Source organism: Amycolatopsis eburnea (assembly GCF_003937945.1).
In the GTDB taxonomy this organism is placed as follows: Bacteria; Actinomycetota; Actinomycetes; order Mycobacteriales; family Pseudonocardiaceae; genus Amycolatopsis; species Amycolatopsis eburnea.
This window is the reverse complement of record NZ_RSEC01000008.1, coordinates 1-53,701: the sequence shown is the minus strand read 5'-3', so window position 1 is coordinate 53,701 and position 53,701 is coordinate 1. Positions and strand designations below refer to the sequence as shown.

Here is a 53,701-nt window from a genome sequence, read left to right as displayed (position 1 = left end):
ACCGGGGACGAGCGCCCCTTCCGCCAGGGCCGGTTGCTGCTGCGGAAACCGTAGCCCGCACGCGCGAGAGCCCCGGTCCCATCGAGGAACCGGGGCTCTTTCGTGGTGGTGCGGCAGTCAGGCGCGGGAGCCGATGCGGCCGCGCAGCAGCGGCGTCAGGTCGATCGACGTCTCCAGCGGCCGCGTGGTGCGGACGCCGTCGGAGTAGCGCCGCAGCGGGAGGTCCTGGTCGGTCGCCCACGTCGTGGTCTTGCGCAGCGGTGCTTGGATCAGGCTGAAGCCGAAGCGGTTGCGCAGCTCGTCGCCGATCCCGCGGCGGCCACGGTGCTCTTCGTCTTCGCGGCGGAAGAGCGAGTTCATTCGGACGGCCATCGTCTACACCCCCAGCTCTCGTCGCGGTGCCCGGGCGGGCTCGCCGCCGGTCAGTCCGAGACAGGGTTCACACGGCATGCCGGCCCCGGGGGCCAGCCATTCGACGTCTTGCCGGGGAAGCGCTTCCCCGCACCTGGTCCGGATCAGCTCGGTGCCGGCCGCGGCGGCGTCCAGGCCGAAGACGTGGACCACCCGGCGGGCTTCGCCGGCGGTGCCCTTGGCGAGCCTGCCCACGACGGTCACGCCCGGTGGCGCGCTGTCCTCGACGATCACGCTGATCCTCCCCCATGAGGTTCCTGCGGTGGCTGGTGTTCCTCGGTTTCGGCCGCTTCGGCGTCGCTCGGGGACCGCCCGCCGCGCGCAGGCAGTCGTTCACCGACGCCGACGCCCCGGCCGATGCGATTAATCCTACTCCTGGAATAATCTTCATGTCGAGGCCGAAGCTAGTTGATCACCCGCTTGGCCCTGTGGCCTAGGCCATTGAGACACTGAGTAGCCGGGAACGGGCGCTTTGGCCCAGGTCGCGGCCGCGCCCCCCATCGATCCTCGGAGGTACGACCCATGGCGGATTATCCGTCGTTCGCGGATTACGATCCGAACACGGCCGTGTCCCTGTTCGAAGAGGCCGCGTGGGAGAAGTCCTTCGCGAGCGAGCCCAACGGTGGCAGCTGCGTCGAGGTCAACCTGGGCCGCGAGGGCCTGATCGGCGTCCGGGACACCAAGCTCCCGGCCAGCCCCGTTTTCGTCTTCGACACCGCCGAGTGGGAAGCGTTCCTGGTCGCCGTCAAGGCCGGGCAGTTCGACCTGCCCGCCTGATCCCTCCCCTGCCCGGGTGATCATGATCACCCGCCTGAGTGCTCGAATGGCGAAGGCCCCCTTCCCCGTCCTCTGCGGTGAAGGAGGCCTTCGCGGCGGTCCGGATACGCGTGGCCGCGGAATGTGGGCGAAATCTCACCCGGTTGCCGGAAGCTCCCCGCCCCGCAACCGGCTCCGGGTCCGCCGCCAGGCCACGACGACCAGCACCACCAGCCCGATCAGCGGCAGCGTGCTGATCGCCCAGCTCAGCCCCATCGGCGGGCCCGGCTGTTCCAGCACCGGCAGCGCGCGCAGCTCGCCGGTGCCGGACCCGGCGGGACCGTTGACGGTGAAGCGGAACGTCCACGCGCCCGGGCGCGGCATCGACCGGACGTCCAGGCCCCAGACCTCGAGCTTGCGCGGGTGCCGGACCAGCGGCTGCTTCCGGTTCTGGCCGCCCTCCGGGTTGATCATCATGAGCGTGCCGGACTTCCCCTCGATCCCGCCGTCGGGGATGAACGTGAAGTCCAGCGACTGCATGGCCTTCAGCGGCCAGGTGCTGAACCCGACGGTCAGCCCGTACGGCCCGGCCTGCACCCGCTCGGTGTGCACGATGTCGACCGGCTCGTAGGCGTTCGCCGGTGCCGCGGTCGCGAACAGCAGCCCGGTGACGGCTGCCAAGGCCAGGAGTGCCTTACGCATCAGCGGTTTCCCCCTTCTTCGCGGGCGCCAGCAGGCACAGCATCCCGCCGAACCGCCACCCGGCGAACCCGCCGAGCAGCCCGAACAGACCGGCCAGGACGGCCGTCGTCGTCAGGTACCAGGCCGGCGGCACGTGCGCGCCGGTGTAGAGCAGGGCCCGCTGCAGCGGCAGGCTCAGCCCGAGCAGCAGCCCGGCGATCCCGCCGACGACCACCGAAACGCGGCCGGCGCGCCACCCCCGGCGCCGTGCGGCCAGGTAGCCCAGCTCCATCAGCGCGGCCACCGGCAGCAGGGCCATCGGCGTCAGCGACGGCATCTCCGGCACCCCGGAGATCGCGTCGCGCATCGGCAGCCCGACCATTTCGGCGTACGCCCGCGCCGCCCACGGCGAGAACCACCAGAAGACCGCCTGCACGGCCGCGACCATCGCCGCGGTGCCCACCGCCCCGCCGGGACGGCGGAAGAAGCCCGCGCCGACCGCGACCAGCAGCACCGCCATCATCGACTGGCCGATCGACACGGCGTCGGCGTAGTCGTCCGGCACCTGCTGCAGCCCGAGCGCCAGCACCGGCGCGAACGTCAGCAGCACGGTCAGCGACCCCAGCGTGCCGAGCCGGCCCCAGCGGTGCTCCCGCGCCGCGGCGAACACCGCCGTCGTGCCGATCAGCGACACCGAGATCGACAGCAGCAGCCCGATGTGCGGCGGCGAGTCGATGACCGCGTCGAAGCCGTAGAGCCCGTGCCACCACTGGTCCCACAGGCCGTACAGCAGGAACGTGGCCGCGCCGACCCCCGAGACGAGGTAGCCGAGCGGCGCGGCGAACGTCCGGCCGAACACGTTGACCACGCGCCCGCCGATCCGTGGGTCGACCGGGCGGCCCGCGCGGCGCGCCGCCGTCGTCAGCAGCACGACGGCGAGACTCGCCAAGCCGACGACCGCGCTGCCCGCGTACAGGAACAGGTGCGGCAGCGTGAAGAACGTGTCCGGCCCGACGTCGCTGTGCCACTGGATGTCCCAGGTCAGCCCGACCAGCGACAGCAGTGACCCGCCGAGCACGACGTTGGCGGGCAGCAGCCCCGTCCGCGCCGGTTTCGCGACCGACGCCACGCGGGCGCCGGATGCGGTGAGATCCATTTCCCCCGACCCTCCTTTAGTTGACGAGCAACGGAAAGACGACTTGGGCGGCCCCGCCCGGGCCCCGCAGCGAGACGGTGATCTCCCACTGCCCGGCCATCGGCAGCCCGACGTCCGCGGCGCGGAAGCGGCCGGGCCCGTCCGGCCCGGCGGGCACCGGCGGGAGCGCGTGCCCCATCTGCGCCATCACCGGCGCGATCGTGACGGCGTCGGGCGCCGGCCCGGTCACCGCGACGGCGAACGTGTTGCCGCCGATGCGCGGCCGGTCCGCGGAGAACTGGACGGTGTAGGGCCCCGAAACCGCTTGCTGCGTGGTGGGTTTCGCGCCGCCGCTCGGCCAGAGCAGCCACGTGAGCAGGGCCGCGGCGACGAGGGCGACGGCGGCGATCAGCGTGGTCGGGCGTTTCACCGGCCGGCTCCTGTCGTCGGGACGTCCACCACGGCCGGGACGGTCAGCACGCGGTAGCCGCGCTCGGCCTGCAGCCAGATCCGGTACCGGCCGGGCTCGGCGAAGGTGTAGGTGAAGCTGACGTCCGGGCCGTACGCGGCGACGGTCTCGTCGGGGCGGTCGAGCCTGCCCGCGACCGGCGGGATCATCGCGTGGACGTGCGCCCACGTCGGTGCCTTCGCGGCGCCTTCCCCGGCGGGGCCGGTGAACGGCCCGGTGATGATCAGGTGGCCGAGCATGCCCAGCCACGGCTGGAGGTCCTGGCTCTCGAAGTGCGCGGTGATCGTGGTCGGCGTGCCGGGTGTGACGGTGAGGTCGACCGGCGTGCCGTCGATCGTGCGCGGCCCGGGACCCGGCGGTTCGGGCGCGGGCGCGGCGGTGCCCTGCAGGTCCACAGTGGACCGGACGAGCTGGACGCCGCCGCCGCGCCGGGCGAGTTCCGCCCCGACGGCGTACGTGCCCGCTTCCGGATCGGCGACGCGGACGCGGTAGTCGCCGGGGCCGACGCGCACCGGGTGCAGGTGGCTCATGCGCCCGGACGGCGAGATGAGCACCAGGTGCACGAGCGCGTTGTCGTGCACCAGCAGGTCGTCGACCGGACGGCCGGTGGCGCCGTCGGTGAGCCGTAGCTTCAGATCTTCGCGCAGGGCTGCCACGGCGAGGTTCACCGGCGGCCGTGAGTAGTCCACTGTGGACGACAGCGCGTTGGCGTACGGGTCGGTGACGTTGTCGAACGTCGGGTCCAGCACGCTGCCGGGCGCGGGTGGCGGGGGAGTGCCCGCCGACAGCAGCGCGCCGGTGACGGCCACGGCGAGCGCGGCGACCACGCCGCCCGCCGGGACGAGCGCGTAGGCCGTGCGTTTCGCGCGAATGCCGACGATCAGGGCGAGCAGCAGGAACGCCCCCGCGGCGACGAACCCGCCGTAGGTCGCCTTCTCCCACGGCGGCACCACGCGGGCCGGCACGAGGAACGGGATGGTGGCGGCCGGGCCGGTGCCGTCGCTCAGCGACAGCTCCCACGGCCCCGGCTTGCCGACCTGGAGGGTTCCCGCGTACACCCCGGGTTCGGGCCCGAGGACGACGTCCGTGCGCGCGGTGGTGGTCCCGTCGGCCGCGACGGCGAGGTGCAGCGTGCCGGGCGCGGTGCCCTGGTGCGTCACGACGTCGACCCGCAGCGGCGACGGCGTCGTGTCGACCCGGCGGATGATCACGGTGAGTTCGCGCGCGCCGAGCGTCTGCGCGACCTGGACGTCGGTGCCGCTCGGCGCGCCGTCGGCGTGCGCGGTCCCGCCGCCGGCCGCGATCCCCAGCACGGCCAGCAGCATCAGCAGTGCCGCTTTCGATTTGCTCCCCATCGTGGTGCCGAACCTAGCCAGTGCGGCCGGTGGCGGGCGTCACGGCGGCGAGGGAATCCCGGTCCCCAGTGCGGGGGACCGGCACCCCCGGTGGTCTCAGGGGCGCAGGAATTCCCGCAGGTGGGCCACCACTTCGCCGGGTTGCTCCTCGGGGAGGAAGTGGCCGCAGTCGGCGAGCGCGGTGCCGGTGGCGCCCGGGGCGTACTCCCGCCAGATGTCGAGGGTGGGGAGGCTGCCGAGCAGGCCGTTCGCGCCCCACAGCGCGAGAAGTGGCTGGGTGACGCGCTTCCCGGCCGCGAAGTCGGCGTCGTCGAGCTCGGCGTCGTCCGGGAAGGAGGCGCGGTAGTCGTCGAAGCCGGCCCGGAGCGCGCCGGGCTGGGAGAAGGCGCGGACGTACTCGGCCTGCGCGTCGGCGTCGAGCGCGTGGCGCTGGTGGGTCCAGCGTTCGAAGAAGTAGCCGAGGTACCCGGCGATGTTCTGGCCGGCGAGCAGCTCGGGCAGGTCGGGCTGGAGGTGGAAGAGCCAGTGCCAGTAGGCCTTCGCGACGCCGGTGTCGAGGCGCTGCCACATCGCGCGGGTCGGGGCGATGTCCAGGACGGCGATCCGCTCGACCTGGTCCGGGCGGTCCAGCGCCCAGCGGTGGGCGACGCGGCCGCCGCGGTCGTGCCCGGCGACGGCGACCCGGTCGAAGCCGAGGTGCGTCGCGAGCGCGGCGACGTCGGCGGCCATGGTGCGCTTGTCGAAGCCGGTCCGCGGCTTGTCGGTGCGGCCGTAGCCGCGGAGGTCGGGCGCGATGACGGTGTGCGTCTCGGCGAGCGGCTCGATGACTTTCCGCCAGCAGTACGACGTCTGCGGCCAGCCGTGGAGGAGGAACAGCGGCGGGCCGTCGCCGGCGCGGAGGTAGTGCGTCTTGAGGCCGTTGACGGTTTCTAACCGGTTCATGGGGTTAGACGGTAGCGCGGCTTCTAACTGTCTTCAAGGGTTAGAATCGGCGGCATGGAATGGGTCTTCGACGGCGGACGGCCGTGCCTCGACCTCGTCAACACGCTGCGCAGCAGGCACTCGACGGGGGTGGAGCTGCTGACCGGGCCCGACGCGCTGGCGGAGTGGCTGTCCCTGGCAGGTTTCACGGCCGGGCCGGTCCCGGTGACGGCCGGGAACGTGCTGGCCGCGAAGGCACTGCGGGAGGCGATCGACCGAGTGCTGCTCCCGTCCGGCGTGCCGGCGGAGATGGACGTCGAGCTGGTGAACAACGCGGCGGCTTCGGCGCCTTCGCCGCCGCCGCGCCTGGTCCTGGCGGACGGGGTGCTGCGACGCGAGGTCCCGGCCCCGAAGGACCCGGTGGCCGCGGCGTTCGCGGCACTGGCGGCGGACGCGATCGACCTGGCGGCCGGCGACGCGTCGGTCCGGGAGTGCGCGGCGGACGACTGCGGCCTGCGGTTCTGCGACGCCTCACCGCGGCGGAACCGCCAGTGGTGCTCGATGTCCCGCTGCGGGAACCGCGCCAAGGCCCGCGCCCACTACGCCCGGGTCAGCGCCCGCGAGGCCTGAGACGCAACTTTCCCTACGAAAGTGGCGCGCGGGGCGGGGGTTCCCCGCGGTGCCCGGGAGCATTCAAGACCTCGCGGGCCCGTCCGGCGGCACTCGGGGCGGGGTGGCGCCGGGGCCGTTGCCGCCCACCAAGCGCGCGTAGGCCTTCGGGTGGGCGCGGAACCAGACGTTGAGGCGGCCGGTCCAGCGCATGTGCGCCGTCCGCAGGCCGGGCGGGAGCGGGGTCGACACCGCGCGCACCACCCGTGCGAAGCGGTCGAAGCGGCGTTGGTCGCGGGCACTCCACGGCAGGCCCAGGCGATCGCGAAGAGCGGGCGGCAGCGTGGCCCGGATCAGGAACAGCTGCCCCCGCGCCTGCGCCCGCCGCAGCGGGAGCCACCAGCGGTCCGGCAGCCAGTCGACGGGCTTGCGCACCGTCTCGATCGTCTCGAAGAGCTGGTCGATCGTCGGGTTGCCCGCGAACCCCGCCACCATTTCGTCGTAGTAGCGCGAGAAAGCCGCCCAGTCCGGCGGCAGGTCGCGCTCCCGCACGCCGAGGATCCGGCCGATGCCGCACAGCTGCGCGTAGTACTCGTCAAGCTCCGATGTGGACAGTGGACGGCCGAAGAACCGTTGCGCGTCAACGGGAGCCATCACCAGCGTCGCGTGCACCCAGGCGTACGCCGAGGGATCCAACGCGCTGTACCGGCGTCCGTCCGGAAGGGACCCCACGAAAGCCTGGTGCACGGAGCGCAGCCGCGCGGCCTCCACCCGTGCGCCGGAAACCCCGCCGTACACGTAGATCGACAGCGACGCCCCCGTCCGCATCAGCCGCGTCCACGGGTCCGACGTGTAGTCCGAGTGGTCGCGCACCCCCGCCGCGACGACCGGGTGCGCCACCTGCAGCACCAGCACCTGACCCGCCAGGAGCGCGTCGCGGAAGTCGCCGAAGTACTTCCACGCCGCCGTGCCGCGGACGATCGGGGGTGCCATCAAGCGCCGCGGAGCAGCATCATCAGGGGTTCGGCCACCGGGGTGTCCGTCTCGCCCGTCGCCAGGCGGCGCAGCTGGAGCCCGGCGATCAGCGCCACCACCGGCCCGGCCAGCCGGCGCGGATCCGGCACGCCCAGCGCCTCCAGGATCGTCACGGCCAGTTCGTCGTACGCCGCGAAGCACCGCGAAGAAGCTTCGTGCAGCCCGGGATCGCGGGCGGACTGGAGGTACAGCTCGTGCGCGCCCAGCTCGTCGGCGCCGAACGGCAGCTGCGCGATCACGTGCTCGACCACCGACGCCGCCTGCTCGACGCTCAGCCCGGCCGCGCGGTAGCCGTCGACGATCGCGCCGAGCTTCGCCGTCTCCTCCTCGACGAACAGCAGCATCGCCTCACGCAGCAACGCGGTCTGGCTCGGGAAGTGGTAGGTGAGGGTGCCGAGCGAGACGCCCGCGGCGGCCACGATCCGGCGGTTCGTCAGCCCGCCGACCCCGTGCTCGCCGACGACCGTCAGCGCGCCGCGCAGGATGGCTTCCCGGGTGCTTACCAGCTTGTCTCGGGATGCCGCTCCGGCCACCGTTCGACCTCTTCCAGTTGCGCGGCGAGGGAGATCAGCCGCTCCTCGGCGTGCGACGGGCCGAGCAGCTGCGCGCCCAGCGGCAGCCCGTCGGCCGTCTGCCCGGCCGGCACGTTGACCCCCGGCCAGCCCAGCACGTTCCACGGCCAAGCGTACGGGCAGGCGGCGATCATGGCCTGGTCGGTCTCCCAGCCGGACAGCCCGTCGAACGTCCCGATCGGCGGCGGCGGGGTCGCGGTGGTCGGCGTCAGCAGCACGTCGACGCGGCCGAACACCGAGCCGATCCGGCGGTGCAGCCCCGGCTCGAGCGCGCGGGCGAGCCGCAGCGCGGGCCCGGCCAGCAGCCGGCCGTGCCCGGCGTTGCTGCGCGTGCGCGGGTCGAGCCCGGCGCGGTCGGGCACGCGCAACGTCCAGTCGCGGACGCCGGTGAGCGACCGGGGGAGGAACGTCAGGCCGATGAGCCCGTAGTCCGGCTCGACCTCGACGATCTCGTGCCCCAGCCCGGCGAGCGACTCGGCGAGCCGGCGCACGGAAGCTTCGACGACCGGGTCGAGCCGGGTCTTGGTGGCGGTGAACGGGATCCGTGTCGACAGCCCGATCCGCAGCCTGCCGGGTTCGCGGGCCGCCGCGGTCCGGAAGGTGGTGCCGGTCGCGGCGACGACGTCGAGCAGCAGGGCGGCGTCCTCGACGGTCCGGGCGAGCGGGCCGAGCACGGTCAGGCCGTGGAACAGCTCGCCGCCGGTCGGGATCCGGCCGCGCTGGGTCTTGATGCCGACCAGCCCGGTCCACGCGGCCGGGATGCGCACCGACCCGGCGCCGTCGGAACCGAGCGCGGCCGCGATGACCCCCGACGCCACCGCGGCCGCGCTCCCGCCTGAAGAACCCCCTGGGGTGTGCCCGGTGTGCCACGGGTTGCGCGTCGCGCCGAAGGCCGGGCCCTCGGTGAACGGCCACTGGCCCAGCTCGGGGGTGTTGGTCTTGCCGATGATGACGGCGCCGGCTTCGCGCAGCAGCGCGACGGCGGGCGCGTCGCTGGTGGCGCACGGGAAGTCGCCGGCGCAGCCGAACGACGTGGGCAGGCCGGTGAGGTCGACGTCGTCCTTGATCGCGACCGGCACGCCGAGCAGCGGTGCGCGGTCGCCGGCCTTCAGGCGCCGGTCCGCCTCGGCGGCCTCGGCGTGCGCTTCGGCGTCGCGCAGGTGCCGGAAGGCGTTGAGCGTCGGCTGGCTGGCGTGTGCGCGCCCGAGCGCGGTCGCGGTCAGCTCGGCGGCGGTGACTTCCCCCGCGGCGAGCCGCGCGGCCTGCTCGGCGAGGCCGGGGAATTCCAGGCTCGTGGCGGTCATGGCACCTCCCGGACACTCTCGTTCGTTCGAACGAACGTTACCGGATACCGCCGGTCTTCGGCCAGTCATCCGCCAGACTGGGACCCATGACCTTCGACTTCGCCGGCTTCCCCGACGCCGCACTGGCCGCGATCCCCCGTGCCGACCTCGGCGGCTGGCCGACCCCGCTGCAGGCGGCGCCCCGCCTCGGCGAGGCCCTCGGCCTGCGGAACCTCTGGCTCAAGCGCGACGACGTCCACCCGCTCGGCGCCGGCGGCAACAAGCTCCGCAAGCTCGAATACCACCTCGGCGCCGCTCGCGAAGCGGGCGCGGACACCGTCATCACCTTCGGCGCGCTGCAGACCAACCACGGCCGCCAGACCGCCGCCGCGTGCGCGAAGCTCGGCCTGCGCTGCGAACTCGTCCTCACCGCGAAGGTCCCGCGCGACGGCGACGCCTACGAACGCGGCGGCAACATCCCGCTCGACAAGCTCTTCGGCGCGACCGTCCACGTCTGCGCGGACGGCGACGAGACCGGCCGCGTCTACGACGGCCTGGTCGCCGAAGCCGCCGCCGAGGGCCGCACGGTCTTCACCGTCCCGGTCGGCGGCTCGAACGACCTCGGCGCGCTCGGCTACGTCCGGGCCACGTACGAACTCGCGAAGCAGCTGGAAGAACGCGGTGTCGAGCGCGCACACCTCGTCGTCCCGCACGCCAGCGGCGGCACCGCGGCCGGCGTCGTCCTGGCCACCGCGCTCCTGGGAAATCTCGGTGTCGGCGTCGCCTGCGTCAGCCACCCGCTCGACGAGGCCACCGAGAACCTGCGCGAACTCACCGCGGGCGCGGCCAAGCTGCTCGGCGTCGAACCGCCGTCACTCGGCCACGCCCGGCTGGGCGATTCCACGCTCGGCCCCGGCTACGGCATCCCGACCGACGCCGTCTGGCACGCGCTACGGCTGTTCGGCCGCACCGAGGGCGTCGTGCTCGATCCGGTCTACACCGGCAAGGTGGCCGCCGCGCTGGTCGAATGGGCGGGCCACTTCGCCTCGGACGACCACGTGGTGTTCCTGCACACCGGCGGCATGCCCGGCCTGTACGGCTACGCGCCCGAATTCGCGGCGGCCGTCGAAGGCTGATTCGAGCCGGGTCGCCAGCCGCAGCAGCGTCAGCAGCAGGGCGACGTCGGCGAGCAGCAGCAGCCGCTGCGTGACACCGATCGGGACGACGTCGGAGACCACGCCGAACGGCTCGACGCCGGCCTCGCTCAGCCGCACGAAGAGGAAGCTCAGCGCGAAGAGCGCGAACGCCGCGGCGGTCACCCGGATCGCCCGGACCAGCGCGACGCGTTCCGGGTGGCCCTTCAACGGTTCCAGCAGCGAGATCGCCGCGCCGGGCAGGCTGCAGAACGCGACCAGGCACGCGTACAGGTGGATCTCGCCGCTCACCGGGTCCGGCGCTTCGGGGTAGCTGGCCGGGAAGATCGCGGCCGCGGCCATCCCCAGCGCCCACAATGCGAGCAGCAGCCGGGTCGTCCGCGACAGCGGAACCCCGGCGACCTGCAGTGCGCCGAGCACCGCGAGCGACCCGATGGCCAGCGACAGCACGCTCGCGCCGAGCATGCCCTCACCCCGGTCGGTCACCGTGTAGCTCGAGAGCGTGTCGTACACCGGGTCGTGCGAGCTGATGATGTGCAGCACCACGGCGGTGAAGAGCCCCCACCCGATCGCGCCCAGCGCGACGAGCCGCCACGGTCTCGTGCGCTTCCCCTGTTCCGTCCCCATGCCGTCCAGGTTCTCGGAGAACGGTACCGGGCGTGATCAGGGAAGACCCTGAATTCCCCCGGAGGTGAAGTCGACCAGGACGAGCGCCTGGTCGTCGTGGCGTTTCGGGCGCGGCCAGCGGTCGCCGTCCGGATCCTGCTTCTCGGCGGTCCGCACGGCGTCGAGGACGGCGTCCGGCCCGTCCGTGCGGGCGATCGCGAGGACTTCGGGCCAGCCGAACAGCTCGTACTGGTCGACGCCGATGGACACGCCGTCACTGGCGAGCAGCACGGCTTCGACGTCCGCCCGCGGCCAGCTCCGGCGCACGGCGTGCGCGGCGGCCCCCGGCTCGGCTTCGGCGACCCAGAACCCGTCGTGGGCGTTGCGGCGGCGGCGCACGTCGGCGCCGGTCTGGAGCAGGCCGCGCCGCCGCAGCCGGGCGAGCCGGTCGTCGGAGACGACGTCGACGCCGAACCCGCCGAACCCGGCCACCGGGCTGTCGGCGAGCACGAGCGCGTCGACCCGGTCGTCGAGCCACCGCACGGCCGCGACGGTGCTGGACGGCGACTGCCGCGGCAGCAGCTGGTTTTCCGTGCTGACCTCGCCGATCGCGCGGGTCAGCGCTTCGGCCAGATCGGCTTCGGGCGCGGCGCGGAGGCCGTCACCGAGGTGCCGCGCGAGGCGCTCGGCGTACCAGCCGCCGGGTGGTTGCGAGGGGTCCGACGAAGTGGCGCCGTCGAGGACCAGCACGGCGTTGTCCAGCACGACGACGTGGTCCTCGGTGGGGCGTGGGTGGCCGTCGGCGCCCACCCCGGCCCGCTCGGCGATCGCGATCTCGGGCATCTCCCGACTGTACGTCGGTCCTCGGCGGGCTTCGCGATGAGCGCGTCAACTTCGGTTGACAGGTGCCGGATGTCAACGTAGGTTGACAGCATGACGGAAGCGACGGATTTGGCCGCCCGGGCCGGTGATCGCGATCCCCGGGTGGGGTTGCGCGCGGTCGCCGCGCTCCGGCGGCTGCTGGAACAGCTGGAGGCCGTGCAGGTCCGCAGTGCGCGGGTGCAGGGCTGGTCGTGGCAGGAAATCGCCGCCGAGCTGGGGGTCAGCCGGCAGGCCGTGCACAAGAAGTACGGGAGGCACTGATGTTCGAACGGTTCACGGCGGACGCCCGCCAGGCGGTGGTCGAAGCGCAGATCGTGGCGCGCCAGTCCGGTTCGGTGGAGATCGGGCCCGCGCACCTGCTCGCCGGGCTGGTCAAGGGCGGTGTCCCGCTGCTCGCCGAGCTGGGGGTCGCCACCGACGACATCGCCGAGGAGCTGGCGCGGACCCGGCGCCGCGGCGGGGTCAGCGACGCCGACGCCGAGGCGCTCACCGAGTTCGGCATCGACGTCGAGCAGATCGTCGAGCGCGTCGAGCAGACCCACGGCGAAGGGGCGCTGGCCGGCCGGCTGGGCCCGGCCAAGCGCGGGCACATCCCCTTCACCGCGCAGTCGAAGAAGACGCTCGAGCTGAGCCTCGAGGAAGCCGTCCGGCTGGGCGACAAGCACCTGGGGCAGGAGCACATCCTGCTCGCGCTGGCCCAGCAGCGCGGCACCGACGACGTCCTCGCCCGGCGCGGCGCCGACTACGCGACGCTGCGCCGGGTCGTCCAGCAGCGCAAAGCCGGTTAGGCGGCGCGCTCGCGCCACACGACGTACGGCAGCAGCGCCTGGGTCAGCGGGCCGATCGCGAGCGCGTAGAGCACGGTGCCGACGCCGACCGTCCCGCCGAGGAAGAAGCCCACCACGACCACGGTGACCTCGATGCCGGTGCGCACCAGCCGGACCGACCAGCCGGTGCGGGCCGCGAGGCCGGTCATCAGGCCGTCACGGGGTCCCGGGCCGAGCCGGGCGCCGACGTAGGTCGCGGTCGCGACGCCGTTCAGCGCGATGCCGCCGGCCAGGAGCGCGATCTGCCAGGCCAGGTCGTGCTGGTCGGGCACCACCGCGCGGACGGCGTCGACCATCACCGAGATGACGACGACGTTCGCGATGGTCCCGATGCCGGGCCGCTGCCGCAGCGGGATCCACAGCAGGAGCACGACCACCGAGATCAGGCCGGTCACCGTGCCGAACGACAGACCGGTGTGCTTCAGGACGCCTTCGGCCAGCACGCTCCACGGCTCGAGGCCGAGGCCGGCCCGGGTGACGAGGGCGACGCTGGTGCCGTAGAGGGCGAGGCCCGCGAGCAGCTGCACACTGCGGCGGGTGGGGTCACGGGTAATCCGGACGGGCCGGAGGTCGATCTGAGCCACACCCGCACTATCCGCCGCAAGTGGCCTTGTAAACCATAGCCAATTCCAGGATATTGGCCTTATGGAAGCCGCAGTCCCACTGGGTGGACGCATCTCCGGGCCTCGATTGGCCGTCATGCTGGGCTCCTGGCGGCAGGGTTCCCGGCAGGGCGCGGCCGACCTGGCCGCGGCCATCGAGCTGCAGGTGCTCGACGGCCAGCTCCCGCTCGGCACCCGGCTGCCGGCCGAACGGGAGCTGGCCGACGCGCTCGGCGCCAGCCGGACGCTGATCGGCGCGGCGCTGGACCGGTTGCGGGAGAACGGGTTCGTCGCGAGCCGCCGGGGCGCCGGGTCGTGGGTGGCCGCGCCCGGACGGCGGCGCCGCGGCCCGCTCGCGCCGGCCGGTGGCGGCTCGATCGACTTCACCCACGCGTCCTCGCCGGCGATCGCGGGCACGGCCGCGGCGGTCGACACGGCCCGCGTCCGGCTCGCCGACCACCTCGGCGACCACGGCTACCAGGAGCGCGGGCTGCTCGGCCTGCGCGAGCGGATCGCCCGCCGCTACACCGAACGCGGGCTGCCGACGACCCCCGCGCAGGTCATGGTCACCAACGGTGCGCACCACGCGTTCGTGCTGGTCCTGCGCATGCTCGCCGGGCCCGGCGACCGGGTGCTGGTCGAGCAGCCGACGTACCCGAACGCCCTGGAGGCGATCCGCGCCGCGCACGCGATCCCGGTGCCGGTCGCGCTCGACCCCAGCGGGGAGCGCGGCTGGGACATCGCCGGTGTCGACGCGGCGCTGCGGCAGGCGTCGCCGCGGTTCGCCTACCTCGTCGTCGACTTCCAGAACCCGACCGGCCTGCGCCTGGACACCGGCGGCCGCGAACGGCTCGGCGCGGTGCTGAGCCGCGCGCGGACGCCGGTCGTCGTGGACGAGACGCTCGTCGAGCTGGACCTCGAAGGCGACCCGCTGGCCGGGCCGCCGCCGCTGGCCGCGTTCGCCGGCGACCTGGCGATCTGCGTGGGGTCGGCGTCGAAAACGCACTGGGGCGGGCTGCGGCTCGGCTGGATCCGCGCGTCGGAGGACCTGCTCGGCAGGCTGGTTTCCGCGCGCTACGCGGTCGACCTGGGCTCACCGGTGTTCGAGCAGCTGGTGCTGACCGAGCTGCTCGATGACGAGAGCGCGCTGACCCGCCGCCGCGAGGAGCTGCGCGGCTACCGCGACGCGCTGGCCGGCGCGGTGCGCGAGCACCTCCCGGACTGGACGTTCGCGCTGCCGGAGGGTGGCTTGTCGCTGTGGTGCCGGATGCCGGAACCGGTGAGCTCGCGCCTCGCGGTCGCGGCGGCGAGCCACGGCGTCCAGGTGGCGCCCGGTTCGCGCTTCGGTGTCCACGGTGGCCTGGAGCGCTGGATCCGGCTGCCGTTTTCCCTGCCGCCGGAAACGATGGAGCAGGCCGTCCGCCGCCTGCGCACCGCCGAAGCGTCGGTGCGCGGCACGCCGGAATCGCTGGCCGCGCCGATCGCCTGAAACGACGAACCGGTGCGCTGGATGCGAGCCTGCTCCCAGGGATGGGCGGCGTTCGGGTGCATCCAGCGCACCGGTCCGGCGGTTTCACACCCCCGCTCGCGGACGTGACCCCGCTCGCGGGTAACCGCTGGCTTCCCGGCACAGCCCCTCGACGTGCCGGGAAGCCCGCGGCTCAGACGTGCTCTCGGTACTGCGAGTCCTCGCTCGGCGCGGTGAGCAAGGGCTCCCGGAGCGCGTCCGGTGTGGGTCCCGGCGCCGCGGGGGCAGCGCGGCGCCGGGACCGGGATCCGACCCGGCCGGGCGCGGTCGGCCGGTCGGAAAGACTGTGGTTTCGCATGGTGGTGCGCCCCTGGGGTACGAGAACGTGAAAGACTCACGGATTGCGTACTGGAGCTGGGGATTCGTCACGCATCAACGGCGTGGACGTGCGTCGAGTTGATCTTGGTTTGGACGCAGGTGTCCCCGGCTGCCCGGCGCGGGGTCAGTCGGGGGAGGTGGTGGGCAGGGCGGCTTCCCTGCCCGCGCCGTCGACGTCGTGGTCGCGGCTGGCGCCGATGAGCTTCAGCTGGGTGGTGGTGACGTCGTCGGTGTGGACGGCGAAGGCGTGGCGCGCCCCACCGGGACCGTCGTGGCCGGGGGTGGCGGTGGGAGCCGGCGCGCTCGGGGCGGTGGTGCCGCCGGGCAGGCCGGGCGCGGTGTCGCCGCCACCGTCACGGGCGTGCACGCCGGAATCGCGCGGCAGCTCCTGCTTGGCCTGCTGCGGCACCTCGTGCCGCACGACGACGGAGTGCGTGGCGCCGCGGGAGGTGCTCTGCGGAGCGGCCTCGACGGGCGCGGTCACGACGGCGGCCGCCGGGGTTTCGGCGGGCACCGTCGCGACGAGGGTGGTGGCCGCCGGCGCGGTGACGGTCACGCCGCCGGAGTTCGAGCCGCCGGTGAAGATCGGGCCGAGGACGTCGTCGAGCGGCAGCAGGACGGGCGCGTCGGGGTTGCTCGCGGGCGGCTGGGTGAGCGGGGCGAGGACGGTGTGGGAGAGCGTGTCCGTGACGACGCCGACCGTGCTCGTGACCGTGGTGAGGGCGCCGCCGACCACGTTGAGGACGCCGCCGACCAGGCCGCCGAGGAGGCCGGTCTGGGGTTGGGTCTCGGTGCTCGCGTTGAGGACGTTGCCGACCAAGCCGCCGAGGAGGCCGCTCTGGGTGTCCGCCGCGGGCTGCTCGGCGGCGGTGGTGTCTCGGGACGGCGGGGTCTTCGCGGCGGGCGCGGTCTCGGCCGGCTTCGTCCCGGTGGCCGTGGTGTCGGCGGCGGCGCTGTCGACCGGAGTGGTCTCGGTCGGCGTGGATTCGGTGGCGGTGGTCTGGCTTGCCGTGGTGCCGCTCGGCGTGGTCTCGGCCGGATTGGTCTCGCCTGCCACGGTCTCGCTCGGCGTGGTGTCGGCGGCGGTGCTGTTGGCCGGCTGTGTGTCGCCTGCAGTGGTGTCGCTTGGCGCGGCTTCGCCTGCCGTGGTGTTGGTGGCTGTGGTCCCGCTCGGCGTGGTGTCCGCGGCGGCGCTGTCGGCGGCAGTGGTCCCGGCCGGAGCGGTGTCCGCGGCGGTGCTGTTGGCCGGCTGTGTCTCGCCTGCCGTGGTGTCGGTGGTCGTGGTCCCGGCCGGATCGGCCGCCGTTTCGCCCGGCTGCTGCGCGCAGGCGCCGGTTTCCCGGTGGCTCTTGCGGTGGTGCTTGCCGTGCAGGAAGGGCTTGCCGGGGTGGTCCACAGTGGAGGCCACGGGCGCCTGCGGGCAGGCCGCCTGCTCGACCGCGCCGGCGGTGCTCCCGGAAAGGGCCGCGGTGAGCAGCCACCCGGCCAGCGTCAGGCCGCCGGCGACGAGGATCTTGGCGGCGGGCCGCTGCAGCGCGCCCGCCCACGGGCGTGGCGCCCGCCCGCGCGCGCGAAGGTGGCCCGCGAGGGGTTCCCGCCGCATCGGCGTGGCAACGGTTTGCCGGGGTTCCTCACCCGCTGTGAACGCGGGCCGGCTCGGGGCGCTGCGGCGCGAATTCGCCGTGCTGCTCACCGCCACCACCACCGTCCGCGCCTGAAGTCTGTTCTCGCTGGGGTCTTTCTCCGGCCAGGTCGCAGTTCCCCCGGGGCTGCACTCTTTCTAGCACCGCTCGGGAGTCTTTCATCTCTCCCGCGTTCGATCCAGCCCGTAAGGCGGAACGGCCCTACCGGGCAAGGGCTCTGCGGCCGACAAGTTGATCACTCTCAGTGCCGTTCGGGTGTTCTCGTGCGGCCATTCGGAGGAGTGCCGCAATTTGCCCGCCCGGGCGCTGACCTGATGTTTCCCGGAATGCGTTCGCCTTCGGTATCACTTCGGAAACGGTGCGTGCCCGAGCCACGCTCCTTCCGCGATGTGGGACACACCTCGAGTCGTCAGACCAGTTTGCGCAATCGGGTGATGGCTTCGTCGATGACTTCGTTGCGCTTGCAGAACGCGAAGCGAAGGAGGTGTTTCCACTCTTCCGGGTGATCGGTGAACACCTTCACGGGGACGGCGGCGACGCCCACGCGGCCCGGCAGTTCCCACGCGAGGTCGGCGGCGTCGGTGAAGCCCAGCGGCCGGACGTCGACGCACACGAAGTACGTGCCCGCCGTCGGGCGGACCGCGAACCCGGCGTCCGCGAGGCCCGCCGAGAGCCGGTCGCGCTTCTCCGCCAGCGAGTCGCGCAGACCGTCGACCCAGGGGAGCTCGTGGTCGAGCGCGTGCGCCACCGCCGGCTGCAGCGGGCCGCCGGAGACGAACGTGATGAACTGCTTCGCCGCCTTCACCGCCGCGACCAGTTCCGGCGTCGAACAGACCCAGCCGATCTTCCAGCCGGTGCAGTTGAACGTCTTCCCGGCGCTGGAGATGCTCACCGTCCGCGGCCGCATGCCGGGCAGCGTGACCAGGGGGATGTGCTCGGCGTCGTCGAACACCAGGTGCTCGTAGACCTCGTCGCAGATCGCGATCAGGTCGTGCTCGACGCACAGCGCCGCCAGCGCTTCCAGCTCGGCGCGGGTGAACACCGTGCCGGTCGGGTTGTGCGGCGAGTTCACCAGTACCGCCCTGGTCCGCGGCGTGACGGCGGCGCGCAGCCCGTCGACGTCGAGGCCGAAGCGGCCGTCCTCGCCCTCGACCAGTCCGACGACCCGGCGCTCGGCGCCCGCCATCGCGACCGCGGCGGCGTAGGAGTCGTAGTACGGCTCGATGACGATGACCTCGTCGCCGGGCTCGGTCAGCGCGAGCAGCGTCGCCGTGATGGCTTCGGTCGCGCCCGCGGTGACCAGGATCTCGGTGTCCGGGTCGTACTCGGTGCCGTAGCGCAGCCGGTGCCGCGCGATCGCCGCCCGCAGCTCGGGCCGTCCGGGGCCGGGCGGGTACTGGTTGGCGCCGCCGAACAGCGCGTTCTTGGCGGCGTCGAGCATGCCGGCGGGGCCGTCGGTGTCCGGGAAGCCCTGGCCGAGGTTGACGGCGTCGTGCTTGACGGCCAGCGCGGTCATCTCGGCGAAGATGGTCGAGGTGAACGGCCGGAGGCGGGGGACGAGAGCAGGTTCGCGCACGATCAGCCATCCTCACGGACAATGGCGATGTGGAGCAACTGACCCCCGCCAAGGTGACGCCCGCCGACCCGCCCGGCGGCGCAGCCGGTGAAGCGGAAAAGCGTCGCGCGCTGCGCAAGATGAAGCTGGTCGCGCTGTCGTTCCTGCTCGGCGCCACGCTCGTGTTCCTGCTGACCAGCTGGGCGCAGTCCGCGGGCTGGCCGGCCTGGGTCGGCTACGTGCGCGCGGCCGCCGAAGCGGGCATGGTCGGCGCGCTGGCCGACTGGTTCGCCGTCACGGCGCTGTTCCGGCACCCGCTCGGGCTGAAGATCCCGCACACGGCGATCATCCCGAACAAGAAGGACGCGCTCGGCACCAGCCTCGGCGACTTCGTCGGCTCGAACTTCCTGTCCGAGGAGGTCGTGCGCGACAAGCTCAAGCGCGTCGAGATCGCGCGGCGGCTCGGCGGGTGGCTGGCCCAGGAGGAGAACGCCGAGCGCGTGACGTCAGAGCTGGCCACGATGGTCCGCGCCGCCGTGAAGGTGCTCCGCGACGACGACATCCAGGCGATCATGGAGCAGGCGGTCGCGCGGCGGATCATCGACAAGCCGTGGGGCCCGCCGCTGGGCAAGATCCTCCAGGGCGTCTTCGCCGACGGCGCGCACCACAAGCTCGTGGACCTGATGTGCGACCGCGCGTACGAGTGGGTCCGCGACAACCACACGACGATGCTGCGCGTGGTCTCGGACCGGGCGCCGAGCTGGTCGCCGAAGTTCGTCGACGAGATGCTCGCGGACAAGGTCTACGGCGAGGTGCTGTCGTTCGCGTGGGCGGTGAAGACCGACGTGAACCACCCGATGCGGCTGGCGCTGGACAAGTTCCTCGGCGAGTTCGCCCAGGACCTGCAGACCAACCCCGAGGTGATGGCGCGCGCCGAGCAGGTCAAGGGCCAGATCGTGCACCACGAGGAGGTCCAGCGCCTGATCGGCTCGGCGTGGAGCACGGCGAAGGAGATGCTCCTGACGGCGGCCGAGGACCCGTCGAGCGAGCTGCGCCGCCGCGTCCGGCTGGGCCTGATGTCGCTGGGTTCGCGGCTGGTTTCGGACGACCAGCTGCGGTCGAAGGCCGACGGCTGGGTCGAGGGCGCCGCGGCGTACCTGGTGAAGAACTACTCGCGCGAGATCACGACGATCATCACCGACACGGTCGAGCGCTGGGACGCCGAGGAGACGTCGCGCAAGATCGAGCTCCAGGTGGGCCGCGACCTGCAGTTCATCCGGATCAACGGCACGGTGGTGGGCGCGCTGGCCGGTCTGGTCATCTACGCGGTCGCGGAGCTGCTGTTCTGACGGGTCCGGGCTATACCACACCTGGGGGAGCTTCAGACCAGTTGTCCACAGGAAGCTGAGTTATCCCCCGGGTTATCCACAGGTTTTCACGGTGATGGCCTAATGGCTGTCCACAACGTGTGGGGGTGCGGGTGGCCGGGGCGTGGATATGTGGTGGCGCGCGGGCGAGTTGTCCACAGCCGTTCGTGGGTCCGCCGCTCGGATGAGAGCGCGCCGCAGCGATGTCATAAAAGGGTCGTTCATCTCGCCAGACGCCATGAACGACCCTTTCATGACGTTCCGGGCCAGCGCGGAGCCGTCTCAGCCGGCCGCGGCGGTGCGGGCCCGCCAGCCGCGGGCCTTCTCGCGGTTCCCGCACACCCGCATCGAGCACCACGTGCGCGAGCGGTTGCGGGACTCGTCGTAGAACGCCCACAAGCACGTGTCCGCCGGGCAGATCTTCAGCCGGATCCAGTCGCCGCGCACCACCAGGCGGGCGCAGGCCGCGAACACCGCCCCGACCGCGTCCTCCGCGACCAACGCCGGGCCGTCGTCGGTCAGGGAGATCCGGGTGCCGACGTCGAGGCTGCCGCCGGGGAGGCGGGGGTCGCCGATCGCCGCGCGCAGGGCGTCGCGTGCCGCGCGGGCTTCGGGGGCCGGGTTCGCCCGCAGTGCGTGCCCGGCTGCCCACTCGCGCCACTGCCCGGGATCTTCGAGCAGGTCAGTGCCCTCTTCGACGTTGACCGTGTTGAGGAACTCCACCACGAGGGAGGCGTCGGTGTGCACGTACCGAGTGTACGGCGGCCGGTGGTTGCCCCCGCGTCGGATAACCCACATAATGCGAACGACGGTTACGGGAAAGGAGTGCGCATGAGTGCGGTACCGACGCTGGGTGTGGTGGCCCTCGACTGCCCCGACCCGGTCGCGCTGGCCGGGTTCTACCGGGCGGTGCTGGAGTGGGACGCGCCCGAAGTCGCCGAAGACGGGCACTGGGTGACGCTGGCGAACCCGCTCGGGGGCGCGGGGATCGCGTTCCAGCGGGTGCCCGACCACCGGCCGCCGTCGTGGCCGTCGGCGGAGAACCCGCAGCAGCTGCACCTCGACCTGAACGTCACCGACCTCGAAGCCGCGCACGAGCGCGTGCTGGGCCTCGGCGCGAAACTGCTGGACGATGCGCCGAAGACGTTCCGCGTCTACGCCGATCCGGCCGGGCACCCGTTCTGCCTCTGCGCGTGCTGAGGGACAGCGGGGCCGAACATGCGTAGGCTCTGATGTGTGATTTGTCCGAAGTGCCAGAACCAGATGCGGACCGTCGACAAGAACGGCATCCACATCGACCAGTGCGACGGCTGCCGCGGGATCTTCCTGGACCGCGGTGAGCTCGAGGCGATCGTCGGTGCGGAGAGCTCGTTCTACGGCCGGCAGCCGCCGCAGTACCAGCCCGGTCCGACGGCGCACTACGGCCGTCCCGACTCGCCGCGCCCGTACCGCGGCGGCTACCCGGACTCGCCCAAGGCGTACCGCGGGGGCTACTCCGACTCGCCGCGGCCGCACCGCGGTTACTCGGACTCGCCGCGCCCGTACGGGCACGGGCACCGCAAGCGCAGCTTCCTCGAGAACCTCTTCGACTGAGGTGGGTCTCGACCTGCGGATCTGCCCGGCGTGCGGCGACCGGGCCGACCGCCCGGTCGTCACCGGCACGACGCTGGAGTGCGCGCGCTGCGGGCACGAGTGGCCGTTCCTGAAGCTGCCGCTGTTCGCGCTGACCGGTCCGAGCGGCGCGGGAAAGTCGACGCTCGGGCCGCTGCTGGCGGCCCGCTTCGGCGGCGACGTCGTCGTGCTGGAGCAGGACGTCCTCTGGACGGGCGCCCTGCGCGACGACGTCCCGGCGTTCCGCGCGGCCTGGCTCCGGATGGCGGCGATGCTGCACCAGAACGGCCGTCCGGTCGTGCTCTGCGGCACCGTCGCGCCCCCGGAGTTCGAGCCGCTGCCGGAGCGCGCCTTCTTCAGCGACATCCACTACCTGGCGTTGGTTGGCTCGCCTTCGTCGCTGCGTGCCCGGCTGCGGGCGCGCCCGGCTTGGCGGGAGTGGGACGAGCCGCGGATCGAGGAGATGCTGGAGTTCACCGCCTGGCTGTGCGAGTCGGCGGAGGAGCTGGGGGTCGAACTCCTCGACACCACGGAGGTCACGGCGGAGGCGGCGGCCGACCACGTCGAGACGTGGATCCGCGCGCGGCTGCCTCAGCCGAGCGGCCAGGTGCGGCCGCCGGGTTCGTCGAGCCAGAACTCCTGGCGGGCCTCGGTCACCGTGACGCCGAAGCGGTCGCGGTCCGGCTTGTCGAGCTCGCACCAGTCGACGTAGGCCGCCTCGGCGATTTCCCAGAGCGCGCGCGGGCCGCCCTGGGCGACCTCGTCCGCGCCCGCGCGCTTGCGGTGGCGGACCCACGAGCCGTCCGGGTGGACCAGCGCCACGCCCGGGGCTTCCTCGTCGCCGCCGTCGCGGACCGGCCGGACACCGGGCAGGGCGAGGCCGGCGAAGAACTCGAACTGCCTGCGGGGCTGCAGGACCGCCGACATCGGCAGGCGCGTCTGCTCCCAGTCCCCGCGCGCGGGCATCGGCAGCCGGTCGGCGTGCGGCAGCCGGTGCGCGCGCAGCGGCATGAACCGGCCGTCGCGCGCCAGGACGCGGCCGCGGGCCGAGCCGTCGGCGCCCGCCACGAGCCGGACCAGCCCGGCGCCGATCGGCCGGTTCAGCGTCGTCACGACCAGGCCGCCCGGTTTCGTCTGCGCCAGCCACGGCAGCGGGATCGAGGACACCGACGCCGTGCACAGCACGCGGTCGAAGAGCACGCCGGCCGGGAAGCCGAGCGCGCCGTCGCCCACCTCGCACGCCGGGTGGTAGCCCGCCGCGGCCAGGTGCCGCCGCGCGTCCGCGACGATCACCGGGTCGATGTCCACTGTGGACACCTGGCCGGCGCCGCAGCGGTGGCTCAGCAGCGCCGCGTTGTAGCCGGTGCCGGTGCCGATCTCGAGCACGCGGTCGCCGTCGCGCACCCGCAGCTCCTCCAGCATGATCGCCATGATCGACGGCATGCTCGACGAGCTCGTCGGCGTGCCGGCCACCGGTCCGTCGCGGCGGGCGCGGTCCCAGCGGTCCGGGTCGTCGTCGAGCTGCGTGACCAGGACGTCGCGCGAGTAGACGGTCTCCAGCCAGCCCGGATCGGTGTGGTCGACCGCCGCCCACAGGCCGCCCGCGGGCGCGAAGAAGCGGGGCAGGAAGACGTGGCGGGGCACCGCGCGGAAGGCGGCGATCCACTCCGGGGCGTGCAGGACGTCCTCGTCGAGCAGGTGCTCGACGAGGCGCCGCCGCAGCCGGGCCGAGCGCGTCATGCCCTCACGGTAGCGGTGAGCGTCACACCCGATGGTTGCAAGCAGAGTGCTTGCAATAGCTAGCACTCGCGCGTACCGTCGAAGGTGTCGCGAGGAGGTGACCGGATGGCAGAAACCGGTGGGACCCAGCCCGGATCCGGCAGTCCCATGGAGAAGGTCGCGGACATCGCTTCCGACATCGGCGAGTACATCCGCCAGCAGCGCAACACCGCGAAGATCTCGTTGCGCCAGCTGTCGAAGCTCGCCGGCGTGTCCAACCCGTACCTGAGCCAGATCGAGCGCGGGGTCCGCAAGCCCAGCGCGGAGATCCTGCAGCAGATCGCCAAGGGCCTGCGCATTTCGGCGGAAGCGCTGTACGTGCAGGCCGGGATCCTCGATCTGCCGACGGGCGGTCCGGTGGGCGACGCGATTCGCGCCGACGCCGAGCTGACCGAACGGCAGAAGCAGGTCCTGCTCGACGTCTACGAGTCCTTCCGCCGGGAGAACGCCGCGGCACGGCCGGCCGCCGAGTCCGCTCCCACCCCAGACACCCCAGACACCGCTCCAGCCGCAGACACCAAGGAGTCAGCATGACCACGCCCAAGACCGAAGACGTCAAGAAGGCCGTCACCACCGCCCTCGACCAGGTCCGCACCCCGCTGCTCGCCGCGCTCGGCGCCGGCAACCTGGCCACGCACGCCGTCACCGACGCCGTCGCGAAGGCCAAGGAGAACGTGACCAAGGGCAGCGAGACCGCCCGCAAGAACCTGCAGGAGCTGCCGACCGACGTCGAGAGCCTCCGCGAGAAGCTGGACCCGGCCGAGCTGCGCAAGGTCATCGACGAGTACACCGAGGCCGCGCTCAAGCTGTACAACAAGCTGGCCGAGTCGGGCGAGCAGGCGTGGGACAAGTTCGCCGCGCAGCCGCAGGTCAAGAAGGCCATCGAGCAGCTCGAGGAGGCCGTGGCCACCGCGCAGGGCCAGGTCGAGGGCGTCACCAGCGAGGTCCGCGAGCGCGTCGACGGCGTGCTGGGCACCTTCACCAAGCGCACCCGCTCGGTGGGCGAGAAGACCGCCCGCAAGGTGACCGAGGTCGCCGGCGACGCCGCCGACGCCATCGAGGAGCTGGGTGACGACGTCGCCCACGAGACCCGTTCCGCGAGCCGCAAGGTCGCGAACAAGACGGCTCCGAAGACGGCCGCCCCGGCCCGCCGCACCACCACCAGCGCCGCCGCGAAGAAGCCGGCCGCGCCGAAGACCGACAAGTAACCACGCTGTGAACACCCGGCCCCGCCACCGCTCTCCCGGTGGCGGGGCCGGGGTCGTTCGGGCGGTTTGCCGTAAGCTGTGGCTGTGCTAGTCGCCATCTGGATCCTCCAAGTCGTCCACTGGGGCAGCGCGCTGGTCGGGCTCTTCGCCTTCGTGCACGCGCTGCTGCAGCGCGCCGACGCCTATTCCGCGGCCGACCGCAAGACCAAGCCGATCTGGATGCTGATCACGGGCGCCGCGACGCTCGCCATGGCGCTGTTCGACGTGATGGGCCCGGGCATGATCTTCTGGGTGCCCGCGATGGCCGCCGTGCTGGTCTACATCGTGGACGTCCGGCCCAAGCTGATCGAGGTCCAGCGCGGTGGCTCGAGCTGGTAGCTAGGGTGGCGGGGTGACCTGGACCATCGCCGGGAGCCTCACCGTCGTTCCCGCCCCCACGCGTACTGACCTGCTCGCCGAGCCCGTGGCCAAGGCGCTGGCCGCGCTCGCCGACCCGGACGCCGTCGGCGTCACGGAGATCGACCCCTCGCTGGCCGACACCGCCGCCTTCTGCGAGGCCTACGGCTCGCCGCTCGAGGCGTCCGCGAACTGCGTCGTCGTCGCCGGCAAGCGCGCGGGCGAAGTCCGGTTCGCGGCCGCGCTCGTGCTCGCGACGACCCGCGCCGACGTCAACGGCGTGATCAAGCGCCGCCTGGACGTCCGCAAGGCGTCGTTCGCGCCGATGGACGAAGCCGTCGCCCTGACCGGGATGGAGTACGGCGGCATCACGCCCGTCGGCCTGCCCGCCGAGTGGCCGATCCTGCTCGACAAGCGCGTCGCGGACGCGCCCGAGCTCGTCATCGGCAGCGGGATCCGCGGCAGCAAGCTGCTGATCTCCGGTGCCGCGCTGGCCGCGCTGCCCGGCGCCGAGGTCATCGAGGACCTCGCCCGGTGACGTCCGTCTGGCTCCGGTACCTGACCGGTGCCGACATCGATTCGCTCGGCATCACGGACGCCGACATCGTCGGCGCGGTCGAGGACGTGCTCGCCGACCACGGCCGCGGCCAGGTCGTCTTCGAGCCGCGCACGCACCTCGTGCCGGACAACGGCGGCAAGGGCCACTTCAACATCCTTCGCGGCCACCTGTCGGCGAAGCAGGTCAGCGGCGTGAAGGTCGTCGGTGACTTCGTGGGGAACTTCGAGCGGGGCCTCCCTTCCGAAATGGCGTTGATCCTGCTGCTGGACCCGGACACGGGCATGCCGCGGGCCATCGTCGACGGCACGATGATCACCGAGGCCCGCACCGGCGCGATGACCGCCGTCGGCGCGAAGTACCTCGCCCGCCCGGACTCCCGGGTGCTCGGGCACATCGGCGCCCGCGGCACCGCGTGGTGGAACGTCGTCCTCCTCGACTCGTTGTTCGACTTCGCCGAGATCCGCGTGACCAGCAAGCGCCCGGAGTCCCGCGAGGACTTCGGCCGCCGGCTGTCGGAACGGCTCGGCAAGGACGTCCGCGTCTGCGCCACGGCCGAGGAGACCCTGGACGGCGCGGACATCCAGGTCGAGGCCTCCCGGCTGGTCGAACCCGAAGCACTGGTGCGCCGCGAGTTCCTCCGGCCGGGCACCTTCCTGGTGCCCTACGGCACGATCAGCGCGCTGGAGCTCACGCTGCTCGACGACATCGACAAGGTCGTCGTCGACGACTGGCGCGAATCGCGGTCCGGCGACCCGCGGTTCGGCGCCCTGCGCCCGCAGCTCAACGCCGGCCTCCTCACCGCGGACGGGGTCCACGCCGAGATCGGCGACGTCGTGGCCGGGAAGAAGCCGGGCCGCGAGCACGACGCCGAGCGGATCCTGTTCTGGCACCGCGGACTGTCCACAACGGACGTCGCGGTGGCGGACATGATCCTGGCCCGTGCCGAGGCTTCCGGCGTCGGCACCATGCTGCCGTACCGATGATCGTCACCGACAGCGGTTTCGCCGACGGTGAACGGTTGGTTCTGGACAAACCGCTGGTAGAAGAGCTGCGACGGCGCCGGGAAGCGGTCTTGACGGCGCTCGGCACGGGAGCGCCGGTCTACGGCGTCACCACCGGCATGGGCCGCCTGGTGGGGGTCGCGCTGGACGCGCGGCAGCAAGCCGAGCACCAGCGGAACCTGCTGATCGGCCGCGCGGTCGGCGGTCCGCCGTGGCTGCCGCCCGCGGACGTGCGCGCGCTGCTCGTGGCGCGGCTGCGGGATTTCCTGCAGCCGTGGTCGGGTGTGAGCGTGGAACTGGTGCAGTTCCTGGTGGACCGGCTCAACGACGGGTTCACGCCCGCGGTGCCGCGGTCCGGGCTCGGCAGCTCCGGCGAGATCATCCCGCTGGCGCACGCGTTCCAGACGTTCCTCGGCCTCGGCACGGTGCTCGAGGACGGCGTCGAGGTCCCGGCCGCGGCCGCGCTCGCCGCGCGGGGTGCCGAGCCGTACGTGCTGGGACCGAAGGAAGGTGCTTCGCTGCTTCAGGGTTCGCCGCTGGCGGTGGTGCACGCGCAACGCGGCTGGGCCGACGCGCGGCAGCTCATCCGCCTGCAGACGCTCACCGAAGCGATGGCGATCGACGTCCTGGGCGCCCCGCGCGAGGTGTTTTCCCCGCTCATGGCGGGCGGCGACGAGCACCTGCGGTCCGTGCTGCTTTCCCTGGGCGGGCTGACGGGTGACGGCCCGGTGCGCGCGGGCGTGGTGCAGGCGCCGCTGTCGGTGCGGGTCGCGCCGCGGGCGCTGGCCCACGCTTCGCGCGTCAACGCCGAGCTGGAGTCGGCCTTCCGGCGCTGGGCGACGATGCCGGGCGATTCCCCGTCGTTCGTCGACGGCGAGTTCATCCCGGGAACGGGTTACCACGCGGTGGACCTGGGCTTGCGGATGGACGCGGTGACGGCGGCGCTGGTCCACCTCGGCGAGGTTTCGGTGCAGCGCCAGCACCGGTTGCTGGACGAGCGTTTCAGTGGGTTGCCGGCTCAGTTGACGACGGATCCGGGACCGCGGGCGGGGTTGGTCCCGCTGCACAAGCGGGCGGCGGGGGAGCTGCACGCGCTGCGGCGGTTGGCTTCGCCGGCGACGTTGGGGTCGATGGACACGTCGGCCGGGCAGGAGGACGTCCAGGCGTTCGCTTGGGCGGCGGGGGAGCAGCTGCGGGCGGCGGCTTCGCACCTTTACGCGATCACGGCTTGCGAGCTGGTGACGGCGTCGCAGGCGAGGTGGCTGGCTTCGGAGGGGGTTGCGGAGCTGCGTGAGGCTTACGAGTGGGTGCGGTCGGTGGTTCCGGTGGTGGAGGAGGACCGGTCCCTGGGCGCGGAAGTGCGGCGGCTGATCGAGGAACTACCGGACGCGCTGGGGTGACCATCGAGCTGATCGGGCGCGCGGCCGCGATGTTCGCCGTCACCAACGTCGACGACCTCGTGCTCCTCGCCGTCTTCTTCGGCCAAGCCGCCGGCCGCCGGAACCAGCTGAAGGTCGTCGCCGGGCAGTTCCTCGGGTTCGCCTGGATCCTCGCCGTCGCGGTCGCCGGGGCGCTCGGGGCCGGGCTGCTGCCCGATGTCGCCGTCCGCTGGCTCGGCGTCCTGCCGATTCTGCTCGGCCTGCGGGCCGCTTGGCAGGCCTTCCACCCGGGAGACGACGACGAACCCCAGCCGCGGGCCGGAATTCTCGGGATCGCGCTCGTGTGCTTCGCCAACGGCGGTGACAACGTCGGCGTCTACGTTCCCGCCTTCGCCGCCGGCCACGATCTCGCCGGGTACGTCGTCGTCTTCCTCGCCGGTGTCGCGGTCTGGTGCGTGGCGGGATGGTTCCTCGCGACCCGGCCCGGTGTCGCGCGGGTGCTCGCCCGCTACGGCCACCTCGTGCTGCCCGTGGTGCTCGTCGGGCTCGGGGTGCTGATCCTCACCGGCGCGTTCTAACGGCGGGCGCTCTGCAGCGCGAGACCCCGGGGCGTCGCCACGCGGGTGATCAGCGCGAACGCGCCGTCGCACAGCAGCGCCAGGATCACCGCCGCGAGGCCGCCCGCGAAGATCTGGCCGTAGCCCTGGGCGCCCAGGGCGAAGCCGTCGACGATGTAGCGGCCGAGGCCGCCGCCGTCGTTGACGATCGCGCCGATCGCCACCGTCGCGATCAGCTGGAGGAACGACACCCGCGCGCCCGCCAGGATCACCGGGGAGGCCAGGGGGAGCTCCAGCCGGAGCATGATCTGCCACTCGCGGTGGCCCGTGCCGCGGGCGGCGTCGACCGTCGCCTGCTCCAGGGACACCACGCCCGCGTACGTGTTGGTGAACAGCGGCGGCATCGCCAGCGCCACCAGCGCCAGCAGCAGCGGCCAGAACGTCGTGTCCAGCTCCCAGCGGCTCGCCAGGAACCAGAACAGGATGATCAGCCCGAAGCTCGGGATCGCGCGCCCGATGTTGACCGCGCTGCTCGCCAGGAACGCGCCGCGGCGGTAGTGGGCCAGCCACAGCGCCAGTGGGATCGTCAGCAGCGCCGCGATCGCCAGTGCCAGCAGGGAAAACCTGAGGTGTTCCACCGTCCGGTACGGGACGCCCGCCTTGTCCGTCCAGCTCCAGCGGTTCGGGTCCGCGAGCCACGCGTTCAGCTGGTCGAAGAAGCTCATCGCGCCTTCCGGGTCCAGGGCGCCAGCACCCGCTCGCTCAGCCACAGCAGGAGGTCCACGACCACCGCCAGCACCACCGACAGCACCACGCCGACGATGATCTCCGTCGGGTTCGGCGTCGCCGTCTGGATGCCGTGGCGGATGAAGTAGCCCAGGCCGCCGAGGCCGAGCATCGACGTCACCGTGACCAGGCCGATGGTCGTCACCGCCGCGACGCGCAGGCCGGCGATCACCACCGGCAGCGCGAGCGGCAGCTCGATCTGCCACAGCAGCCTGCCGCGCGTGTACCCCATGCCGATCGCGGCTTCGCGGACTTCGTTCGGCACCTGGTCGACGCCGGTGACGATGTTGCGGACCAGGATCAGCAGCGTGTACGTCGCCAGCGGGATCACCGCCGACACGAACGACAGCCCGAAGAACGGCACCAGCACGGCGAACGCGCCCAGGCTCGGGATGACGTACAACGCGCCCGCCGCGCTCAGGATGAACCCGTACGACCAGCGGAAGCGCAGGGACAGCAGCGCCAGCCCGATCGAGACGACCAGCCCGGCGCCGAGCGCGACGCCGGTCAGCGAGATGTGTTCGACCAGGCGCTGGACGATGTCGTCGGCGTTGCGGTCCACCCACTTCCACTGGAAGATCGGCGGTCCGCTGTCGGCGGCCAGCGGCGTCACCGCGCTCACGTGCACCTGGCGACCTTACCCCGATCGGGCCGTTCGAATTCCGAACGTTGGGAATTCGGGCGATTTTCTCCCACCATGTGGGCGCTTGTCGGTGGGCGGGGCTAATGTCCCCTCGTCTGTTCGAGTGACGAGGGAGTGGGATTCGTGCGCTGGTTCCGGAACGCGTCCGTGGTGGCGGTGGCCGTCGCGGCGACGCTCGGTTTGGCCGCCTGTGGGGGTGGCAGCGACAGCGGTGACAAGCCCGCCGCGCAGAGCAAGGGGGGAGCGCCGATCGTCGTCGCGTCCTTCAACTTCACCGACAGCCAGATCCTCGCCGAGATCTACGCGCAGGCGCTGGCGGCCAAGGGCTACCCGGTGACGAAGAAGCTGAACCTCGGCTCGCGGGAGCTGATCTACCCGTCGCTGAAGTCCGGCGAACTCCAGTTCATCCCGGAGTACCAGGGCGCGGCGATCACCACCGGCTTCGGCAAGGAGGCGGGCAAGACCGCGCAGGAGGAGCACGAGCAGCTGGCCAAGCTGTTCGAGCCCAGCGGTGTCGGCCTGCTGAACTTCGCCCCGGCGGAGGACAAGAACACCTACATCGTCAAGTCGGACCTGGCCAAGGAAAAGGGCATCGCGTCCATCAGCGACCTCAAGAAGCTGGACAAGGTCGTCATGGCGGGGCCGCCGGAGTGCGAGAAGCGCCTGCCGTGCTTCCTCGGCTTCAAGGAGACCTACAAGCTCACGAACGCGACCTTCCAGACCATCCAGGAAGCCGGGCCGCGGGTCGAGCAGCTCAAGTCCGGCGCCGTCACGGTGATCCCGGTCGACTCGGTCAGCCCGCTGACCGGCGACTCGAACTACACGGTGCTCAAGGACGACCTGAACATCGTCCCGACCGAGAACGTCGTGCCGGCGGTGAACAAGAAGGTGCTCGACGAGCGCGGCGCCGACTTCGCGAACGCCGTCAACGCGGTGAGCGCGAAGCTGACCACCGACGTGATGCGTGACCTGAACAAGCGCGTCGACTCCGACGGCGAAAAGGCCGAAGACGTCGCGAAGGACTGGCTGGCGCAGGCCGGTCTCTAAGCGGTACCGCGCACGACCCAGGCGCTCGCCGAGAGCGGGATCGAACCGTCCGGGCCGGTGGGCAGTCGGCTGCGCAGGAGTTCACGGATCTGGTCCCGGCGGGCCTCGGGGAGGGTCGCGAGGTACGCCGGGGCCGGGCCCTGCGCGCCGAGGAACGGCTGCCAGTAGTCGTCGAAGTCCCGGAACACTGTGGGGATCTTGATCTCGCCGACGGACACCGCCGCGAAGCCCGCCTCCGTCCACAAGCGACCGAAAGGTTCCGGGCGGCACAGCGGGAACCGGCGGCCTTCGTGGTTTTCGGCGACCGCCGGGTCCAGTTCGGCCGCGGCGTCCCAGAAGATCCGGATCAGCTCCATGCCCTCGGCGAGGTCCCACAGGTACGCCGCGGCCAGGCCGCCCGGCGCGGTCACCCGGGCGATCTCCGCCGCCGCGCGGGCCGGGTCCGGGACGAAGTTCAGCACCAGCCCCGAAACCACCACGTCGAAGCGGTCGTCCGGGAACGGGAGCGTCTGCGCGTCGGCGATCGAGAACGACGCCCGCGGGTCGGTCACGCTCGCGCGGGCCGTCTTCAGGAAGCCTTCGGATGGGTCGACGCCGGTGACTTCCGCCGGGTCGGCCGCGGCCAGCACTGCCGACGTCAGCGCGCCGGTGCCGCAGCCGACGTCGAGCCAGCGGCGGCTCGCCGGGGCGTCGAGCCGCCGGACGAACGTCTCCGCGATCCGGCGGCTCCAGCGTCCGATGTAGGCCTCGTATGCGTCGCCTGACTGCCACATGCCCCGAGTACAGCACAGAAAGCGCTGGTCAGCCCTTGGCCAGGTCGTCCGTCGCGGTGTGGCCCGCTGACGTCGTGCGCCGCAGGAAGCCGGCGATCAGCGCCAGTTCTTCTTCGCTGTAGCCGGCGCAGAGTTCGTCCATCGCGGTGTTCATGCCCGCGTACAGGCGGAACAGCTCGGCGTTGCGGCCGCGGACCGCGCGCACCGCGACCGAACGGCGGTCGGCCGCCTCCGGGTCGCGCTCGCGGACGATCCAGCCGCCCTTCTGCAGCCGGTCGAGGATGCCGGTCATCGTCGCGGGGTGCAGGCCGGCCCGGCGGGCGACGGCGCTCGGGCTCAGCGGCCCGTGCCGGGCGATCAGCTCCAGGCAGTCCAGGTCGACGTCCTTGAGTGCGAGGTGGGCGCTGACCTGGTGGTTCAGCAGGGAGAGCTGGTTGCGCAGCTCCCGGAGCGCCTCCTTCACCGCGACGGTCGACCGGCGACGGCGGGCACCCGTGTCGCCATCTGATACGGAAGTCATATGATATACTCCTCTTATCATCTGGACTTCAGGTATCAGCCTACCCCGGGGGAAGGGCTCACCGGAGCGACCGGCGGCCCCGGCGCTGCGCGGGGCGTCCGCGCGGCCAATGTGGACGACGACCTCTCCGCGCACTGCCGGGTCTGGTGGGGCCCGCCAGCCCGGCCTCAGCCGTCCAACGCCATTCGCGTGTACGCGCGGACATCCGCATCCGAATCGGTCCGACGCGCCCCAAGCCGCGCGGCGACCTCGGGCGACCGCGCCCACTTGCCCAGGGCTTGGACCGCCGCGCGGCGGACGTTCGGGTGCTCGTCCTCCAGTGCGCCCAGCAGCGGTTCCGACGGCTCGGCCAACGCGCCCAGCGCCGTCGCCGCGCCTCGGCGGACCTGCCAGGCCGGGTCCGTCAACGCCGCGAACGCCAGCTGGGGCAGGTCGCCGCCGGTGCCGAGGTCGGCCGCTGCCGTCAAGGCCGCCGCTCGGACCAGCGGGTCCGGGTCGGCGGCCAGTGCCGCCACCGTTCCGGTGGAGCGCGGGTCGCCGATCGTGCCCAAGCCGGCCGCCACCGCGACGCGGACCTCGCGGGACGCATCCGCGGCCGCCGTGGCCAGGGCCGAGGCCGCGTCCAGGGACACCAAGCCGCGGATCGCCTCCAGGCGGACCGCCACCGCCGGGTCGGCCGCGGAGGTCGCGAACAGCTCGGGGTCGCCGAGCCGCAGGGCGCGCAGGACGTCCAGGGCCACCGAGCGCACGTCCGCGTCCGACACCGACAGCGCCGACCGGAGTCCGGTGTCCAAAGTGGATGACGGGGGCAGCACCTCCACCAGCTCCCGGAGGCCGGCCGCCGCCGCGGCGCGGACGCGGGCGTCGATGTCGTGCAGGGCCTTGACCAGCGCCGGGCCGAAGTCGTCCGGGGCCGACTCGGTGAGGACCGCGATGGCCGTCGTCCGGACCTCGGCGTCCGGGTCGGTCAGGTACGGCGAAAGCGCTGCGAGGGACGGCTGCTCCTCCGCCATCGCGACGACCTCCAGCACCCGCGGCGACGAGTGCGTCCGCGCCGGCGCCGCCGACGTGACCGCGTCCGGCGGGGTGTGCCCGCTGAACGCCGTGTGGGTGCCGAGCACCTCGGCCGCGAACTCCGGCACCGAAAACTCCGGAACCGGCACGACGTACGGCGCCACCGGCCGCTTCACGAACTCCATCTCGCCGTCCGGGGTCTTGCGGAGGTCGAGGTGCGCCAGCCACGCCACGTCGTCGCGGCCCGGGTGGTCGGTGCGGTCGTGGTAGAGCCCCCAGCGGCTTTCGGTCCGCACCAGCGACGCCCGTGCCGCCATCTCCGCGCAGTCGCGGATGAACGTCACCTCCGCGCAGCGCATCAGCTCGTGCGGGGTCCGCGCGCCCATGCCGGCGATCTCCCCGGACATCCGCGCGAACGTCTCCAGCGCGATCTCCAGCTTCGCCGTCGTCTTCGGCGGGGCCACGTAGTCGTTGACGAACCGGCGCAGCTTGTACTCGACCTGCTGCTGCGGTGGACCGTCCGGGTTGGACAGTGGCCGGTAGATCAGGGAATGCGCCGCGGCGATCTGGTCCTCGGGCAACGGCACCAGCGGGCGCAACGACGCCGAGGCGTGCGCTCCCGCGAGGTCGCCGTAGACGAACGCGCCGATCATGTAGTTGTGCGGCACGCACGCGAGGTCGCCCGCCGCGTACAGGCCGGGCACCGTCGTGGCGCCGTTCTCGTCGACCCGGACGCCGGACGCCGAATGCCCGCCGCACAGGCCGATCTCGGAGATGTGCATCTCGACGTCGTGCGTGCGGTAGTCGTGACCGCGGGTGGCGTGGAACGTGCCGCGCGTCGGACGTTCCGTCGTGTGCAGGATGTTCTCCAGCGCGCCGAGCGTCTCCTCCGGCAGGTGTGTCAGCTTGAGGTAGATCGGGCCGCGGGCCGAGGAGATCTCGCGCGAGACCTCGGCCATCATCTGCCCGGACCAGTAGTCGCAGTCGACGAACCGGTCGCCCGCGGCGTTGACCTGGTAGCCGCCGAACGGGTTGGCGACGTAGGCGCAGGCCGGGCCGTTGTAGTCCTTGATCAGCGGGTTGATCTGGAAGCACTCGATGCCGGAGAGCTCCGCGCCCGCGTGGTAGGCCATCGCGTAGCCGTCGCCGGCGTTGGTCGGGTTCTCGTAGGTGCCGTAGAGGTAGCCGCTCGCCGGCAGCCCCAACCGTCCACACGGGCCGGTCGCGAGGATGACCGCCGACGCGGAAACCGTGACGAACTCGCCGGTCCGGGTGTTGAACCCGGCGGCGCCGACCGCGCGGCCGCCCGCGGTCAGCACCCGCACCGGCATCACGCGGTTCTCGATCGTGATCCGCTCGCGCATGTGCTTCTGCCGCAGCACGCGGTAGAGCACCTTCTTGATGTCCTTGCCCTCCGGCATCGGCAGCACGTAGCTGCCGGAGCGGTGCACGCGCCGCACGGCGTACTCGCCGTACTCGTCCTTTTCGAACTTGACGCCGTACTTCTCCAGCCGCCGCACCATGGCGAACCCGCGCCGCGCCGTCTGGTACACAGTGGACTGGTCGACGACGCCGTCGTTGGCGCGGGTGATCTCGGCGACGTAGTCCTCGGGCGTCGCCTTGCCGGGGATGACCGCGTTGTTCACGCCGTCCATGCCCATCGCGAGCGCGCCCGAGTGCCGGACGTGCGCCTTTTCCAGCAGCAGCACGTTCGCGCCGTGCTCGGCGGCGGTCAGCGCGGCCATGGTCCCGGCCGTGCCGCCGCCGATCACGAGGACGTCGGTCTCGAAGTGGGTGCGCGTGGCCACCGGGGGTGCTTCGAACGTCACGCCGCCACCAGCCCGTCCAGCACCTCGGCGCGCTCGGCCGCGGCCGCGGGTTCCGCGGTCCGCGGGCTCGACGACCCGACGATCTTCGCCAGCCGCCCGTCGCGGGTCAACACCGCGACGCGGTCGGCCAGGAACAGGGCTTCGTCGACGTCGTGGGTCACGAACACCACCGTCGTCGGCCGCTTGCGCCAGACCTCGACCAGCAGGCGCTGCATCGCCGTGCGGGTCTGCGCGTCGAGCGCGCCGAACGGCTCGTCGGCCAGGATCACCCGCGGCGACCCGGCCAGGGTGCGGGCGAGCTGGACGCGCTGGCGCATCCCGCCGGACAGCTCGCGCGGCAGGTGGTCTTCGTAGCCGGCCAGCCCGACCTGGTCCAGCCACGACTCGGCTTCGGCCCGCCGCCGCGCCCGCGGCACGCCCCGGATGGCCAGCGGCAGCTCGACGTTGCGCCGCACGGAACGCCAGGGGAGCAGCCCGTCGTCCTGGAACACCAGCGCGCGTTCGGCCGAGGTGCCGGTCACCGGGACACCGGCGGACAGGATCCGGCCCGCCGACACCGGCAGCAGCCCGGCGAGCGCGCGCAGCAGCGTCGACTTCCCGCAGCCGGACGGGCCGGTCACGGCGAGGATCTCCGCGTCGGCGACGTCGAGGTCGATGCCGGACAGCACGGTCCGCTGTCCGTAGTGGACGGTCAGGTGCTCGGTGCGCAGCGTCATGAGTTCTCCCCTCGGGGCAGCCAGCGGGTGGCGCGGCGGCCCAGCAGTTCCACGGCGGCCGAGGTGACCCAGCCGAGCAGGCCGATGGTGAGCATCCCGACGATCACGCCGGGGTAGTCGACGACGGTGTAGGCCTGCCAGGTCCGGTAGCCGACGCCGAACTCGCCGGAGATCATCTCCGCCGAGATCACGCAGATCCACGAAACGCCCATGCCGACGGACAACCCGCCGAACACGCCGGGCAGCGCGCCCGGCAGCACGACGTTCCACAGCACCCGCCGCCGCGACCCGCCCATCGTGCGGATCGCGTCCTCCCAGACCAGCGGCAGCGCCCGCACGGCGTGCCGGGTCGAGACCACCACCGGGAAGAACGCGGCGATGAAGGTGATGAACACGATGCCCTGCTCGTTGCTGGGGAACAGCAGGATCGCGATCGGCACCATCGCGATCGCCGGGATCGGCCGCAGCACCTCCAGCAGCGGCTGCACGACGTCGGAGGTGCCGCGCGAGCGCGCGATGGCCGTGCCGAGGCCGATGCCGAACACCGCGGCCAGCGCGAAGCCGGTGACGATCCGGCGCAGGGAGTCGAGCAGGTCCTGGTAGTAGACGGCGGTGCCGAGCTGGTAACCGAGGTCGCGGGCGACCTCGACCGGCGTGGGCAGGCGGTCGAAGTGCAGCCACAGGTCGACGTCGAACGCGGTCAGCACCTCCCACAGCACCAGCGCGGCGACGACGCTGCCGGCGCGGACGGCGAACCGGCCGAAGCGGCGTTTCGGTGGTGAAGGCGGCGCTTCGACCGCGGTGGGTTCGTGCGCCAGGGTCTGGGTCATCGGGACTCCTCCACGGCTTGCGCGTAGCTGACGATCGCGCCCGGGTGCGCGGCGAGGTGGGCGCGGGCGCCGTCTTCGGTGGTGAACGGCAGCAGCGCGCCGCCCGCGTCGCGCACCCAGACGGCCTTGTCCGCGAACCAGCGGGTGCCGGTGGCGGCGTCGGGGACGTAGGCGGCGCGGACCGGCTTTCCCGCGTGCGCCACGGCTTTGAGCAGGCACGCCGGAGTGGCGGCGGGGTGCGTGGCGGTCTCGCCGGCCAGCCACAGCTCGCCTGCGGTCCGCGGATCGGTGACGGCCCGGGCGCACGCCGGGTCGAACCCGGTGACCGGTGCCGGGTTGTCCAATGAGGACACCGCGGTGTCGTAGGCCGGGCCGTAGACCTCCCGCAGGTAGCGGTCGTCGACGAAGGCGCCGAGGTCGAGCCGCTTGATGTTGCCGATCGAGCGCAGGAAGGGCGCGTCGGTCTCGAGGGCGCTGATCAGCGGGTGCTTGAGCGGCAGGTCGAAGGTGACCATGCCGCCCGCTCCGTTGTAGAGGTAGACGACCTCGGGTGGGAGCTTGGTGGCGGCGGCGACCTTCAGCGCCGCGTCCATCGGGTGCTCGTGCAGGTAGTCGGTCGCGTCCCGTTGCGCCCGAAGGAATTCCGTGACGACGTCGTGGTGGCTGTCCGCATAGGACTCCCGGGCGACGACGCCGTGCCACGTGGGCAGCTTCAGCGCCGAGCCGTCGTAGAGCAGCCGCGCCTGGTTCGCGAACACGAGCTGACCGGGCCAGGCCACGAACTGCCCGAGCGCGTCGACCGCGCGGGACTGCAGCCCGGACGCCCCGACCGCGGGCGCCTGGTTCTGGATGTGCACGTCGTCGGGGGTGATCCCGATGTTCTGCAGGGCGTGCACGGTGGTGCCGTGCCCGGCCGAGCCGATGCTGGCCGAGATCTTCTTCCCCTTCAGGTCGGCCAGGGTGCGCGCGGGCGAGCCGGGCGGGACGACGACCATGTTGAGCGCGCCCAGCAGGTTGTAGCCGGTGGCCGCGATCAGCTTGGTGCGCCCGTCGCCGAACTCCTGCGTGCGGGAACCGTTGATCAGCAACGGGTAGTCGCCCATCGAGCCGATGTCGATCTTGCCCGCGACCATCTGCGCGGTGATCGGCGCGCCGGTCGAGTAGTCCTGCCAGGTGACGTGATAGCGCTTTCCGTCCCGCTTGCCGAGCTCGGTCAGGCGCCGCTCGAAGTACCCCAGCGAGCGCAGCAGCGTGCCCGCGGTGACGGTGTTGATCGTCTTCGACTGGTAGCCGATGACGACGTCGACGTCGCTCGACGACGCCGCGTTCGCGGTGCAGCCCGCGGCCAGCAGCGCGGCGGCGAGCAGTAGGCGTGCGGCCTTCATCGCAGCAGGTACGGCATGTTGATGGTCACCGCGCCGGTCGGGCACCGCGCGGCGCACGGCCCGCAGTACCAGCACTCGTCGACGTGCATGTACGCCTTGTCGGTGTCCGGGTCGATGGCCAGCGAGTCGAGCGGGCACATGTCGACGCACAGCCGGCAGCCGTCGAGGCACTTCGACTCGTCGATCGTGACCGGGACGTCGACCCGGTTCGGCACGAGGGGCACGGCGATCTCCTTCAGGAACGGTCGAGGCGGGCCCGCATGGTCAAGCGGTCGCCCCGCAGGCGGATGTACTCGAGGTCGACGGGCCTGCCGTCGGCGAAGTGCGTGAGGCGTTCCCACCGCAGCAGCGCGGCGCCCGGCTGGACGTCGAGGACCGCGGCCGTCTCGGCGTCGGCGTTGAGCGCTTCGACGTCGATGTCGGCGTAGCCCAGCCGCTGCCCGGAGGTCTCCTCGATGAGCGCGAAGACGTCCCGGCCGGCGAGGTCGTGCGCCAGCAGCGGTTTCCCGATCTCCGGCAGCAGGTAGGTGAGGTCGAGCGACAGCGGGACGCCGTCGAGCCTCCGGAGCCGTTCGAGGTAGACGACCTCGGACCGCTCGGGCACGCCGAGCCGGTGCGCCACGACCGCGGGCGCGGGCACCAGGTCCGCGGCCCGGACGTCGTTGGTGACCTCGCCGTGCTCGCGCAGCACCTCGGCGAGCCCGGCCAGCCGGTTGAGCCCGTGCGGGTACTTGTGCCCGACGACGACCGTGCCGACGCCGGGCAGGCGTGCGATCAGGCCGTCGTCGCGCAGCAGCGCGAGGGCTTCCCGCACGGTGTTGCGGGTCGCCGAGAACTCCACCGTGAGGTCCTCCTCGCACGGCAGCGTCTCGTCGGCCAGCACCTGGCGGCGCAGCAGATCCGCGAGCTGCCGGGCGGCGTCGGACCGCGTCCGCCGGGATGTCGTGGGCATGGCGGGGAGGATGGCCAGCGCACGTTAACGCCGTGTTACGCCACTTCCGCGCCGGTGATCAAGCTTCTGACCTGCGAAAACAGGTGTCCAGACCGGACTTCCGCCGCTCACTATCTGGGACGTCCGGGCCGCGTGCGGGAGGTGCGCGTCGCGGTGGAATCGTGGAGTCTGTTCGCGAAGCTCGCCAGGAGGAGTGAAATGGGAAAGGTCACGGCCACCGCGGAGTGCACCATCGACGCCCCGGCCGACAAGGTTCGCGCGCTCGTCGCCGACTACGCCGAGACGCGCCCGAAGCTGCTCACCGAGCACTACCGCGACTACGAGGTCACCGAAGGCGGGGTCGGCGCCGGCACCAAGGCGGGCTGGAAGCTGCAGGCGACGTCCAAGCGGGTGCGGGACGTGGCCGCGACCGTCACCGAGCCGAAGCCGGGGACGCTGGTCGAGACCGACGCGAACTCCAGCATGGTCACCACGTGGACGGTCACCGAAGCGGGTGAAAAGAGCCTGGTGAAGATCGAGACGTCCTGGGACGGTGCCGGCGGCATCGGCGGCTTCTTCGAGAAGACCTTCGCGCCCGGTGGGCTGAAGAAGATCTACGACGGCGTCCTGGGAAAGCTCGCCGAGATCGTGTAGCGCGTCACAATCGGAATGTGCGCCCCGGTTAGCCGGTTGCACCCGGTGGAATCCGGGGCGCCTGCCCCGCTTCGACCGACTTGAGGAGTTCGACGGTGAACGCACCCACCCAGGCGACCGAGATCCGGCTCGCTTCCCGCCCGCACGGCGTCCCCACGCAGGAAAACTTCGAGATCGTGGACACCGAGGTCCCCACCGCGGGCGAGGGCCAGATCCTGGTGCGCAACCTGGTCATGAGCGTCGACCCGGCCATGCGCGGCCGCATGCGGGACGTGAAGTCCTACGCGCCGCCGTTCGAGGTCGGCGAGGTCATGTCCGGCGGGGCGGTCGGCGAGGTCGTCGAGTCGAACGTCGACGGTGTCGAGCCGGGTGACCACGTGCTGCACCAGGCCGGGTGGCGCACGCACGCCGTCCTCGACGCCAAGCGCTTCGTCAAGGTGGACGGCGACGCCGCGCCGCTGTCGACGTACCTGGGCGTGCTCGGCATGCCGGGGCTCACCGCGTACGCGGGCCTGCTGGAGTCGGCCGAGTTCAAGCCGGGTGACACGGTGTTCGTCTCCGGCGCGGCCGGCGCGGTCGGTTCGCTCGTCGGGCAGCTCGCGAAGCTGAAGGGCGCCAAGCGGGTCATCGGCTCGGCGGGTTCGGCGGAGAAGGTCCGCCACCTGATCGACGACCTCGGCTTCGACGCGGCCTTCAACTACAAGGACGGCCCGGTCGCCGAGCAGCTGGCCGAGGCGGCGCCGGAAGGCATCGACGTCTACTTCGACAACGTCGGCGGCGAGCACCTCGAGGCGGCCATCAACTCGATCAACCTGCACGGCCGGATCGCCGTCTGCGGGATGATCTCGCAGTACAACGCCACCGAGGCGACCCCGGCGCCGCGCAACCTCGCGCAGATCATCGCCAAGCGGATCACCATCCGCGGCCTGCTGGTGCTGGACCACTGGGGCCTGCAGCAGCAGTTCGTCAGCGAGATCGCGCCGCTGGTCAAGGACGGGCGGGTCAAGTACTCGGAGACCTTCGTCGACGGCATCCGCAACGCGCCGGAGGCGTTCCTCGGCCTGCTCTCCGGGGCCAACACCGGCAAGATGCTGGTCCGCATCGCCGACTAGAGCAGCTCGGCCAGCTCCGGCAGGGTCGACGCGGTGTAGGTGGGCGCGGGCGAACCGGGCAGCGGGTGGACGCCGGGACGGGTGAGCAACGCCGTCTCGAGGCCCGCCGCCTGGGCGCCCGCGATGTCCCAGTCGTGCGCCGCGACCATCAGCGCCCGCTCACCGGGGTATGCGGCCACGACCTGGCGGTACGGCTCGGGCGCGGGCTTGAGCTTGCCGACCTGCTCGGCCGAGAAGATCCGGTCGAGCAGCGGCGCCAGCCCGGCGTTCTGCAGCTGGGCCTCGGCCGTCGCGAGCGGTGAGTTCGTCAGCGCGACGACGGTGTGGCCGCCTTCACGCAGCTTCGTCAGGCCCGCTTCGACGTCCGGGTGGGCGGGGAGCGAGCGGATGCCGGCGGCGATCTTCGCGAGGTCCACTTCCCGCCCGTGCCGGGCGGCGGCCTCGACCGCGGCTTCGCCGGCGATGCCCGCGAAGTCGCGGTAGCCGCCGGTCGCCGTCACGGTCAGGACGGTGTGGATGGCCAGCCCGAACCACTCGCGCCGCAGCTCGGGGCCGCCGATCAGCGGGTCCATGGCGGTCAGGTCGAGCAGGGTCTCGTTGACGTCGAAGACGCACAGCATGCGGGCTCCGGAGGTTCGAAGGGGGTCGTACCTCTTCGTAAGGTACGACAGCTGTCGTACCATGTCCAGCATGCCCGGTGAACTGCCGATCCCGGAGATGGCCGACGTCGACCTCGGCACCGTCCTCTCCGCCCTCGCCGACCCGCACCGCCGCGCCGTGGTGCTCGAACTCGTCGCCGAGGACGGCGCCGAGCGCGCGTGCTCCTCGTTCCCGCTGCCGATCGCCAAGTCGACCCGGACGCACCACTGGCGCGTGCTGCGCGAAGCCGGTCTGGTCCGCCAACGCGACGCCGGCAACGGCACCTTCGTGCGGCTGCGCCGGGACGAGTTCGACGTGCGCTTCCCCGGGCTGCTCGACGTCGTCGCCGGGATCAGTACTGCTGGGTGAGCGCCCGTTCGTCCAGGTCCGCGTCCAGCTCCGCCGCCGAGATCGGCAGCGCCATCTGGTCGCGCAGGATCGTGCCGAGCGACGGCAGCGCCGACCGGTCCGGCCAGGTCGCCGGGTCCCACAGCGACGAGCGCAGGAACGCCTTCGCGCAGTGCATGTACAGCTCTTCGACCTCGACGACCACCGCGAGCTTCGGCCGCTTCCCCTGCACGACGAGGTCGTCGAAGAACGGCGCGTCCGACACCAGCTTCGCGCGGCCGTTCACCCGGAGCGTCTCGTTCATCCCCGGCACCAGGAACAGCAGGCCGGCGTGCGGGTTGTCGACGATGTTGCGGAAGCTGTCGAGCAGCTTGTTGCCCGGCCGGTCGGCGAGCACCAGCGTCTTCTCGTCGAGCACCAGGACCGAGCCCGCCGGATCGCCCCGCGGCGAGACGTCGCAGCTGCCCTCCGGTGAGGAGGTCGCCAGCAGCACGAACGGCGAGTGCTCGATGAGGGTGCGCGCGTGCTCGTCGATCCGGTCGATGATCTTCTTCTTGGTGCGCTCGGACGTCTCGCCGACGATCTCGCGCAAGGCCTCGTGTGAGTCGATGATCCCCATGGGGTCAAGCTAGCGCCTGGCACCGACAGAAAGCTCAGTCGGCGTCGCGGTGGCAGACGGCTTCGAGCGTGAAACCGAACGGGTCGGTCCAGAAGGTGGCGAAGTAGGGCGGCGGGTACTGGGGGAACTCCCGCGGGGCGTGCAGCACGGTGCCACCGCTCGCCAAGACGTGCTCGTGGACCGCGTGCACCGCGGACCGGGTCTTCACCGTGAACGCGAGGTGCTGCAGCCCGGTCGCGTCCTTGGAGTACGCCGACTCGGCCGCGGCGGGGTAGAAGAACAGGTAGGTTCCCGGCTTCCCGCCCGCGGGCCGGTACGCGACTTCGTCGTCGGTCGCGAAGAACGTCGTGAAGCCGACCAACGGCATCAAGGCGTCGTAGTAGGTCTTGGCCGCCGCCAAGTCCGGCACGTTGATCCCGAGGTGGCCGAGCACCACCGCAGTCTCGCACTTCCCGTCAGGGCTGGAGGCCGGTCCGGCCCGCGATCGCGATCCGCGCGGCTTCCGTGGACTTCTTCACGACCAGGTCCACCGAATACCCGTGCTTCACGAACACGCCGTCGAGCTGGAACGTGCCGTAGCCGTGTGCCTGGGTGAACAGCTGCTCCATCAGCTCCAGCGCCGTCGCCGGGTCCGGGGCGACCGTCAGGCAGCGCATCAGGAACTCGTCGGTCAGCCGCCGGGTCTGTTCGTGCAGCTCGGTCCGCTCGGGGCCGTGCAGGCCGTCGGCGTAGAGGACGTTCATCCCGGCCCGGCGCTCGATCAGGTAACGGGTGTACGCGCCCGCCGCCGCGGCCAGGGCGTCCACCGGGTCGTCGTGCTCGGCCGCCGCCGCGGCGACGCGCTCGGCCAGCTGGCAGGCGATGTTCGCCGCGACCTCGGCCAGCAGGCTCTCGCGGTCGGCGAAGTGCCGGTAGGGCGCGCCGGGGCTGACCTTCGCCCGGCGCGCGACCTCGGCGACCGAGAAGCCGGCGAGGCCCTGCTCGGCGATGAGGTCCAGTGACACGCGCACGAGCTCGCCGCGGAGGTCGCCGTGGTGGTACTTGCCGCCCATGACCTGGATCACATCTCTCGTTCGAAATATGTAAGACAACTCTTACGTCGAACATGTAAGAGGCCTCTTACGGGGTCCAACGGTACTTGAACACGGAGGGTTCCATGAGCACGACCACGAACGCCATCGCCGCTCCGGCGCCCGGCGCGCCGCTGGCGCCGACCACGATCGAGCGCCGTGACCTGCGTGCCGACGACGTCCTGATCGACATCGCCTACGCCGGTATCTGCCACAGCGACATCCACCAGGCCAAGGAGGACTGGGGCCAGGCGATCTTCCCGATGGTCCCGGGCCACGAGATCGCCGGCGTCGTCGCCGCGGTCGGGTCGGGCGTCACGAAGTACCGGGTCGGCGACCGCGTCGGCGTCGGCTGCATGGTCGACTCCTGCGGGGAGTGCGAATACTGCCTGGCGGGCACCGAGCAGTTCTGCGTCAAGGGCAACGTCCAGACCTACAACGGCGTCGGCTTCGACGGCGAGAACACCTACGGCGGCTACAGCAACCAGATCGTCGTGAAGGACGCCTTCGTCTGCCGCATCCCGGAGGGCATCGACCTCGACGTCGCCGCGCCGCTGCTGTGCGCGGGCATCACCACCTACTCGCCGCTCAACCACTGGGGCGCCGGCCCCGGCAAGAAGGTCGCCGTGATCGGCTTCGGCGGGCTCGGGCACATGGGCGTCAAGATCGCCGCCGCGATGGGCGCGGAGGTGACCGTGCTGAGCCAGAGCCTCAAGAAGCAGGAAGACGGCCTCAAGCTCGGCGCCACCGACTACTACGCGACCAGCGACGAAGCCACGTTCGACGTCCTGCGCGGGAAGTTCGACGTCATCCTCAACACCGTCTCGGCCAAGCTGCCGGTCGACGCCTACCTGAGCCTGCTCAAGGTCGGCGGCGCGATGGTGAACGTCGGCGCGCCCGGCGAGCCGCTGTCGTACAACGCCTTCTCGCTGCTGGGCGGCAACAAGGTGCTGGCCGGCTCGATGATCGGCGGCATCGCCGAGACCCAGGAGATGCTGGACTTCTGCGCGAAGCACGGCATCGGCGCGGAGATCGAGACGATCCCGGCGGACAAGGTGAACGAGGCCTACGAGCGCGTCGAGAACTCCGACGTGCGCTACCGGTTCGTCATCGACGCTTCGACCATCGGCGCGTGATCGAGGGCACGGCAACCGCGTCAGAACACCACGGTGCGGTTGCCGTGCACCAGCACGCGGTTCTCCAGGTGCCACCGGAGACCGCGGGCCAGCGTCACCTTCTCGATGTCGCGGCCCTTGCGGACCATGTCCTCGACCGAGTCGCCGTGGCCGACGCGGATGACGTCCTGCTCGATGATCGGGCCCGCGTCGAGGTCCGCCGTCACGTAGTGGCAGGTCGCGCCGACCAGCTTCACGCCGCGCGTGTGGGCCTGGTGGTACGGCTTCGCGCCGATGAACGACGGCAGGAAGCTGTGGTGGATGTTGATCGCGCGGCCGGCCCAGTCGCGGCACAGGTCCGCGGGCAGGATCTGCATGAACCGGGCGAGCACCACCGCGTGCGGGTCGTGCTCGTCGACCAGCTTGCGCACCTGCTCGAACGCCGCTTCCTTGCCGCCGGCCGGGAACGGCACGTGGTGGAACGGGATGCCGTGCGCGCGGGTGATGTCGGCGAGCGACTCGTGGTTGCCGATCACCGCCGCGATGTCGACGTCGAGCTCGCCGGACGCGACCCGGCCGAGCAGGTCGTACAGGCAGTGCCCGGCCTTCGAGACGAGCACCACCGCGCGGCGCCGCTCCCCGGTGTCGCTGACCTGCCAGCTCGACTCGGCGGACAGGTCCGCGGCCACCTCGCCGAACCGGGCGCGCAGCCCGGCGGCGTCGAACGGCAGCGAGTCGGCGCGGACGACCTGGCGGGTGAAGAACCAGCCGGTGTCCGGGTCGGTGTGGTAGGCCGCTTCGACGATCCAGCCGCCGTGCTCGGCGAGGAACCCGGAGATCCGGGCGATGATGCCGGTGCGGTCGGGGCAGCCGAAGGTGATGACGTAGCGGCGTTCGGGAGCGGTCACGTCCCGCATTCTCCCCGCGCCGGCCGGACCGCCGGGAGCCGGTCCCCGCCGCGGCACCCGGCCGAACCCGGCAGCACGACGGCGCAGACGAGTTCGCCCGCGCCCGGGGCGAACTCGGGGGACAGGCGCGCCGGCACCGGCCGGGCGAGCGCGGATTCGGCGTCAAGGCGGTGGATCGCCGTGGCGTGGGCCAATCGGCCGGTCCACGGCGATCCCGGGTTCCGCACCAGGGCTTCGCGCAGGGCGAGGCGCTGCCCGTCCCACCACCCGAGCACGTCTGCCCAATCCGGTGGCGGCGTCGGCGGCAGTGGCCGGTCCAGCACCAGGCCGATCGCGGCGCAGTGCACGGAAGCGATGTGCGTCACCAGGTCATGGACAGTCCACTTCGGACAGTTCGGCACCGGAGCCGCCGGGCCGGCTGTCAGTGCCGCCCGCTTCAGCGCGTCGGCGTGGACGTCGATCGCTTCGAGCATGGGCCGACCGTAGCCGCCGCCCGGCTTCGATGGCGAAGACCAGGCCCAGGCCGAGGCTGAAGGACAGCAGCAGGCCCTTGCCCGGTTCGTCGGCGAAGGCGGCGCCGCCGGCGAGGCCGATCAGCACGCTGTAGACCGCCCAGATCGCGGCGCCGGCGAGGTCGAGCGGCACGAACCGGCGCAGCGGGTACCCCAGGCTGCCGTTCGCGAGCGAGCTGGCGACGCGGCCGCCGGGCAGGTAGCGGGCGGCGATGATGAGCAACCCGCCGTTGCGCCGCACCTGGTCGCGCGCCCACGCGTAGCGCCGCTGCCCCTCGGGCCCGCGCTGCAGCCGCGCGATCGCCCGCGGCCCGGCGGACCGCCCGACGGCGTACCCGAGGCAGTCACCCGCCCACGCCCCGCCGGCCGCGACGGCGGCGAGCAGGGTCAGCTGCGCGGGATCGGGCCCGAGCAGGACCGCGACGGTGACGACGGTCGTCTCGCTGGGCATGAAGGGCAGCAGCGCGTCCAACCCGGACACCGCGAAGACGACCACCCACAGCCACGGCGAGCCGAGCGCGCCGCGCAGCAGCTCGGTGACCTGCCCCAGGAGTTCCACGGCTCAATGGTGATCACCGCAGGTCACTTCGGGGTGACGCAGCGGGGGTACCCCGGTGAACGTTCAAGGCGCGGGCGCGACCGAGGCCCAGGGGACCGTCACCTCACCGAGCCGGATCCGGGACGGCGGGCCCAGCACCGGCCAGCCGCGCGCGGCCAGCAGCCGGACCGTCTCCAGCCAGCGCGAGCGGACGCCGAACGCCTGGTGCGGCGCCGCCGTGGCCCAGCAGGTGTCCAGCGCCGACAAGAAGGCGTGCACCCGCTCGCCCGGCACGTTCCGGTGGATCAGCGCCTTCGGCAGCCGCTCGGCGATCGTCGACGGCCGGTCCAAGCCCGCCAGCCGCATCGACAACGTCAACGACACCGGGCCGGCCGCAGCCACCAGGGCCCACGTCGAGAGCCGCCCGATCTCGTCGCACGTGCCCTCGACCAGCAGCCCGCCCGGGGCCATCGAGGCCAGCACCAGATCCCACGCGCCCGCGACCTCGTCCTCCGCGTACTGGCGCAGCACGTTGAACGCCCGCACCAGCACCGGCCGCGTCCCGGCCAGCTCGAACCCGCCGCGGCGGAAGTCCAGCAGCGGCGGTGACGCGGCAGGCAACGCGGCCGCGACCCGCACGGGGTCCAGCTCCAGGCCCAGCACCCGCACGTCCGGCCGCACCCGCCGCAGCCAGCGGGCCAGCTCGACCGTCGTCACCGGGGAAGCGCCGTAGCCGAGGTCGACGACCAGCGGGGAGGCAGCCGCGCGCAGCAGCCGGGACGTGGCCGGCGCCGACGCGATCCACCGGTCGACCCGGCGCAGGCGGTTCGGGTTGGTCGTGCCGCGGGTCGGCGCGCCGACCGGGCTCAGGCGGCTCCGGCCAGCCACTTCGCGGTGAATTCGGCTTCGCGCTCCAGCAGCTTGGTGACCTGCTCGGCGATCACGGTCTCCAGCTTCCCGCCGAACAGCGGGATCCGGACGGTCACCTCGCCGCTCGTCCGCAGCACCGTCTTGCCGTCGCCGGCCAGCACCGCCGTCCGCGCGACGATCTCGCCCGGGACGCCGCCGACCTCGACCGTGGCCTGGCCCTGGTGGCCGGTGCCGTCGTTGCTGACGCGCCAGGTCTGCGTGCGGGTCACCAGCAGGTCGCCCTTGTGCAGCGTCCGGACCGCCGACGGGAGCTTGTCCGCGCTGATCCCCTGCCGCAGCTGGTACCGCAGGTCCGTGCCCGAGACCTCGTACGCCAGCAGCGCCGCGTCGTGCCCGCCGAGCTCCGCCAGCCGCGCCCGCAGCGCGTCCTCGCCGGACACCGCGGCGTAGACGGCGGCGACGTCGGCGGCGAACTCAGCGCGGTGCTCGATCCGGGATCCCATGAGCCGGACAGTACCGTCAGACGGGTGAACACCGCCCCGACTCCCGCGCTCCCGCAGCTCTCGGCGTACACCACGTTGCGCCTCGGCGGCCCTGCCCGCCGGCTCGTCAGCGCCGTGACCAGCGAAGACCTCGTCGAGGCCGTTCGCGCCGCCGACGCGGCGGGCGAGCCGGTGCTGCTGCTCGGCGGCGGCTCCAACCTGGTGGTCGCCGACGCGGGCTTCGACGGCACCCTCGTCGAGGTCGCGAACACCGGCTGGCGCCGGGACGGGGACGTCGCCGAGGTCCAGGCCGGCCAGAACTGGGACGCCTTCGTCGCCGCGCTGGTCGAGGCCGGGCTGGGCGGACTCGAATGCCTCTCGGGCATCCCGGGCAGCGTCGGCGCCACGCCGATCCAGAACGTCGGCGCGTACGGCTGCGAGGTCGCGGAGTCCCTGGTCAGCGTCGACGTCTACGACCGCGTCTCGCGCGAGGTGCGCACGCTCAAGGCCGACGAGCTGGGCTTCGCCTACCGCACCAGCGTCCTCAAGGGCACCGACACCGGCGTCGTCCTCTCGGTCCGCTTCGAGGTCCGCGAAGACGGCCTTTCCGCGCCCATCCGCTACGCCGAACTGGCGCGCACGCTCGGCGTCGAGATCGGCGCCCGCGTCCCGGCGGCCGAAGCGCGCGAAGCCGTGCTGAAGCTGCGCCGCGGCAAGGGCATGGTGCTCGACCCGGCCGACCACGACACGTGGAGCGCGGGCTCGTTCTTCACCAACCCGATCGTCCCGTCCGCCGAGGCCGAAGCGGTCCTCGCGCGGATCACGGCGGCCGTCGGCTCGGAGGTCCCGCAGTACCCGGCCGACGGCGGCATCAAGCTCTCGGCCGCCTGGCTGATCGAGCGCGCCGGCTTCGCCAAGGGTTACCCCGGGCCGGGGAACCGCGTCTCGCTGTCGACGAAGCACACGCTCGCGCTGACCAACCGCGGCGGCGCGACGACCGAAGACCTGCTGGCGCTGGCCAGGGAGGTCCGCGACGGCGTCCGGCAGCGGTTCGGCGTCTCGCTGCACCCCGAACCGCTCTTGATCAACTGCGGCATTTGAGCCGAACCGGGCAACCTGGACGGGGCCAGGACGTCTTTGTCGACAAAGGGCGTAGCCACCTGATCGGATGGTCTTTACCTTTCGACAGGTAACGTCGGGCGGGTCACCAGCGCTAAGGGCGTGGAACCGCTGGTCGGCGGGGGAACTCGGGAGGTTTCGGTGATCGGACGGCGCACGGTCTTCAAGGCCGCACTCGCGGCTGGGGCCGCACTGGCCGCCGCGGCGTGTTCGAGCACGAACGACGGCACCGCGCTGCCCACCGGGGCGGCGGGCGCCGACGGCGAGAGCGCCCAGCCCGTGGCGAAGATCACGGCCGAGCCCGCGGTCAACGCGAAGGACGTCTCGGTGCTCGCGCCGGTCGTGATCAAGGTCGCCGAGGGCAAGCTCACCGAGTGCAAGGTGACCGCGGACGGCGGCAAGGCCGTCAAGGGCGACACCGCGCCCGACGGGCTCACCTGGACCAGCTCCGAGCCGCTCGGCTACGGCAAGACCTACACCTACGCCGCCAAGGCCACCGGCACCGACGGCAAGCCGGCCGAGCTCACCGGCACGTTCACCACGATCAGCCCGGCCAAGCAGGTCCGCGCCACGCTCAACCCCGCGGACAACCAGACGGTCGGCGTGGCCATGCCGATCAGCGTCAAGTTCGCGTCGCCGGTCAAGGACCGCAAGGCCGTCGAGAAGGCCCTGTCCGTGAAGACGGACAAGGACGTCGAAGGCGCCTGGGGCTGGCTGTCCGACAGCCAGGTCGACTACCGGCCGAAGGAGTACTGGCCGCAGAACATCACCGTGAGCGTCGAGGCGAAGCTCTACGGCGTCGAGCTCGGCGGCGGCGCGTACGGCAAGGCCGACGTCACCACGAAGTTCAAGATCGGCCGCAACCAGGTCGTCAAGATCAGCACGCCCGAGCACCAGATGCACGTCTACCGCGGCGGCTCGCAGGTCAAGAGCTACCCGTGCGCGAACGGCCTGGACGCCGAGGTCGACCGCAACACGCCCAACGGCACCTACATGATCATGAGCAAGGAGCCGTCGGCGATCTTCGACAACGCGCGCTACGGCTACACGAACGTCAACAAGAAGTGGGCCTGCCGGTTCTCCAACCACGGCGAGTTCATCCACGAGAACCAGGACAACGCGGCCAACATCGGGAAGAACAACAACTCCCACGGCTGCGTCAACCTGCTGGAAGCCGACGCCAAGGACTACTTCGACTCGGCGCTGATCGGCGACCCGGTCGAGATCACCGGCTCGAAGCTGGGCCCGCCGATGAACTCCGACGTCAAGGACTGGAACTACAGCTGGGCGGCCTGGCAAGGGCTGGGTGCGAAGTAACCCGTGCGCACCGAAGTCGCCGGCCACGGCGGGGTCCGGCTCGGCCTGCGGGCCGGAGGAGCCGAACACGGCAAGCCGATCGTGTTCGTGCACGGCTGGGCGCAGTCGGCGGGCTGCTGGGCGGCCCAGTTCGCCGACCCGGCGCTGACCGAGCGGTTCCGGCTGGTCGCGGTGGACCTGCGCGGTCACGGCACCTCCGACGTCCCGGCAGCGGGCTACGACGACCCGCGGGTCTGGGCCGACGACCTGGCCGCGGTGCTCGACTTCGCCGGGCCGGGCGCGATCGTCGTCGCCTGGTCCTACGGCGGCCTGGTGCTGATGGACCACATCCGGGTGCACGGCACCGCACGGCTGGGCGGCCTCGTGCTGGTCGGGGCCATCACCGAGATCGGCCGCGACCGGGCGGGCGGGCGCGTCGGGCCGCTGATGCGCGAGCACATGCGGGCGATGCTTTCCGACAATTGGGACGAAGCGGTTCCCGCTCTCACCGAGTTCAGCCGGGGAATGGCCGCCGGGCCGGTACCCGGCGCGCAGGCCCAGGCCATGCTCGGGGCTTCTCTCAGCGTGCCGCCCGCAATTCGTTCGGCGCTCTTCCGCCGGGACATCGGCAGCGAAGAAGTGCTGGTCACGGTGGACAAACCGGCTCTGGTCGCGCACGGAACGGCCGACCGCGTGATCGAACCCTCGGTGGCCGAACACGCACTCGGGAAGATTCCGGGTGCCGTCGGGCGTTGGTTCGCTGACGGGGGGCATGCGCCCTTCGCCGAGTCCGCGGCCGAGTTCGACGCGGTGCTGCGGCAATTCGCCGAGGAATGCTGAAGTACGCAGGAGACGTGACCAGGTGACCAGCTCCATCCGGGGGTTCCGGGCCGCGCCGCGCCGGATAGCGGTGCTGTCCGTCCACACTTCCCCGCTCGAACAGCCCGGCACCGGCGACGCCGGCGGGCTCAACGTCTACGTCAGCCAGACCGCGACCGAGATGGCCCGCCGCGGCGTCGAGGTCGAGGTCTTCACCCGCGCGACCGCGTCCGACCAGCCGCCGGTGGCCGAGCTGGCGCCCGGGGTGACCGTGCGGCACGTGCAGGCCGGGCCGTTCGAGCCGCTGGGCCGGGACGAGCTGCCGGCGCAGCTTTGCGCGTTCACCTCCGGCGTGCTGCGGACCGAGGCCTTCCACGAGCCGGGGCACTACGACCTCATCCACTCGCACTACTGGCTCTCGGGGCAGGTCGGCTGGCTCGCCCGCGACCGCTGGTCCGTCCCGCTGGTGCACACCGCGCACACGCTGGCGAAGGTGAAGAACGCCGCGCTCGCCGAGGGCGACAAGCCCGAGCCGCGCACCCGCGTGATCGGCGAGGAGCAGGTCGTCGCCGAGGCGGACCGGCTGGTGGCCAACACCGCGGTCGAGGCGCGCCAGCTCATCGAGCTCTACGACGCCGAGCCGCACGCGGTGCACGCCGTGCCGCCGGGCGTCGACCTCGAGCGCTTCACGCCGGGTTCGCGGCAGGCCGCCCGCGACGCCCTCGGCCTGGCCGCCGACGACGTCGTGCTCGCCTTCGCCGGCCGCATCCAGCCGCTGAAGGCGCCGGACGTGCTGCTGCACGCCGCGGCCGCGCTGCTGCGCCGCCGTCCCGAGCTGGCTCCGCGCCTGGTCGTGCTGGTCGTCGGGGGTCCGTCCGGCTCCGGGCTGGAGCAGCCGCAGGCGCTGCGCGAGCTGGCGGTCTCCCTCGGCATCGAGGCGCAGGTGCGGTTCCTGCCGCCGCAGCCGGGCGAGCGCCTCGCCCGGGTCTTCCGCGCCGCCGACGTCGTCGCGGTGCCCAGCTACAACGAGTCGTTCGGCCTGGTCGCGCTGGAGGCGCAGGCCTGCGGGACACCGGTGGTCGCGGCCGAGGTCGGCGGGCTGCCGGTGGCGGTGCCGCACGGCGTGTCCGGCCTGCTGGTGCCGGGCCACGGCGCCGAGGAGTGGGCGGACGCCTTGGCCGCGGTCGCGCTGCGCCCGGACCGGCGCGCCGAGCTCGGTGCCAACGCCGTCGTGCACGCCCGGCGGTTCTCCTGGCGCCGCACGACGGACGCGCTGCTGGACATCTATGCTCAGGCCACCAGCGCGTTCCGGCAGGCGCTGGAACTGCGCGCGGAGGTGGCGGTGTGAGCCTGGACCAGCTGATCCAGTCTACTTTGGACTCGGCGGAGCTGAAGTACGACAAACGCGGTCCCGGCAAGTACTTCGTCACCCTGCCCGGCACGAAGAAGCTGCAGACCAACGCGTGGCTGGTCGACGGCGACCACGCGTTTTCGGTGGAGGCCTTCGTCTGTCGCCGCCCCGACGAGTCCCATGAGGACGTTTACCGCTTCCTGTTGCAGCGCAACGCGAAGCTGTACGGCGTGCACTACACAGTGGACAGTCTGGGCGACATCTACCTGGTCGGCCGGTTCGGCAAGGAGACGATGTCCGCCGACGAGCTGGACAAGGTGCTCGGCCAGGTCCTCGAAGCCGCCGACGGCGACTTCAACACGCTGCTCGAGATCGGCTTCGCGACGTCGATCAAGCGCGAGTGGGACTGGCGCGTCTCCCGCGGCGAGTCGCTGGCCAACCTCCAGGCGTTCAAGCACCTCGTCGCCCCCGAGCGGCCGCACGAACCGGGCTTGACCGAGTCGTGACCATGGCCGTGCAACGGCCCTGAACCGGACATCCGTCTCACCGCCAGTCGAACTGGAGGGAGAAGCAGGATGCGGACTCGATGGAGAGCGGCGCTCGCGATCACGGCGGCGGCGCTGGCGCTGGCCGGGTGCTCGGCGGCGGAGAACGGGGCATCGTCCACGGCGGACAGTGCCGGCGTCGCGCCCGCCGTCCCGAAGCAGGGGACGAGCGGCAAGGCGGAATCGAAGGTGACCCCGCCGCAGGCGGGCGCCACCGACCGGAAGCTGTCCCGCAGCGCGCGGCTGGAGCTGACCGCGACCAAGGTCGTCGACGTCGTCGCGCAGGCCCGCGGGATCGCGCTGGGCGCGGGCGGCTACACCGGGCAGGAGAGCACGGGCGAGGAGTACGCGACGCTCAGCCTCGCGGTGCCGGCGGACAAGCTCGACGGCGCGCTCGACCAGCTCTCGCACCTGGGCACGAGCCTGGTGAAGCGCGAGCTGAACACCCAGGACGTGACCGAGCAGGTCGTCGACGTCGAAGCGCGGCTGCAGACGCAGCGGGCGTCGGTCGAGCGGATCCGCGCGCTGCTGGCGAAGGCGACTTCGGTGTCGGAGATCGCCTCGGTCGAGAGCGAGCTGACCAGCCGCGAGGCGACGCTGGAATCGCTGGAGCAGCAGCGGAATTCGCTGGCGGGCAGCGTCGCGATGGCGACGGTGGCGATGAGCATCCGCAGCGTGGCGGCGCCCCCGCCGCCCGCCGAGGACCACAGTGGATTCCTGGGCGGCCTGGCCGGCGGCTGGGACGCGTTCCTGACCTTCGGCGGTGGCGTGCTGACGGTGCTCGGCGCGATCGCGCCGTTCCTGCTGATCGTGGGCCCGCTGGCCTGGGCGGGCTGGTGGCTGAACCGGCGCCGCCGCGCGGCCCGGCCGGAGCCGACCGAGGTGTGAGCGAGCCCGCCGCGATGGCCGTGTGGTCCGCCCGGCGCCGCGGGGATGCCGTGAAAGGGATGCTCCTATGGATGTCGAGGGGTGAGTTCGAGGCCGTTTGCGGTGATGATCCGGTAGAGCTCCCGGGCGATGTAGCGTTTGAG

63 protein-coding genes and 2 pseudogenes (1 of these 65 cut by a window edge) are annotated in these 53,701 nt (G+C 72.3%); 29 read left to right on the top strand and 36 right to left on the bottom strand.

Translation table 11 applies throughout. The annotated features are described in order from the left end of the window. Positions 1–54, top strand: the final stretch of a protein-coding gene (locus EIY87_RS01310) for a class I SAM-dependent methyltransferase (RefSeq protein ID WP_125305800.1). The gene continues 555 nt to the left of window position 1, outside the view; the window shows 54 of its 609 coding nt (coding positions 556–609); the start codon falls outside the window, past its left edge; the stop codon is at positions 52–54. Between the two features lie 63 nt (positions 55–117). Here the strand turns inward: EIY87_RS01310 and EIY87_RS01305 are convergent, their stop codons facing one another. Next, positions 118–372 carry a hypothetical protein gene (locus EIY87_RS01305; protein WP_125305799.1) on the bottom strand — a complete coding sequence of 85 codons (255 nt, stop codon included), beginning with the start codon at positions 370–372 and terminating at the stop codon, positions 118–120. A 3-nt stretch (positions 373–375) separates the two neighbouring features. Next, positions 376–645 carry a hypothetical protein gene (locus EIY87_RS01300; protein ID WP_125305798.1) on the bottom strand — a complete coding sequence of 90 codons (270 nt, stop codon included), beginning with the start codon at positions 643–645 and terminating at the stop codon, positions 376–378. A 288-nt stretch (positions 646–933) separates the two neighbouring features. Here EIY87_RS01300 and EIY87_RS01295 point away from each other — a divergent pair, with 288 nt between their 5' ends. Continuing rightward, positions 934–1,188, top strand: coding sequence for a DUF397 domain-containing protein (locus EIY87_RS01295; protein WP_125305797.1), 255 nt, complete (start codon positions 934–936; stop codon positions 1,186–1,188). A gap of 135 nt (positions 1,189–1,323) precedes the next feature. On the opposite strand, the gene EIY87_RS01290 is transcribed toward EIY87_RS01295, so the two are convergent. The 5 genes from EIY87_RS01290 to EIY87_RS01270 all read right to left on the bottom strand — a co-directional run bounded on the left by EIY87_RS01290 (position 1,324) and on the right by EIY87_RS01270 (position 5,749). Then, positions 1,324–1,869: a hypothetical protein gene (locus EIY87_RS01290; protein WP_125305796.1), complete on the bottom strand. Its 546-nt coding sequence runs from the start codon at positions 1,867–1,869 to the stop codon at positions 1,324–1,326. Further along, positions 1,862–3,004 (bottom strand): hypothetical protein, encoded by a 1,143-nt coding sequence (locus EIY87_RS01285; RefSeq protein WP_125305795.1) that lies wholly within the window; start codon positions 3,002–3,004, stop codon positions 1,862–1,864. The genes EIY87_RS01290 and EIY87_RS01285 overlap by 8 nt, the downstream gene beginning before the upstream one ends. A 16-nt stretch (positions 3,005–3,020) precedes the next feature. Next, entirely contained in the window at positions 3,021–3,413 is a 393-nt protein-coding gene (locus EIY87_RS01280; RefSeq protein ID WP_125305794.1) for a FixH family protein, read from the bottom strand. Further along, the gene (locus tag EIY87_RS01275; RefSeq protein WP_191983903.1) at positions 3,410–4,807 is read right to left on the bottom strand and encodes a hypothetical protein; all 1,398 of its coding nucleotides are present in this window, start codon (positions 4,805–4,807) and stop codon (positions 3,410–3,412) included. Before EIY87_RS01275 ends, EIY87_RS01280 begins: the two co-directional genes overlap by 4 nt. 96 nt (positions 4,808–4,903) lie before the next feature. Next, positions 4,904–5,749 carry an alpha/beta fold hydrolase gene (locus EIY87_RS01270; protein WP_125305793.1) on the bottom strand — a complete coding sequence of 282 codons (846 nt, stop codon included), beginning with the start codon at positions 5,747–5,749 and terminating at the stop codon, positions 4,904–4,906. Positions 5,750–5,803: 54 nt separating this feature from the next. Between EIY87_RS01270 and EIY87_RS01265 the strand changes: the two genes are divergently transcribed. Beyond that, entirely contained in the window at positions 5,804–6,358 is a 555-nt protein-coding gene (locus tag EIY87_RS01265; RefSeq protein WP_191983902.1) for a CGNR zinc finger domain-containing protein, read from the top strand. A 63-nt stretch (positions 6,359–6,421) separates the two neighbouring features. On the opposite strand, the gene EIY87_RS01260 is transcribed toward EIY87_RS01265, so the two are convergent. The 3 genes from EIY87_RS01260 to EIY87_RS01250 are packed head-to-tail and all read right to left on the bottom strand — an operon-like array spanning position 6,422 to position 9,248. Beyond that, entirely contained in the window at positions 6,422–7,330 is a 909-nt protein-coding gene (locus tag EIY87_RS01260; protein ID WP_125305791.1) for an oxygenase MpaB family protein, read from the bottom strand. Further along, on the bottom strand, positions 7,330–7,905 hold the full coding sequence (locus EIY87_RS01255; protein WP_125305790.1) for a TetR/AcrR family transcriptional regulator: 576 nt from the start codon (positions 7,903–7,905) through the stop codon (positions 7,330–7,332). Before EIY87_RS01255 ends, EIY87_RS01260 begins: the two co-directional genes overlap by 1 nt. Beyond that, positions 7,872–9,248, bottom strand: coding sequence for an amidase (locus tag EIY87_RS01250; protein ID WP_125305789.1), 1,377 nt, complete (start codon positions 9,246–9,248; stop codon positions 7,872–7,874). Before EIY87_RS01250 ends, EIY87_RS01255 begins: the two co-directional genes overlap by 34 nt. Positions 9,249–9,334: 86 nt before the next feature. Between EIY87_RS01250 and EIY87_RS01245 the strand changes: the two genes are divergently transcribed. Then, a complete protein-coding gene (locus EIY87_RS01245) occupies positions 9,335–10,363 on the top strand; it encodes a D-cysteine desulfhydrase family protein (RefSeq protein ID WP_125305788.1) in 1,029 nt (342 codons plus the stop codon). An 81-nt stretch (positions 10,364–10,444) separates the two neighbouring features. Here EIY87_RS01245 and EIY87_RS01240 read toward each other — a convergent pair. Both EIY87_RS01240 and EIY87_RS01235 read right to left on the bottom strand, forming a co-directional pair. Continuing rightward, positions 10,445–11,008, bottom strand: a pseudogene (locus EIY87_RS01240) (DUF998 domain-containing protein); the annotation flags it as partial. 36 nt (positions 11,009–11,044) lie between these two features. Continuing rightward, positions 11,045–11,830, bottom strand: a complete 786-nt coding sequence (locus EIY87_RS01235; RefSeq protein WP_125305787.1) for a protein phosphatase 2C domain-containing protein — start codon at positions 11,828–11,830, stop codon at positions 11,045–11,047. Between the two features lie 90 nt (positions 11,831–11,920). On the opposite strand from EIY87_RS01235, the gene EIY87_RS01230 reads away from it, so the two are divergent. Both EIY87_RS01230 and EIY87_RS01225 read left to right on the top strand, forming a co-directional pair. Then, positions 11,921–12,130 carry a sigma factor-like helix-turn-helix DNA-binding protein gene (locus EIY87_RS01230; RefSeq protein ID WP_014154112.1) on the top strand — a complete coding sequence of 70 codons (210 nt, stop codon included), beginning with the start codon at positions 11,921–11,923 and terminating at the stop codon, positions 12,128–12,130. Beyond that, positions 12,130–12,657 carry a Clp protease N-terminal domain-containing protein gene (locus tag EIY87_RS01225; protein WP_125305786.1) on the top strand — a complete coding sequence of 176 codons (528 nt, stop codon included), beginning with the start codon at positions 12,130–12,132 and terminating at the stop codon, positions 12,655–12,657. Before EIY87_RS01230 ends, EIY87_RS01225 begins: the two co-directional genes overlap by 1 nt. Here EIY87_RS01225 and yczE read toward each other — a convergent pair. Further along, positions 12,654–13,280 (bottom strand): membrane protein YczE, encoded by a 627-nt coding sequence (yczE, locus tag EIY87_RS01220; protein WP_125305785.1) that lies wholly within the window; start codon positions 13,278–13,280, stop codon positions 12,654–12,656. The genes EIY87_RS01225 and yczE overlap by 4 nt on opposite strands. A 61-nt stretch (positions 13,281–13,341) precedes the next feature. On the opposite strand from yczE, the gene yczR reads away from it, so the two are divergent. Then, positions 13,342–14,787: a MocR-like transcription factor YczR gene (gene yczR / locus EIY87_RS01215; RefSeq protein WP_191983901.1), complete on the top strand. Its 1,446-nt coding sequence runs from the start codon at positions 13,342–13,344 to the stop codon at positions 14,785–14,787. Between the two features lie 481 nt (positions 14,788–15,268). Here yczR and EIY87_RS01210 read toward each other — a convergent pair whose 3' ends face one another. Together EIY87_RS01210 and EIY87_RS01205 are read right to left on the bottom strand one after the other, a co-directional pair. Beyond that, complete coding sequence (locus tag EIY87_RS01210) at positions 15,269–16,747, bottom strand: hypothetical protein (protein WP_225439633.1); 1,479 nt, start codon at positions 16,745–16,747, stop codon at positions 15,269–15,271. Positions 16,748–17,196: 449 nt separating this feature from the next. Beyond that, complete coding sequence (locus tag EIY87_RS01205) at positions 17,197–18,363, bottom strand: pyridoxal phosphate-dependent aminotransferase (RefSeq protein WP_125305783.1); 1,167 nt, start codon at positions 18,361–18,363, stop codon at positions 17,197–17,199. Positions 18,364–18,392: 29 nt separating this feature from the next. Between EIY87_RS01205 and EIY87_RS01200 the strand changes: the two genes are divergently transcribed. Then, entirely contained in the window at positions 18,393–19,691 is a 1,299-nt protein-coding gene (locus EIY87_RS01200; RefSeq protein WP_125305782.1) for a DUF445 domain-containing protein, read from the top strand. 300 nt (positions 19,692–19,991) lie between these two features. Here the strand turns inward: EIY87_RS01200 and EIY87_RS01195 are convergent, their stop codons facing one another. After that, positions 19,992–20,456 carry a CGNR zinc finger domain-containing protein gene (locus EIY87_RS01195; RefSeq protein ID WP_125305781.1) on the bottom strand — a complete coding sequence of 155 codons (465 nt, stop codon included), beginning with the start codon at positions 20,454–20,456 and terminating at the stop codon, positions 19,992–19,994. An 84-nt stretch (positions 20,457–20,540) separates the two neighbouring features. Between EIY87_RS01195 and EIY87_RS01190 the strand changes: the two genes are divergently transcribed. The 3 genes and pseudogenes from EIY87_RS01190 to EIY87_RS01180 form a co-directional block, all read left to right on the top strand. Next, entirely contained in the window at positions 20,541–20,909 is a 369-nt protein-coding gene (locus EIY87_RS01190) for a VOC family protein (RefSeq protein ID WP_125305780.1), read from the top strand. A gap of 36 nt (positions 20,910–20,945) precedes the next feature. Beyond that, on the top strand, positions 20,946–21,302 hold the full coding sequence (locus EIY87_RS01185) for a TFIIB-type zinc ribbon-containing protein (protein ID WP_225439632.1): 357 nt from the start codon (positions 20,946–20,948) through the stop codon (positions 21,300–21,302). A 1-nt stretch (position 21,303) separates the two neighbouring features. Continuing rightward, a pseudogene (locus tag EIY87_RS01180) lies at positions 21,304–21,912 on the top strand (AAA family ATPase); the annotation flags it as partial. On the opposite strand, the gene EIY87_RS01175 reads toward EIY87_RS01180, so the two are convergent. Then, positions 21,912–23,060 (bottom strand): methyltransferase domain-containing protein, encoded by a 1,149-nt coding sequence (locus EIY87_RS01175; protein WP_125305778.1) that lies wholly within the window; start codon positions 23,058–23,060, stop codon positions 21,912–21,914. The pseudogene EIY87_RS01180 and the gene EIY87_RS01175 sit on opposite strands and share 1 nt — an antisense overlap. 147 nt (positions 23,061–23,207) lie before the next feature. Here EIY87_RS01175 and EIY87_RS01170 point away from each other — a divergent pair, with 147 nt between their 5' ends. The 7 genes from EIY87_RS01170 to EIY87_RS01140 all read left to right on the top strand — a co-directional run bounded on the left by EIY87_RS01170 (position 23,208) and on the right by EIY87_RS01140 (position 28,220). Then, on the top strand, positions 23,208–23,633 hold the full coding sequence (locus EIY87_RS01170) for a helix-turn-helix domain-containing protein (RefSeq protein WP_125305994.1): 426 nt from the start codon (positions 23,208–23,210) through the stop codon (positions 23,631–23,633). Beyond that, positions 23,630–24,307, top strand: coding sequence for a hypothetical protein (locus EIY87_RS01165; protein ID WP_125305776.1), 678 nt, complete (start codon positions 23,630–23,632; stop codon positions 24,305–24,307). Before EIY87_RS01170 ends, EIY87_RS01165 begins: the two co-directional genes overlap by 4 nt. An 84-nt stretch (positions 24,308–24,391) precedes the next feature. After that, on the top strand, positions 24,392–24,685 hold the full coding sequence (locus EIY87_RS01160; protein ID WP_086859002.1) for a DUF2516 family protein: 294 nt from the start codon (positions 24,392–24,394) through the stop codon (positions 24,683–24,685). Positions 24,686–24,698: 13 nt separating this feature from the next. Next, entirely contained in the window at positions 24,699–25,241 is a 543-nt protein-coding gene (locus EIY87_RS01155) for a YbaK/EbsC family protein (RefSeq protein WP_125305774.1), read from the top strand. Then, positions 25,238–26,245: an ornithine cyclodeaminase family protein gene (locus EIY87_RS01150; protein ID WP_125305772.1), complete on the top strand. Its 1,008-nt coding sequence runs from the start codon at positions 25,238–25,240 to the stop codon at positions 26,243–26,245. Before EIY87_RS01155 ends, EIY87_RS01150 begins: the two co-directional genes overlap by 4 nt. Then, complete coding sequence (locus tag EIY87_RS01145; protein ID WP_125305771.1) at positions 26,242–27,663, top strand: aromatic amino acid lyase; 1,422 nt, start codon at positions 26,242–26,244, stop codon at positions 27,661–27,663. Before EIY87_RS01150 ends, EIY87_RS01145 begins: the two co-directional genes overlap by 4 nt. 29 nt (positions 27,664–27,692) lie before the next feature. Further along, positions 27,693–28,220: a cadmium resistance transporter gene (locus EIY87_RS01140; protein WP_404800009.1), complete on the top strand. Its 528-nt coding sequence runs from the start codon at positions 27,693–27,695 to the stop codon at positions 28,218–28,220. Here the strand turns inward: EIY87_RS01140 and EIY87_RS01135 are convergent. Together EIY87_RS01135 and EIY87_RS01130 are read right to left on the bottom strand one after the other, a co-directional pair. After that, positions 28,217–28,924 (bottom strand): ABC transporter permease, encoded by a 708-nt coding sequence (locus EIY87_RS01135; protein WP_125305767.1) that lies wholly within the window; start codon positions 28,922–28,924, stop codon positions 28,217–28,219. The genes EIY87_RS01140 and EIY87_RS01135 overlap by 4 nt on opposite strands. Next, complete coding sequence (locus tag EIY87_RS01130) at positions 28,921–29,613, bottom strand: ABC transporter permease (protein ID WP_125305765.1); 693 nt, start codon at positions 29,611–29,613, stop codon at positions 28,921–28,923. Before EIY87_RS01130 ends, EIY87_RS01135 begins: the two co-directional genes overlap by 4 nt. A gap of 138 nt (positions 29,614–29,751) precedes the next feature. Between EIY87_RS01130 and EIY87_RS01125 the strand changes: the two genes are divergently transcribed. Beyond that, positions 29,752–30,675 carry an ABC transporter substrate-binding protein gene (locus EIY87_RS01125; RefSeq protein WP_125305764.1) on the top strand — a complete coding sequence of 308 codons (924 nt, stop codon included), beginning with the start codon at positions 29,752–29,754 and terminating at the stop codon, positions 30,673–30,675. On the opposite strand, the gene EIY87_RS01120 is transcribed toward EIY87_RS01125, so the two are convergent. The 8 genes from EIY87_RS01120 to EIY87_RS01085 form a co-directional block, all read right to left on the bottom strand. Next, positions 30,672–31,448: a class I SAM-dependent methyltransferase gene (locus EIY87_RS01120; RefSeq protein ID WP_125305762.1), complete on the bottom strand. Its 777-nt coding sequence runs from the start codon at positions 31,446–31,448 to the stop codon at positions 30,672–30,674. The genes EIY87_RS01125 and EIY87_RS01120 overlap by 4 nt on opposite strands. A 28-nt stretch (positions 31,449–31,476) precedes the next feature. Further along, positions 31,477–31,968: a MarR family transcriptional regulator gene (locus EIY87_RS01115; protein WP_125305761.1), complete on the bottom strand. Its 492-nt coding sequence runs from the start codon at positions 31,966–31,968 to the stop codon at positions 31,477–31,479. 167 nt (positions 31,969–32,135) lie between these two features. Continuing rightward, the gene (locus tag EIY87_RS01110) at positions 32,136–34,811 is read right to left on the bottom strand and encodes a fumarate reductase/succinate dehydrogenase flavoprotein subunit (protein WP_225439630.1); all 2,676 of its coding nucleotides are present in this window, start codon (positions 34,809–34,811) and stop codon (positions 32,136–32,138) included. After that, a complete protein-coding gene (locus EIY87_RS01105) occupies positions 34,808–35,527 on the bottom strand; it encodes an ABC transporter ATP-binding protein (RefSeq protein ID WP_125305759.1) in 720 nt (239 codons plus the stop codon). The genes EIY87_RS01110 and EIY87_RS01105 overlap by 4 nt, the downstream gene beginning before the upstream one ends. Continuing rightward, on the bottom strand, positions 35,524–36,357 hold the full coding sequence (locus tag EIY87_RS01100) for an ABC transporter permease (protein WP_125305757.1): 834 nt from the start codon (positions 36,355–36,357) through the stop codon (positions 35,524–35,526). Before EIY87_RS01100 ends, EIY87_RS01105 begins: the two co-directional genes overlap by 4 nt. Then, positions 36,354–37,742 (bottom strand): ABC transporter substrate-binding protein, encoded by a 1,389-nt coding sequence (locus EIY87_RS01095; RefSeq protein ID WP_125305755.1) that lies wholly within the window; start codon positions 37,740–37,742, stop codon positions 36,354–36,356. Before EIY87_RS01095 ends, EIY87_RS01100 begins: the two co-directional genes overlap by 4 nt. After that, positions 37,739–37,966, bottom strand: a complete 228-nt coding sequence (locus tag EIY87_RS01090; RefSeq protein WP_125305754.1) for a 4Fe-4S dicluster domain-containing protein — start codon at positions 37,964–37,966, stop codon at positions 37,739–37,741. Before EIY87_RS01090 ends, EIY87_RS01095 begins: the two co-directional genes overlap by 4 nt. An 11-nt stretch (positions 37,967–37,977) precedes the next feature. After that, on the bottom strand, positions 37,978–38,694 hold the full coding sequence (locus EIY87_RS01085) for a GntR family transcriptional regulator (RefSeq protein ID WP_125305752.1): 717 nt from the start codon (positions 38,692–38,694) through the stop codon (positions 37,978–37,980). A gap of 198 nt (positions 38,695–38,892) precedes the next feature. Here EIY87_RS01085 and EIY87_RS01080 point away from each other — a divergent pair, with 198 nt between their 5' ends. Both EIY87_RS01080 and EIY87_RS01075 read left to right on the top strand, forming a co-directional pair. Then, positions 38,893–39,327, top strand: a complete 435-nt coding sequence (locus EIY87_RS01080; RefSeq protein ID WP_125305750.1) for an SRPBCC family protein — start codon at positions 38,893–38,895, stop codon at positions 39,325–39,327. A gap of 95 nt (positions 39,328–39,422) precedes the next feature. Continuing rightward, positions 39,423–40,439, top strand: a complete 1,017-nt coding sequence (locus tag EIY87_RS01075; RefSeq protein WP_125305749.1) for an NADP-dependent oxidoreductase — start codon at positions 39,423–39,425, stop codon at positions 40,437–40,439. Here EIY87_RS01075 and EIY87_RS01070 read toward each other — a convergent pair. After that, positions 40,436–41,059 (bottom strand): haloacid dehalogenase type II, encoded by a 624-nt coding sequence (locus tag EIY87_RS01070; protein WP_125305747.1) that lies wholly within the window; start codon positions 41,057–41,059, stop codon positions 40,436–40,438. The genes EIY87_RS01075 and EIY87_RS01070 overlap by 4 nt on opposite strands. 70 nt (positions 41,060–41,129) lie before the next feature. On the opposite strand from EIY87_RS01070, the gene EIY87_RS01065 reads away from it, so the two are divergent. Beyond that, entirely contained in the window at positions 41,130–41,447 is a 318-nt protein-coding gene (locus EIY87_RS01065; RefSeq protein ID WP_225439629.1) for an ArsR/SmtB family transcription factor, read from the top strand. Here the strand turns inward: EIY87_RS01065 and EIY87_RS01060 are convergent. The 3 genes from EIY87_RS01060 to EIY87_RS01050 are packed head-to-tail and all read right to left on the bottom strand — an operon-like array spanning position 41,431 to position 43,109. Then, the gene (locus EIY87_RS01060) at positions 41,431–42,045 is read right to left on the bottom strand and encodes a pyridoxamine 5'-phosphate oxidase family protein (RefSeq protein WP_125305745.1); all 615 of its coding nucleotides are present in this window, start codon (positions 42,043–42,045) and stop codon (positions 41,431–41,433) included. The genes EIY87_RS01065 and EIY87_RS01060 overlap by 17 nt on opposite strands. 34 nt (positions 42,046–42,079) lie before the next feature. Next, positions 42,080–42,478, bottom strand: a complete 399-nt coding sequence (locus EIY87_RS01055; RefSeq protein ID WP_125305743.1) for a VOC family protein — start codon at positions 42,476–42,478, stop codon at positions 42,080–42,082. Positions 42,479–42,500: 22 nt separating this feature from the next. Continuing rightward, a complete protein-coding gene (locus EIY87_RS01050; RefSeq protein WP_125305741.1) occupies positions 42,501–43,109 on the bottom strand; it encodes a TetR/AcrR family transcriptional regulator in 609 nt (202 codons plus the stop codon). Between the two features lie 92 nt (positions 43,110–43,201). On the opposite strand from EIY87_RS01050, the gene EIY87_RS01045 reads away from it, so the two are divergent. Continuing rightward, positions 43,202–44,251 carry an NAD(P)-dependent alcohol dehydrogenase gene (locus EIY87_RS01045; protein WP_125305740.1) on the top strand — a complete coding sequence of 350 codons (1,050 nt, stop codon included), beginning with the start codon at positions 43,202–43,204 and terminating at the stop codon, positions 44,249–44,251. A gap of 20 nt (positions 44,252–44,271) precedes the next feature. On the opposite strand, the gene purU is transcribed toward EIY87_RS01045, so the two are convergent. The 5 genes from purU to EIY87_RS01020 all read right to left on the bottom strand — a co-directional run bounded on the left by purU (position 44,272) and on the right by EIY87_RS01020 (position 47,561). Continuing rightward, positions 44,272–45,147, bottom strand: a complete 876-nt coding sequence (gene purU / locus EIY87_RS01040; protein ID WP_191983900.1) for a formyltetrahydrofolate deformylase — start codon at positions 45,145–45,147, stop codon at positions 44,272–44,274. Continuing rightward, positions 45,135–45,611, bottom strand: coding sequence for a maleylpyruvate isomerase N-terminal domain-containing protein (locus tag EIY87_RS01035; protein ID WP_125305737.1), 477 nt, complete (start codon positions 45,609–45,611; stop codon positions 45,135–45,137). Before EIY87_RS01035 ends, purU begins: the two co-directional genes overlap by 13 nt. Then, positions 45,508–46,209 (bottom strand): DedA family protein, encoded by a 702-nt coding sequence (locus EIY87_RS01030; RefSeq protein ID WP_125305736.1) that lies wholly within the window; start codon positions 46,207–46,209, stop codon positions 45,508–45,510. The genes EIY87_RS01035 and EIY87_RS01030 overlap by 104 nt, the downstream gene beginning before the upstream one ends. A 63-nt stretch (positions 46,210–46,272) precedes the next feature. Next, positions 46,273–47,076 carry a class I SAM-dependent methyltransferase gene (locus EIY87_RS01025; protein WP_125305735.1) on the bottom strand — a complete coding sequence of 268 codons (804 nt, stop codon included), beginning with the start codon at positions 47,074–47,076 and terminating at the stop codon, positions 46,273–46,275. Then, complete coding sequence (locus EIY87_RS01020) at positions 47,055–47,561, bottom strand: DUF2505 domain-containing protein (protein ID WP_125305733.1); 507 nt, start codon at positions 47,559–47,561, stop codon at positions 47,055–47,057. Before EIY87_RS01020 ends, EIY87_RS01025 begins: the two co-directional genes overlap by 22 nt. Before the next feature lie 24 nt (positions 47,562–47,585). On the opposite strand from EIY87_RS01020, the gene EIY87_RS01015 reads away from it, so the two are divergent. The 6 genes from EIY87_RS01015 (at position 47,586) to EIY87_RS00990 (ending at position 53,558) form a co-directional block, all read left to right on the top strand. Continuing rightward, complete coding sequence (locus EIY87_RS01015) at positions 47,586–48,641, top strand: UDP-N-acetylmuramate dehydrogenase (RefSeq protein ID WP_125305732.1); 1,056 nt, start codon at positions 47,586–47,588, stop codon at positions 48,639–48,641. Positions 48,642–48,800: 159 nt separating this feature from the next. Beyond that, a complete protein-coding gene (locus EIY87_RS01010; RefSeq protein WP_125305731.1) occupies positions 48,801–49,976 on the top strand; it encodes a L,D-transpeptidase in 1,176 nt (391 codons plus the stop codon). 3 nt (positions 49,977–49,979) lie between these two features. Further along, positions 49,980–50,795: an alpha/beta fold hydrolase gene (locus EIY87_RS01005; protein ID WP_125305730.1), complete on the top strand. Its 816-nt coding sequence runs from the start codon at positions 49,980–49,982 to the stop codon at positions 50,793–50,795. Between the two features lie 22 nt (positions 50,796–50,817). After that, positions 50,818–52,122 carry a D-inositol-3-phosphate glycosyltransferase gene (gene mshA / locus EIY87_RS01000; RefSeq protein ID WP_191983899.1) on the top strand — a complete coding sequence of 435 codons (1,305 nt, stop codon included), beginning with the start codon at positions 50,818–50,820 and terminating at the stop codon, positions 52,120–52,122. Further along, positions 52,119–52,631, top strand: a complete 513-nt coding sequence (locus EIY87_RS00995; protein ID WP_086858975.1) for a type III secretion system chaperone family protein — start codon at positions 52,119–52,121, stop codon at positions 52,629–52,631. The genes mshA and EIY87_RS00995 overlap by 4 nt, the downstream gene beginning before the upstream one ends. 69 nt (positions 52,632–52,700) lie before the next feature. Then, positions 52,701–53,558, top strand: coding sequence for a DUF4349 domain-containing protein (locus tag EIY87_RS00990; RefSeq protein ID WP_125305729.1), 858 nt, complete (start codon positions 52,701–52,703; stop codon positions 53,556–53,558). Positions 53,559–53,701: the final 143 nt, after the last annotated feature.

Coding starts and splice junctions, on each gene's coding strand:
- EIY87_RS01305 (WP_125305799.1), bottom strand. CDS start 372: ATGGCCGTCCGAATGAACTCGCTCTTCCGCCGCGAAGACGAAGAGCAC.
- EIY87_RS01295 (WP_125305797.1), top strand. CDS start 934: ATGGCGGATTATCCGTCGTTCGCGGATTACGATCCGAACACGGCCGTG.
- EIY87_RS01290 (WP_125305796.1), bottom strand. CDS start 1,869: ATGCGTAAGGCACTCCTGGCCTTGGCAGCCGTCACCGGGCTGCTGTTC.
- EIY87_RS01285 (WP_125305795.1), bottom strand. CDS start 3,004: ATGGATCTCACCGCATCCGGCGCCCGCGTGGCGTCGGTCGCGAAACCG.
- EIY87_RS01275 (WP_191983903.1), bottom strand. CDS start 4,807: ATGGGGAGCAAATCGAAAGCGGCACTGCTGATGCTGCTGGCCGTGCTG.
- EIY87_RS01270 (WP_125305793.1), bottom strand. CDS start 5,749: ATGAACCGGTTAGAAACCGTCAACGGCCTCAAGACGCACTACCTCCGC.
- EIY87_RS01265 (WP_191983902.1), top strand. CDS start 5,804: ATGGAATGGGTCTTCGACGGCGGACGGCCGTGCCTCGACCTCGTCAAC.
- EIY87_RS01260 (WP_125305791.1), bottom strand. CDS start 7,330: ATGGCACCCCCGATCGTCCGCGGCACGGCGGCGTGGAAGTACTTCGGC.
- EIY87_RS01250 (WP_125305789.1), bottom strand. CDS start 9,248: ATGACCGCCACGAGCCTGGAATTCCCCGGCCTCGCCGAGCAGGCCGCG.
- EIY87_RS01245 (WP_125305788.1), top strand. CDS start 9,335: ATGACCTTCGACTTCGCCGGCTTCCCCGACGCCGCACTGGCCGCGATC.
- EIY87_RS01235 (WP_125305787.1), bottom strand. CDS start 11,830: ATGCCCGAGATCGCGATCGCCGAGCGGGCCGGGGTGGGCGCCGACGGC.
- EIY87_RS01230 (WP_014154112.1), top strand. CDS start 11,921: ATGACGGAAGCGACGGATTTGGCCGCCCGGGCCGGTGATCGCGATCCC.
- EIY87_RS01225 (WP_125305786.1), top strand. CDS start 12,130: ATGTTCGAACGGTTCACGGCGGACGCCCGCCAGGCGGTGGTCGAAGCG.
- yczR (WP_191983901.1), top strand. CDS start 13,342: ATGGAAGCCGCAGTCCCACTGGGTGGACGCATCTCCGGGCCTCGATTG.
- EIY87_RS01210 (WP_225439633.1), bottom strand. CDS start 16,747: ATGCGGCGGGAACCCCTCGCGGGCCACCTTCGCGCGCGCGGGCGGGCG.
- EIY87_RS01190 (WP_125305780.1), top strand. CDS start 20,541: ATGAGTGCGGTACCGACGCTGGGTGTGGTGGCCCTCGACTGCCCCGAC.
- EIY87_RS01175 (WP_125305778.1), bottom strand. CDS start 23,060: ATGACGCGCTCGGCCCGGCTGCGGCGGCGCCTCGTCGAGCACCTGCTC.
- EIY87_RS01170 (WP_125305994.1), top strand. CDS start 23,208: ATGGAGAAGGTCGCGGACATCGCTTCCGACATCGGCGAGTACATCCGC.
- EIY87_RS01165 (WP_125305776.1), top strand. CDS start 23,630: ATGACCACGCCCAAGACCGAAGACGTCAAGAAGGCCGTCACCACCGCC.
- EIY87_RS01145 (WP_125305771.1), top strand. CDS start 26,242: ATGATCGTCACCGACAGCGGTTTCGCCGACGGTGAACGGTTGGTTCTG.
- EIY87_RS01140 (WP_404800009.1), top strand. CDS start 27,693: ATGTTCGCCGTCACCAACGTCGACGACCTCGTGCTCCTCGCCGTCTTC.
- EIY87_RS01135 (WP_125305767.1), bottom strand. CDS start 28,924: ATGAGCTTCTTCGACCAGCTGAACGCGTGGCTCGCGGACCCGAACCGC.
- EIY87_RS01120 (WP_125305762.1), bottom strand. CDS start 31,448: ATGTGGCAGTCAGGCGACGCATACGAGGCCTACATCGGACGCTGGAGC.
- EIY87_RS01115 (WP_125305761.1), bottom strand. CDS start 31,968: ATGACTTCCGTATCAGATGGCGACACGGGTGCCCGCCGTCGCCGGTCG.
- EIY87_RS01105 (WP_125305759.1), bottom strand. CDS start 35,527: ATGACGCTGCGCACCGAGCACCTGACCGTCCACTACGGACAGCGGACC.
- EIY87_RS01100 (WP_125305757.1), bottom strand. CDS start 36,357: ATGACCCAGACCCTGGCGCACGAACCCACCGCGGTCGAAGCGCCGCCT.
- EIY87_RS01095 (WP_125305755.1), bottom strand. CDS start 37,742: ATGAAGGCCGCACGCCTACTGCTCGCCGCCGCGCTGCTGGCCGCGGGC.
- EIY87_RS01085 (WP_125305752.1), bottom strand. CDS start 38,694: ATGCCCACGACATCCCGGCGGACGCGGTCCGACGCCGCCCGGCAGCTC.
- EIY87_RS01080 (WP_125305750.1), top strand. CDS start 38,893: ATGGGAAAGGTCACGGCCACCGCGGAGTGCACCATCGACGCCCCGGCC.
- EIY87_RS01070 (WP_125305747.1), bottom strand. CDS start 41,059: ATGCTGTGCGTCTTCGACGTCAACGAGACCCTGCTCGACCTGACCGCC.
- EIY87_RS01065 (WP_225439629.1), top strand. CDS start 41,130: ATGCCCGGTGAACTGCCGATCCCGGAGATGGCCGACGTCGACCTCGGC.
- EIY87_RS01060 (WP_125305745.1), bottom strand. CDS start 42,045: ATGGGGATCATCGACTCACACGAGGCCTTGCGCGAGATCGTCGGCGAG.
- EIY87_RS01045 (WP_125305740.1), top strand. CDS start 43,202: ATGAGCACGACCACGAACGCCATCGCCGCTCCGGCGCCCGGCGCGCCG.
- purU (WP_191983900.1), bottom strand. CDS start 45,147: ATGCGGGACGTGACCGCTCCCGAACGCCGCTACGTCATCACCTTCGGC.
- EIY87_RS01035 (WP_125305737.1), bottom strand. CDS start 45,611: ATGCTCGAAGCGATCGACGTCCACGCCGACGCGCTGAAGCGGGCGGCA.
- EIY87_RS01020 (WP_125305733.1), bottom strand. CDS start 47,561: ATGGGATCCCGGATCGAGCACCGCGCTGAGTTCGCCGCCGACGTCGCC.
- EIY87_RS00990 (WP_125305729.1), top strand. CDS start 52,701: ATGCGGACTCGATGGAGAGCGGCGCTCGCGATCACGGCGGCGGCGCTG.